Annotated in this window: 49 protein-coding genes and 1 tRNA gene (2 of these 50 cut by a window edge); 30 read left to right on the top strand and 20 right to left on the bottom strand. The window is 57.8% G+C overall.

Features of this window, described 5'->3' with window-relative positions; genetic code table 11:
- The 11 genes from ACR0DK_RS00750 to ACR0DK_RS00700 form a co-directional block, all read left to right on the top strand.
- On the top strand, positions 1–96 hold the 3' end of the coding sequence (locus ACR0DK_RS00750) for a hypothetical protein (RefSeq protein WP_170401372.1). Its footprint begins 198 nt before the window's first position; only the last 96 of its 294 coding nucleotides appear in the window; its start codon lies off the left edge, out of view; the stop codon is at positions 94–96.
- Positions 93–1,019 carry a UDP-N-acetylmuramate dehydrogenase gene (murB, locus tag ACR0DK_RS00745; protein WP_480734570.1) on the top strand — a complete coding sequence of 309 codons (927 nt, stop codon included), beginning with the start codon at positions 93–95 and terminating at the stop codon, positions 1,017–1,019. The genes ACR0DK_RS00750 and murB overlap by 4 nt, the downstream gene beginning before the upstream one ends.
- 108 nt (positions 1,020–1,127) lie before the next feature.
- Entirely contained in the window at positions 1,128–2,045 is a 918-nt protein-coding gene (locus ACR0DK_RS00740) for a D-alanine--D-alanine ligase (RefSeq protein ID WP_480734569.1), read from the top strand.
- On the top strand, positions 2,033–3,037 hold the full coding sequence (locus ACR0DK_RS00735) for a cell division protein FtsQ/DivIB (RefSeq protein WP_170609388.1): 1,005 nt from the start codon (positions 2,033–2,035) through the stop codon (positions 3,035–3,037). The genes ACR0DK_RS00740 and ACR0DK_RS00735 overlap by 13 nt, the downstream gene beginning before the upstream one ends.
- Before the next feature lie 8 nt (positions 3,038–3,045).
- Positions 3,046–4,380, top strand: a complete 1,335-nt coding sequence (gene ftsA / locus ACR0DK_RS00730) for a cell division protein FtsA (RefSeq protein WP_170392023.1) — start codon at positions 3,046–3,048, stop codon at positions 4,378–4,380.
- Positions 4,367–4,786 (top strand): hypothetical protein, encoded by a 420-nt coding sequence (locus ACR0DK_RS00725; protein ID WP_170401361.1) that lies wholly within the window; start codon positions 4,367–4,369, stop codon positions 4,784–4,786. The genes ftsA and ACR0DK_RS00725 overlap by 14 nt, the downstream gene beginning before the upstream one ends.
- 348 nt (positions 4,787–5,134) lie before the next feature.
- The gene (ftsZ, locus tag ACR0DK_RS00720) at positions 5,135–6,736 is read left to right on the top strand and encodes a cell division protein FtsZ (protein WP_170420842.1); all 1,602 of its coding nucleotides are present in this window, start codon (positions 5,135–5,137) and stop codon (positions 6,734–6,736) included.
- A gap of 214 nt (positions 6,737–6,950) precedes the next feature.
- Positions 6,951–7,871, top strand: coding sequence for a UDP-3-O-acyl-N-acetylglucosamine deacetylase (gene lpxC / locus ACR0DK_RS00715; RefSeq protein ID WP_170420844.1), 921 nt, complete (start codon positions 6,951–6,953; stop codon positions 7,869–7,871).
- A gap of 126 nt (positions 7,872–7,997) precedes the next feature.
- Positions 7,998–8,861 (top strand): outer membrane protein assembly factor BamD, encoded by an 864-nt coding sequence (locus tag ACR0DK_RS00710; RefSeq protein WP_170392015.1) that lies wholly within the window; start codon positions 7,998–8,000, stop codon positions 8,859–8,861.
- A 36-nt stretch (positions 8,862–8,897) separates the two neighbouring features.
- Positions 8,898–10,547 carry a DNA repair protein RecN gene (recN, locus tag ACR0DK_RS00705; RefSeq protein WP_223116775.1) on the top strand — a complete coding sequence of 550 codons (1,650 nt, stop codon included), beginning with the start codon at positions 8,898–8,900 and terminating at the stop codon, positions 10,545–10,547.
- A gap of 92 nt (positions 10,548–10,639) precedes the next feature.
- A complete protein-coding gene (locus ACR0DK_RS00700; protein ID WP_170392011.1) occupies positions 10,640–12,325 on the top strand; it encodes a chloride channel protein in 1,686 nt (561 codons plus the stop codon).
- Here the strand turns inward: ACR0DK_RS00700 and ACR0DK_RS00695 are convergent, their stop codons facing one another.
- On the bottom strand, positions 12,326–13,696 hold the full coding sequence (locus ACR0DK_RS00695; protein WP_223116774.1) for a DUF3179 domain-containing protein: 1,371 nt from the start codon (positions 13,694–13,696) through the stop codon (positions 12,326–12,328).
- 190 nt (positions 13,697–13,886) lie between these two features.
- Between ACR0DK_RS00695 and speB the strand changes: the two genes are divergently transcribed.
- Entirely contained in the window at positions 13,887–14,858 is a 972-nt protein-coding gene (gene speB / locus ACR0DK_RS00690) for an agmatinase (RefSeq protein WP_480734568.1), read from the top strand.
- A 30-nt stretch (positions 14,859–14,888) separates the two neighbouring features.
- Here the strand turns inward: speB and ACR0DK_RS00685 are convergent, their stop codons facing one another.
- The 8 genes from ACR0DK_RS00685 to ACR0DK_RS00650 all read right to left on the bottom strand — a co-directional run bounded on the left by ACR0DK_RS00685 (position 14,889) and on the right by ACR0DK_RS00650 (position 24,153).
- Positions 14,889–16,109 (bottom strand): aminopeptidase P family protein, encoded by a 1,221-nt coding sequence (locus ACR0DK_RS00685; protein ID WP_480734567.1) that lies wholly within the window; start codon positions 16,107–16,109, stop codon positions 14,889–14,891.
- A gap of 160 nt (positions 16,110–16,269) precedes the next feature.
- Positions 16,270–17,481, bottom strand: coding sequence for an ABC transporter permease (locus ACR0DK_RS00680; RefSeq protein WP_170625296.1), 1,212 nt, complete (start codon positions 17,479–17,481; stop codon positions 16,270–16,272).
- A gap of 5 nt (positions 17,482–17,486) precedes the next feature.
- Positions 17,487–18,761, bottom strand: coding sequence for an ABC transporter permease (locus ACR0DK_RS00675; protein WP_170392001.1), 1,275 nt, complete (start codon positions 18,759–18,761; stop codon positions 17,487–17,489).
- Between the two features lie 70 nt (positions 18,762–18,831).
- Positions 18,832–19,923 carry an extracellular solute-binding protein gene (locus ACR0DK_RS00670; RefSeq protein ID WP_170391999.1) on the bottom strand — a complete coding sequence of 364 codons (1,092 nt, stop codon included), beginning with the start codon at positions 19,921–19,923 and terminating at the stop codon, positions 18,832–18,834.
- Between the two features lie 101 nt (positions 19,924–20,024).
- Positions 20,025–21,125 (bottom strand): ABC transporter ATP-binding protein, encoded by a 1,101-nt coding sequence (locus ACR0DK_RS00665; protein ID WP_170401347.1) that lies wholly within the window; start codon positions 21,123–21,125, stop codon positions 20,025–20,027.
- Positions 21,126–21,257: 132 nt separating this feature from the next.
- Positions 21,258–21,971, bottom strand: a complete 714-nt coding sequence (locus ACR0DK_RS00660) for a maleate cis-trans isomerase family protein (RefSeq protein WP_170594782.1) — start codon at positions 21,969–21,971, stop codon at positions 21,258–21,260.
- Positions 21,968–23,113, bottom strand: coding sequence for a M24 family metallopeptidase (locus tag ACR0DK_RS00655; RefSeq protein WP_480734566.1), 1,146 nt, complete (start codon positions 23,111–23,113; stop codon positions 21,968–21,970). Before ACR0DK_RS00655 ends, ACR0DK_RS00660 begins: the two co-directional genes overlap by 4 nt.
- Positions 23,110–24,153: a pyridoxal-phosphate dependent enzyme gene (locus ACR0DK_RS00650; protein WP_223116770.1), complete on the bottom strand. Its 1,044-nt coding sequence runs from the start codon at positions 24,151–24,153 to the stop codon at positions 23,110–23,112. The genes ACR0DK_RS00655 and ACR0DK_RS00650 overlap by 4 nt, the downstream gene beginning before the upstream one ends.
- A gap of 203 nt (positions 24,154–24,356) precedes the next feature.
- On the opposite strand from ACR0DK_RS00650, the gene ACR0DK_RS00645 reads away from it, so the two are divergent.
- Positions 24,357–24,442 (top strand) — tRNA-Leu (locus ACR0DK_RS00645).
- A gap of 8 nt (positions 24,443–24,450) precedes the next feature.
- On the opposite strand, the gene ACR0DK_RS00640 is transcribed toward ACR0DK_RS00645, so the two are convergent.
- Together ACR0DK_RS00640 and ACR0DK_RS00635 are read right to left on the bottom strand one after the other, a co-directional pair.
- Complete coding sequence (locus ACR0DK_RS00640) at positions 24,451–24,948, bottom strand: hypothetical protein (RefSeq protein ID WP_170420862.1); 498 nt, start codon at positions 24,946–24,948, stop codon at positions 24,451–24,453.
- On the bottom strand, positions 24,941–25,702 hold the full coding sequence (locus tag ACR0DK_RS00635) for a helix-turn-helix transcriptional regulator (RefSeq protein WP_170401338.1): 762 nt from the start codon (positions 25,700–25,702) through the stop codon (positions 24,941–24,943). The genes ACR0DK_RS00640 and ACR0DK_RS00635 overlap by 8 nt, the downstream gene beginning before the upstream one ends.
- A 613-nt stretch (positions 25,703–26,315) precedes the next feature.
- On the opposite strand from ACR0DK_RS00635, the gene ACR0DK_RS00630 reads away from it, so the two are divergent.
- From ACR0DK_RS00630 to ACR0DK_RS00605, 6 genes are all read left to right on the top strand, one after another.
- The gene (locus ACR0DK_RS00630; RefSeq protein ID WP_170391975.1) at positions 26,316–28,763 is read left to right on the top strand and encodes a hypothetical protein; all 2,448 of its coding nucleotides are present in this window, start codon (positions 26,316–26,318) and stop codon (positions 28,761–28,763) included.
- A gap of 128 nt (positions 28,764–28,891) precedes the next feature.
- Positions 28,892–30,838, top strand: a complete 1,947-nt coding sequence (locus ACR0DK_RS00625) for a type I secretion protein (protein ID WP_480734565.1) — start codon at positions 28,892–28,894, stop codon at positions 30,836–30,838.
- Between the two features lie 36 nt (positions 30,839–30,874).
- Complete coding sequence (locus ACR0DK_RS00620; protein WP_170391971.1) at positions 30,875–33,181, top strand: type I secretion system permease/ATPase; 2,307 nt, start codon at positions 30,875–30,877, stop codon at positions 33,179–33,181.
- Between the two features lie 3 nt (positions 33,182–33,184).
- Positions 33,185–34,525, top strand: a complete 1,341-nt coding sequence (locus ACR0DK_RS00615) for an HlyD family type I secretion periplasmic adaptor subunit (protein ID WP_170391969.1) — start codon at positions 33,185–33,187, stop codon at positions 34,523–34,525.
- 72 nt (positions 34,526–34,597) lie between these two features.
- Positions 34,598–34,990 (top strand): rhodanese-like domain-containing protein, encoded by a 393-nt coding sequence (locus ACR0DK_RS00610; protein ID WP_170420870.1) that lies wholly within the window; start codon positions 34,598–34,600, stop codon positions 34,988–34,990.
- Between the two features lie 83 nt (positions 34,991–35,073).
- Positions 35,074–35,259, top strand: coding sequence for a hypothetical protein (locus ACR0DK_RS00605; RefSeq protein WP_480734561.1), 186 nt, complete (start codon positions 35,074–35,076; stop codon positions 35,257–35,259).
- Here the strand turns inward: ACR0DK_RS00605 and ACR0DK_RS00600 are convergent, their stop codons facing one another.
- Positions 35,260–36,018 carry an alpha/beta fold hydrolase gene (locus ACR0DK_RS00600; protein ID WP_480734560.1) on the bottom strand — a complete coding sequence of 253 codons (759 nt, stop codon included), beginning with the start codon at positions 36,016–36,018 and terminating at the stop codon, positions 35,260–35,262.
- A gap of 89 nt (positions 36,019–36,107) precedes the next feature.
- On the opposite strand from ACR0DK_RS00600, the gene ACR0DK_RS00595 reads away from it, so the two are divergent.
- On the top strand, positions 36,108–36,482 hold the full coding sequence (locus tag ACR0DK_RS00595) for a hypothetical protein (protein ID WP_170391953.1): 375 nt from the start codon (positions 36,108–36,110) through the stop codon (positions 36,480–36,482).
- 69 nt (positions 36,483–36,551) lie between these two features.
- Here the strand turns inward: ACR0DK_RS00595 and glyA are convergent, their stop codons facing one another.
- Positions 36,552–37,847 carry a serine hydroxymethyltransferase gene (gene glyA, locus ACR0DK_RS00590; protein WP_480734558.1) on the bottom strand — a complete coding sequence of 432 codons (1,296 nt, stop codon included), beginning with the start codon at positions 37,845–37,847 and terminating at the stop codon, positions 36,552–36,554.
- A gap of 168 nt (positions 37,848–38,015) precedes the next feature.
- On the opposite strand from glyA, the gene ACR0DK_RS00585 reads away from it, so the two are divergent.
- Positions 38,016–38,777 carry an NAD kinase gene (locus ACR0DK_RS00585; protein WP_170391948.1) on the top strand — a complete coding sequence of 254 codons (762 nt, stop codon included), beginning with the start codon at positions 38,016–38,018 and terminating at the stop codon, positions 38,775–38,777.
- A 271-nt stretch (positions 38,778–39,048) separates the two neighbouring features.
- Here the strand turns inward: ACR0DK_RS00585 and ACR0DK_RS00580 are convergent, their stop codons facing one another.
- From ACR0DK_RS00580 to ACR0DK_RS00570, 3 genes are all read right to left on the bottom strand, one after another.
- Positions 39,049–40,488 (bottom strand): amidase family protein, encoded by a 1,440-nt coding sequence (locus tag ACR0DK_RS00580; RefSeq protein ID WP_170391946.1) that lies wholly within the window; start codon positions 40,486–40,488, stop codon positions 39,049–39,051.
- Between the two features lie 180 nt (positions 40,489–40,668).
- Complete coding sequence (gene prpE, locus ACR0DK_RS00575; RefSeq protein WP_170563706.1) at positions 40,669–42,558, bottom strand: propionate-CoA ligase PrpE; 1,890 nt, start codon at positions 42,556–42,558, stop codon at positions 40,669–40,671.
- A 286-nt stretch (positions 42,559–42,844) separates the two neighbouring features.
- Complete coding sequence (locus tag ACR0DK_RS00570) at positions 42,845–45,118, bottom strand: NADP-dependent malic enzyme (protein WP_170401318.1); 2,274 nt, start codon at positions 45,116–45,118, stop codon at positions 42,845–42,847.
- 61 nt (positions 45,119–45,179) lie between these two features.
- On the opposite strand from ACR0DK_RS00570, the gene ACR0DK_RS00565 reads away from it, so the two are divergent.
- The 7 genes from ACR0DK_RS00565 (at position 45,180) to upp (ending at position 51,714) form a co-directional block, all read left to right on the top strand.
- Positions 45,180–46,019, top strand: coding sequence for a hypothetical protein (locus ACR0DK_RS00565; RefSeq protein WP_480734553.1), 840 nt, complete (start codon positions 45,180–45,182; stop codon positions 46,017–46,019).
- On the top strand, positions 45,982–47,085 hold the full coding sequence (locus ACR0DK_RS00560) for a cupin domain-containing protein (protein ID WP_170732893.1): 1,104 nt from the start codon (positions 45,982–45,984) through the stop codon (positions 47,083–47,085). The genes ACR0DK_RS00565 and ACR0DK_RS00560 overlap by 38 nt, the downstream gene beginning before the upstream one ends.
- A gap of 104 nt (positions 47,086–47,189) precedes the next feature.
- Positions 47,190–47,582 carry a cytidine deaminase gene (locus tag ACR0DK_RS00555; protein ID WP_480734549.1) on the top strand — a complete coding sequence of 131 codons (393 nt, stop codon included), beginning with the start codon at positions 47,190–47,192 and terminating at the stop codon, positions 47,580–47,582.
- Positions 47,583–47,586: 4 nt separating this feature from the next.
- Positions 47,587–48,894 carry a thymidine phosphorylase gene (locus ACR0DK_RS00550; RefSeq protein ID WP_480735665.1) on the top strand — a complete coding sequence of 436 codons (1,308 nt, stop codon included), beginning with the start codon at positions 47,587–47,589 and terminating at the stop codon, positions 48,892–48,894.
- On the top strand, positions 48,891–50,102 hold the full coding sequence (locus ACR0DK_RS00545) for a phosphopentomutase (RefSeq protein ID WP_480734547.1): 1,212 nt from the start codon (positions 48,891–48,893) through the stop codon (positions 50,100–50,102). Before ACR0DK_RS00550 ends, ACR0DK_RS00545 begins: the two co-directional genes overlap by 4 nt.
- Positions 50,099–51,085, top strand: coding sequence for an adenosine deaminase (locus ACR0DK_RS00540; protein WP_480734544.1), 987 nt, complete (start codon positions 50,099–50,101; stop codon positions 51,083–51,085). Before ACR0DK_RS00545 ends, ACR0DK_RS00540 begins: the two co-directional genes overlap by 4 nt.
- Positions 51,082–51,714 carry a uracil phosphoribosyltransferase gene (upp, locus tag ACR0DK_RS00535; protein ID WP_480734541.1) on the top strand — a complete coding sequence of 211 codons (633 nt, stop codon included), beginning with the start codon at positions 51,082–51,084 and terminating at the stop codon, positions 51,712–51,714. Before ACR0DK_RS00540 ends, upp begins: the two co-directional genes overlap by 4 nt.
- A gap of 3 nt (positions 51,715–51,717) precedes the next feature.
- Here the strand turns inward: upp and ACR0DK_RS00530 are convergent, their stop codons facing one another.
- A complete protein-coding gene (locus tag ACR0DK_RS00530; protein WP_170401308.1) occupies positions 51,718–52,731 on the bottom strand; it encodes a hypothetical protein in 1,014 nt (337 codons plus the stop codon).
- A 147-nt stretch (positions 52,732–52,878) separates the two neighbouring features.
- Here ACR0DK_RS00530 and ACR0DK_RS00525 point away from each other — a divergent pair, with 147 nt between their 5' ends.
- Positions 52,879–53,817 carry a DMT family transporter gene (locus tag ACR0DK_RS00525; protein ID WP_480734539.1) on the top strand — a complete coding sequence of 313 codons (939 nt, stop codon included), beginning with the start codon at positions 52,879–52,881 and terminating at the stop codon, positions 53,815–53,817.
- Between the two features lie 209 nt (positions 53,818–54,026).
- On the top strand, positions 54,027–54,803 hold the full coding sequence (locus tag ACR0DK_RS00520) for a Hint domain-containing protein (protein WP_480734538.1): 777 nt from the start codon (positions 54,027–54,029) through the stop codon (positions 54,801–54,803).
- 53 nt (positions 54,804–54,856) lie between these two features.
- On the opposite strand, the gene ACR0DK_RS00515 is transcribed toward ACR0DK_RS00520, so the two are convergent.
- The 3 genes in view from ACR0DK_RS00515 to ACR0DK_RS00505 are tightly spaced (each overlapping or abutting the next) and all read right to left on the bottom strand, a layout consistent with a single transcriptional unit that may run on beyond the window.
- The gene (locus ACR0DK_RS00515; RefSeq protein WP_480734536.1) at positions 54,857–57,058 is read right to left on the bottom strand and encodes a 3-hydroxyacyl-CoA dehydrogenase NAD-binding domain-containing protein; all 2,202 of its coding nucleotides are present in this window, start codon (positions 57,056–57,058) and stop codon (positions 54,857–54,859) included.
- Positions 57,051–57,539 carry a cupin domain-containing protein gene (locus ACR0DK_RS00510; protein ID WP_480734534.1) on the bottom strand — a complete coding sequence of 163 codons (489 nt, stop codon included), beginning with the start codon at positions 57,537–57,539 and terminating at the stop codon, positions 57,051–57,053. Before ACR0DK_RS00510 ends, ACR0DK_RS00515 begins: the two co-directional genes overlap by 8 nt.
- A protein-coding gene (locus ACR0DK_RS00505; RefSeq protein ID WP_170420896.1) for an acetyl-CoA C-acetyltransferase crosses the window boundary here: on the bottom strand, positions 57,539–57,671 show its 3' portion. 1,079 nt of this gene lie beyond the right edge of the window; the window shows 133 of its 1,212 coding nt (coding positions 1,080–1,212); its start codon lies off the right edge, out of view — the gene reads right to left on this strand; its stop codon occupies positions 57,539–57,541. The genes ACR0DK_RS00510 and ACR0DK_RS00505 overlap by 1 nt, the downstream gene beginning before the upstream one ends.

The following is a 57,671-nucleotide window of genomic DNA, read 5'->3' as shown; positions in this document are numbered from 1 at the left end:
TTCGTCTGGCTGACCGGTGCGGTCCTGCCCTTCCTGTTTGCGGTGATCATGGGGGGAGTAGGCGGGCGCAGCCTTGCATCGCGGGAAGGCGCATGAGCGAACTGCCCGACGTCCGTGGCCGCCTGTCCGCGGCGCGTTCTCTTTCCGAACTCACCTGGCTGCGCGTCGGCGGACCAGCGGATTATCTGTTTCAACCCGCCGATACCGAAGACCTTCAGTCGTTTCTGCGTGATCTGCCTGCGGATGTTCCCATCTTTCCTATGGGTGTCGGATCCAATCTGATCGTACGTGATGGTGGTCTGCGGGCGGTGGTGATCCGATTGGGGCGCGGGTTCAATGGTATCTCGGTCGACGGCAATACCGTCAGCGCGGGTGCCGCCGCGCTGGATGCGCATGTGGCGCGTAAAGCAGCGGATGGAGGTGTGGACCTGACTTTCCTGCGCACGATACCAGGCTCGATCGGCGGGGCCGTGCGCATGAACGCGGGCTGTTACGGCGGCTATACAGCGGATGTGCTGCAAAAGGCTACCGTGGTCACCCGCGCCGGAGAGATCGTGGACCTGACCCCGCAAGACCTCAGCTTCCGCTATCGCCAGTCCGACCTGCCCGAAGGCGCGGTGCTGATCTCGGCGACGTTTCAAGGCCCCACGGGCGATCCAGCTGAGCTGCACGCTCGCATGGAGGCGCAGCTAAAAAAGCGCGACGAAACTCAACCCACCAAGGACCGTAGCGCCGGGTCGACCTTCCGTAATCCAGCTGGGTTCTCGTCGACTGGGCGCGCGGACGATGTGCATGACCTCAAGGCGTGGAAAGTGATCGATGACGCGGGTATGCGCGGGGCCACAAAAGGTGGCGCGCAGATGAGTCCCAAACACTCGAATTTCATGATCAATACAGGCGACGCCACCGCCGCAGACCTCGAAGGTCTGGGCGAAGAGGTGCGAAAAAAGGTTTACGAAACAAGCGGCATCACGCTAGAGTGGGAAATCATGCGGGTCGGTGATCCGCTGGAAGAATAAAGCCCCGACCGTCAGACCATAACAGGCAAATTAGGACGACGGATCAAAGGCATAAACGCAGTACGGACCACCACATAAGGTCCGGGGACATTGAGGCGCACATTGGGTATGTCGAGCAGGACAAACCCCAAAGTGGCGGTATTGATGGGTGGCCCCTCGGCGGAACGCGAGGTGTCTCTCAGCTCTGGGCGCGAATGCGCAGCCGCTCTTGTGGGAGAAGGCTTTGAAGTGGTCGAACTGGACGCAGGTCCGGACCTTGCTGCTCGCCTTACCGATATCAAACCCGATGTGGTGTTCAACGCCCTGCATGGACGCTGGGGCGAGGATGGCTGTGTGCAGGGGCTACTGGAATGGATGCGCATTCCTTACACGCATTCCGGCGTGCTGGCTTCGGCCCTTGCGATGGACAAACAGCGCAGCAAAGAGGTCTACGCCGCCGAAGGATTACCTATCGTACCCAGCCTGATCGTTCCCAAGGTCGAGGTGGTCGAGGTCCATGTGATGGAGCCGCCCTATGTGGCCAAGCCCAACAACGAAGGTTCCAGCGTCGGCATCTATATCGTGCATGAAAATGCCAACGGCCCGCCGCAACTGGACGAGGCGATGCCTGATCAGGTTATGGTCGAGAAATACGTCGCGGGCCGTGAACTGACCGTGACCGTGATGGGCGATCGCGCCCTGACGGTGACCGAGATCATGACCGATGGCGGTTGGTACGATTATGATGCCAAGTACAAGCCCGGCGGCTCGTGGCATGTGCTGCCCGCCGAGATCCCGCAGGATATCTTTGATCGCTGCATGGACTATGCGGTTAAGGCGCATAATGCGCTGGGGTGTCGCGGCGTGTCCCGCACCGATTTCCGCTGGGATGACAGCAAGGGTGCCGACGGGCTGTTCCTGCTGGAAACCAACACCCAGCCCGGCATGACGCCGACTTCGCTGGTGCCCGAACAGGCTGAACACCTTGGCATCAGTTTCGGCCAGCTCTGCGCCTGGATGGTGGAGGATGCCTCATGCGACCGCTGACCGCCACCCGCGCGCCGGTGATCCACCGGACCAAACCGTTGGCGGGGCCGGATGCCGATTTCACCGCCGCGCCAAGGCCCGAGCCCAAAACCGAACCTAAGCTGCATTTGCGCGGGGCGCGTCTTTTTGGCCGCGCGCGCAACGCGGACCCCGCGCCCTCGCGCCTCAGCTACCGCTTTCAGCGCTGGATGCTCACCCCCGGCATCCGGCGCGGGCTAAAAATTGGCCTGCCGGTTCTGATCGTCGTTGGTTTGGTGGGTGGCTTCTTTGCCGCCGAAGAACGTCGTGAGGCGGTCAGCACCTATATCGCCGACATCAAGACCTCGATCCAGGAGCGCCCCGAATTCATGGTCAACCTGATGGCCATCGACGGGGCAGGAACCGCACTGTCTGAGGATATCCGCGAGATCGTGCCGCTCGATTTCCCGCTCAGCTCGTGGGATCTGGATGTGGAGTTGATCCGCGACACCATCACCGGGCTTGACCCGGTGAAATCGGCAACCGTACGCATTCGCCCCGGCGGGATTCTTCAGGTTGATGTGGTCGAACGCCAGCCGGTCATCGTCTGGCGCACCCGAGACGGGATCGAGCTATTGGATGAAACCGGAGCCCATGTTGACCGTGTTTCAGCACGCGCCGATCACGCAGCCCTGCCACTGATCGCAGGGAAGGGCGCGAACAAACATGTCCCCGAGGCGCTGCAAATCCTGACCACTGCCCGCAGCTTGGGCGACCGCGTTCGCGGTTTGGTGCGCGTTGGCGAACGGCGCTGGGATCTGGTGCTGGATCGCAACCAGCGCATCATGTTGCCGACCGAACGTCCGGCGCGCGCGCTGGAACGCGTGTTGGCGGTGAACGAGGTGCAGGACCTTTTAGAACGTGACGTGGCCGTGGTCGACATGCGACTGGGGCAGCGACCGACCATCCGAATGAACAAAACGGCCAGCGAAGACTGGTGGAACACAAAAGTAGATGTGAGTAGCGGGCAGTAACGACCATGATGACCGATCTTTATCAGTCCCAAAGGGCTATGCGGCAGATGCGCCGACAGGCAATGCAACGCGGTGTAGTTGCTATCCTGGATGTCGGCAGCTCCAAAATCGCTTGCCTTGTATTGCGCTTCGACGGGACGGGGCGGTTGTCCGAGGATAACTCGATCGGCTCCATGGCCGGTCAGACCGGGTTCCGCGTCATTGGCGCTGCGACCACCCGCTCGCGCGGGGTGCAGTTCGGCGAAGTCACTGCGATGCAAGAAACCGAACGCGCCATCCGCACCGCACTGCAGGCGGCGCAGAAGATGGCCGATATCCGCGTGGATCACGTGATTGCATCCTTCTCAGGGGCGAACCCGCGCTCGTACGGGCTGGATGCACAGGTCGATCTGGAAGGGCAACTAGTTACCGAAGCCGAGGTCGGTCGTGTCCTGAACGCCTGCGATGTGCCCGATTACGGCGAAGGGCGCGAGGTACTGCATGCGCAACCGGTGAATTTCGCGCTCGACAACCGCTCGGGACTAATCGATCCGCGTGGGCAGTTGGGGCAGAGCCTTGCAGTGGATATGCACATGCTAACCGTCGATGCGGTGGCGATCCAGAACATCGTCCGCTGTATCAAGCGCTGCGATCTGGAGCTGGCAGGGATTGCGAACTCGGCCTATGTCTCGGGCATTTCCGCATTGGTCGAGGACGAACAGGAGTTGGGCGCGGCCTGTATCGATCTGGGCGGCGGCACCACCAGCATCTCGATCTTCATGAAGAAACACATGATCTATGCCGATTGCGTGCGCATGGGCGGGGATCACGTGACCAGCGACATTTCGATGGGCCTCGGCGTGCCCGCAGCGGTGGCCGAACGGATCAAGACCTTTAACGGTGGCGTTCACGCGACCGGAGCCGATGATCGCGACCTGATCGACATCGGTGGCGATACTGGCGATTGGGAGCATGACCGCCGTACCGTCAGCCGTGCCGAGTTGATCGGCATCATGCGCCCCCGCGTCGAGGAGATTCTCGAAGAGGTGCGTACTCGTCTGGACGCTGCCGGTTTCGACCACCTGCCAAGCCAGCAGATCGTTCTGACTGGTGGTGGCAGCCAGATCATGGGGCTAGACGGTCTTGCCAGCCGGATTCTGGGTCAGCGTGTTCGTTTGGGCCGCCCGCTGCGTGTTCATGGCCTGCCGCAATCCGCGACCGGGCCCGGTTTTTCTTCGGCAGTGGGGCTTAGCCTGTTTGCGGCGCATCCTCAGGACGAATGGTGGGATTTTGAGATCCCGGTCGACACCTATGCCGCGCGCCCGTTCAAGCGCGCCGTGCGCTGGTTCCGTGACAATTGGTAATGCCCTGCGTGGTGCAGCCGTTGGCGCGGCCCTTGGGCCCGCTGCGGCCCCGGCTCAAACCCTGATTACGCCAGAGGCGTTTCTGAGCGCCGTCGTTGGCAAAACGATCACCTTCCATGAAATCCGAAGCGGTATGTTGGTCGGAACTGAGGAATTTCTCAGCCCGACTCTCTCGGTCTGGCGGATGGAGGGGCGGGGCTGTGTCTATGGCCAGATCACCACGCCAAATGGCCAGATCTGTTTTCTGTACGATGATGCGCCCGATGGCCTGCCAGTCTGCTGGTGGCCCTACCTGTACAATGACCGGCTGATGGTGCGGCTGGCGCGCTTCGTCGGCAGCGAAACGCAAGAGGTCCGTAGCATCTCTGAAGATGGCCTGAATTGCCCAAGTGCCCCGGTAGGCTAAAGAAATCAGTTGCGGCAACTGCCAAATTGCCGCAAAATAAGGTTCAAGGCCCGGTAGAGGCCCAGCGGCAGGACATTGAGCAGTTTTCCGCGACCAAACGAGTGACTAAAAGTTTTCGCACCCCCTCAAGGCGGGTGGGGTCTTTCCGTGTGTAGTGGCGCATGAGCCTTTCGCCGCAACATGTCGCGGTAACAGCGAAATGCTGCTGTTTGCTGCCTTATTTCCTCCATATTTTGTGGATTCGTGCGATTTTTCTGGTGACGTTTCCGAAATGACACAGTAAAATCGACTGTGGATAGGTCAGAAAAACCGCATTTTGCGGCAACATAAAAAACAGGCGGACAGAGCATGACATTAAATCTTTCGATGCCCGGGCACGACGAACTCAAGCCTCGGATTACCGTATTTGGCGTTGGCGGCGCTGGGGGCAATGCTGTCGACAACATGATTGAAAAACAGTTGGACGGCGTAGAATTTGTCGTCGCGAACACAGACGCACAGGCGCTGCAGCAAAGCCGTTCGTCGGCGCGGGTGCAGCTGGGCGTCAAAGTCACCGAAGGGTTAGGTGCAGGTGCGCGTCCGACCGTGGGTGCTGCAGCAGCTGAAGAAAGCATCGAACAGATCGTGGATCATCTGGCGGGTGCGCATATGTGCTTTATTACCGCCGGCATGGGTGGCGGCACAGGCACCGGCGCGGCGCCGATCATCGCGCAGGCAGCGCGGGAGTTGGGTGTTCTGACCGTTGGGGTTGTCACCAAACCCTTCCAGTTCGAAGGCGCCAAGCGTATGCGTCAGGCCGAAGACGGCGTTGATGCGCTGCAGAAAGTCGTTGATACGCTGATCATCATTCCGAACCAGAACCTGTTCCGTCTGGCCAACGAAAAGACAACGTTTACCGAGGCGTTCTCGATGGCCGACGATGTCCTGTATCAGGGCGTCAAAGGCGTAACCGACCTGATGGTGCGTCCGGGTCTGATCAACCTCGACTTCGCCGACGTTCGTGCCGTGATGGACGAGATGGGCAAGGCGATGATGGGCACAGGCGAAGCGACCGGTGAAGATCGCGCCATTCAGGCAGCCGAGAAGGCCATTGCTAACCCGCTGTTGGACGAAATCAGCCTCAAGGGTGCCAAGGGTGTGCTAATCAACATCACCGGTGCGCACGACCTGACCTTGTTCGAACTGGACGAGGCCGCCAACCGCATCCGCGAGGAAGTGGACCCGGAGGCCAATATAATTGTCGGTTCGACCCTCGACACCGAGATGGAAGGCGGAATGCGCGTTTCAGTCGTTGCCACCGGTATCGATGCCAGCGAGAAAAGCGAAGATGTACCGGTCGCCCGCCGTTCGATGTCGGCTCCGCTGACACGCACGGTTTCGGCAGAAGACTCCACGCCTGAACAAATCGCTGCAGATGAGGCCCCGGCTGAGGACAACATTGCGCCCACGCTCTTCGAGTCCATCGAAGATGTCGAGTTCAATGAAGGCTGGCAAGACGAACAACCCGCTGCCGAGCAGGAAGATGACGGGCTGCCTCCGCCCGCCTATCAGCCTCAGGTTGCGCAGTTCGAACCGCAACCCGAAGTCGAAGAGACAGTCGACTCCTACGACGCACCGCGTGCCCAGACTCCCGGCACACCGTCTCCGGAAGCGATGCAGCGGTTGCAGGCCGCAGTTCAGAAAGTACCTTCGAACCGGCTGCGTCCGACGCCTGAGGCACCTCGCGAACCGGCCCCTCAGCCGCAGCAAGCGACCGAGGATCGCCCGCGTTTTGGCTTCAACCGATTGATTGACCGGATGACCGGCCATGCGGCCGATACGCCCGCTCAACCGGTACGCCAACAGCCTGCGATGCGGTCGGTTGACGCAACGGCACCTGTTCAGGATGAAGCCGATCCTGATCAGGAGCGCATCGAAATTCCCGCCTTCCTACGGCGTCAGGCCAACTGATCGCGGTAACAAAATCATCTCGAAGGGCCGCCATCGCGCGGCCCTTTTTTGTGGAAACACAAGGTGTTGAGCTGGTGTAAGCAGGGATTTGCCGATGTGTCACATTCATGTTTCATTCGGTTGCAAAAGGTGAGTTGAGCCTTGATGCCCCCTTCCTTAGTTGAGGGTGCAACACAGCCCCTGATAGGCTGGACACAACTCACCGAGGCTCACATTGCAACATACGCTCAAATCTTCAGTCACGTTTGTGGGCACTGGGCTGCATAGCGGCAAGCCTGCGACGATGGTTCTGAAGCCTGCAGCGGCAGGTCATGGAATCTGGTTCAAACGGACTGATATCGAGCTGGGCAATGCGTTGATCCCCGCTATCTATGACGTTGTTGAGCGGACGCCTCTTTGCACACGATTGGTTAACGATGCGAATGTGTCGGTATCGACTGTGGAACACATCATGGCGGCACTTGCCGGATGTGGTGTCCATAATGCGCTGATTGAAATCGACGGTCCCGAAGTCCCGATCATGGATGGTTCGTCCGTGGCCTTTGTTCGGGGCATCATGGCCAAAGGCGTTCGTCGTCAGGCTAGTCCGGTACTGGCTTATGAAGTGCTCAAACCCGTCTCTGTTGAACGCGAGGGCGCAAAGGCATCTATCGCGCCTGCGGAAGGTCTGGAGATCGAGTTCCACATTGATTTCGAAGATGACGCCATTGGAAGCCAGACAAAAGTTTTGGACATGCGCAATGGTTCGTTTGCGCGTGAACTCTGCGACAGTCGCACGTTTTGCCGCCGCACAGATGTCGAAGCGATGCGTGAAAACGGATTGGCCTTGGGCGGCACATTGGACAATGCCGTAGTCGTACAGGGCGACGAAGTCCTGACCCCGGGTGGCTTCCGTCACACGGATGAAGCGGTGCGCCACAAAATGCTGGACGCTCTGGGTGATCTCTATCTTGCAGGCGGTCCGATTCTGGGGCGCTTTGTCGGCGAGAAGTCGGGGCATTCGATGACTAACACATTGCTGCGCAAACTGTTCGAAACACCGGGCGCTGTGCGACCGATCCTTTGTACCCCTGAACAAGCCGCGCGTCTGCCCGGCCAGGGCCTTGTGCGAAGCGAAATCCCGCAGGTTGCGTGATCTGATCAACTCTGACGACATTTGCGCCATGAGGGTGGATAAGGCGTTTTGCACTGGAATTTTATGTGCTAGACCGAGGCCCGATCAGGGGTAATTCCCGCTAAGTAGACGACAAGGATGGGCGGAATGGTTGGCAGCAAAGCGGCAGTCAGAATCGCAGGTGCGCTTCTTCTGGCAGCAACTTTGACGGCATGTGGCAATGCCGGAGGTCTGTTTGGTAACCGTGGGGCAGACCGCAGCCAAAACCTCGAAGGTTTCACGCCTGAACAGATTTACACCCGCGGTGAATACGAGCTGTCGCAGAATCGCTCGGACGACGCGGCTTGGTATTTCTCTGAAGTAGAGCGGCTTTATCCTTATTCCGATTGGGCGAAACGTGCGCTGATCATGCAGGCGTTCTCATTCCATTCGGACCAGAACTATGAAGAAAGCCGCGCCGCCGCGCAGCGATATATCGATTTCTATCCCACTGACGAAGACGCCGCCTATGCCCAGTATCTTCTGGCGCTCAGCTACTATGATCAGATCGACGAAGTTGGCCGTGATCAGGGGCTGACCTTTCAGGCACTGCAGGCCCTGCGCACGGTGATCGAAGTCTACCCAGACAGTGAGTATGCCACATCTGCCGTACTGAAGTTCGACCTTGCCTTCGACCATCTGGCTGGCAAAGAGATGGAGATCGGGCGCTATTATCTGCGTCAGGATCACTTCACTGCGGCGATCAACCGATTCCGCGTGGTGGTCGAAGATTTTCAGACCACATCTCATACCGCCGAGGCGCTCTATCGCCTGATCGAGGCGTATCTGGCGCTGGGACTGGTGGACGAGGCACAGACCGCGGGTGCGATTCTGGGTTACAACTATCAGTCCTCGGAATGGTACGACGCGGGGTACACGTTGCTGACGTCGCGTGGTCTCGATCTAAAGAGCCGAGGTAACAATTGGCTCAGCACGATCTATCGCCAGACCGTCAAGGGTGAGTGGTTGTAACGGCCATGGCTAAAGGCTTGGGACGCTAAAGACCCGATGCTGCGCGCCCTTGATATCCGCGACATGCTGATCATCGACCGGCTGGAGCTGACGTTTCAGCCGGGCTTGAATGCTTTGACCGGTGAAACCGGCGCGGGCAAGTCGATCTTGCTGGATTCGCTGGGCTTTGTGCTGGGCTGGCGAGGGCGCGCCGAGCTGGTTCGTCAGGGGGCCGCACAGGGCGAAGTTGTGGCCGAGTTTGAACTGCCTGACGATCACCCTGCCCATTCGATTCTGGCCGAGGCGGGTCTGCCCGGTGGCGAGGAGCTGATCCTGCGCCGCGTCAACACGGCCGAGGGACGTAAGACTGCATGGGTCAATGACCGCCGTTGTTCGGGCGAAGTGTTACGGGCGCTGTCGGAAACTCTGATCGAACTACACGGCCAACATGATGACCGAGGCCTGCTGAACCCACGCGGGCATCGCGCAACGCTGGATGCCTATGCCGGGGCAGGGGATCAGTTGGCCGCCGTGCGTGCCGCATGGGGCCAGATGTCCATCGCCCGCAAAGCTCTGGCGCAGACTGAGGCAGCGCTGGAGGCTATGCGTGCCGAAGAAGAGTTCCTGCGTCATTCCGTTGCCGAGTTGGATCAGCTTGACCCGCAACCGGGCGAGGATGCCGATCTCGACGCCCGCCGCCGCATGATGCAAGGGGCCGAACGGATTCGCGACGACGTGGCCCGTGCCTTTGCCTTGCTAGGCGGCGACGGGGCCGAGGGCGCGATGGCCGATGCCGTGCGCTGGCTGGAAGGCGTGTCGGACAATGCGGGTGGCCAGTTGGAAGGCCCCATTGCAGCGCTGGGTCGCGCCCTGATCGAACTGGGCGAGGCGCAGGATGGGGTCAACGCCTGTCTGCAAGCGCTCGATTTTAACCCAGCGGAACTGGAACAGGCCGAGGAACGCCTCTTTGCCATTCGCGCGCTGGCACGCAAACACGATGTGGCCCCCGATGATCTGGGCACCTTCGCCGATACCTTGCGCGACCGCCTGAACCGGCTGGATGCAGGTGACGCCGACCTCAGCAACAAACGCGCTGCTGTGGACGCGGCACAAGCTGCGTATGACAACGCGGCCACCGCACTCGGCGAAACGCGCCGTAAGGCCGCCAGTGCGTTGGACACCGCAGTAATGGCTGAACTCGCGCCCCTGAAAATGGAACGCGCCGTGTTCCGGACCGAGATCACCGCGACCGACCCAGGCCCCGAAGGCACCGACGCGGTGGCCTTCACCGTCGCCACCAACCCGGGGGCGCCGTCAGGGCCGCTCAACAAAATCGCCTCGGGCGGCGAGCTCAGCCGCTTTCTGCTGGCGCTTAAGGTCTGCCTAACGGGCGAAGACAGTGCCCGCACGATGATCTTTGACGAGATTGACCGCGGTGTCGGCGGTGCCACGGCGGACGCGGTGGGCCGCCGTCTGGCCGCACTCGCGCAGGGCGGGCAGGTGCTGGTCGTCACCCACTCGCCGCAAGTGGCCGCACGGGCGGCGCATCACTGGCGGGTGCAGAAACAGGTCACCGGCGATCAGACCCTGTCCACCGTGATCCCGCTGGCCGACCCCGACCGCGTCGACGAAATCGCCCGGATGGTCGCAGGCGACACCATTACGGATGAGGCACGTGCCGCTGCCCGTGCCCTGTTGGATGCATGACGCGCATTCTGTGAGCATCTTGTCGTGAACCGACTTTTCTAAGGCGCGCGCGTGGCTTACTAAGGGTCAGGCGACCACCCCAACGAGGGCCAATGACCCAATCGACCCGCACCGTGCTGCGCAATCAGCTCAATCAAGCCCTCTCGGCGCTGCGGGATGCATGGCGGGTAATGCTTCATCGTGGCCCCAGCCAGATTCAGTTCTGGTTTATTGCTCTGGTCATCGGGATCGCTGCAGGCTTCATGGCGCTGGGATTCCGGATGGCGATCTCGTCGTTGCAGGCTTATCTCTACAACACCGAAGATATCCTGTTCCTGCACAGCCATGCTGAGAAGCTGCATTGGCTCTGGATTTTCCTTACACCTGTGGTCGGCGGGTTGGTCGTCGGGATCATCCTGAACAGGTACACCGATGATGGCCGTGTGCGTTCGGTAGCTGATGTGATCGAGGGTGCGGCCATCACTGATGGACGGGTCGAAAAGAAGGCCGGTATCGCATCTTTTTTCGCTTCGCTGATCACGCTCAGCTCAGGCGGATCCACGGGGCGAGAAGGACCTGTTGTGCATATGGCCGGGGTCATCTCGACTTGGGTCAGCGACCGTATCCACGCCGACGGTATCACCGGGCGCGACCTATTGGGTTGCGCTGTGGCCGCTGCTGTTTCGGCCAGTTTCAACGCCCCCATCGCCGGTGCCTTGTTTGCGCTTGAGGTTGTGCTGCGCCACTTCGCCGTTCATGCCTTTGCGCCCATTGTCATCGCCTCGGTCGCGGGGACCGTGATCAACCGGCTGGCTTATGGTGACGTGACCGAATTCACGCTGGATACGCCCGGGTCGTTGCAATTCTATGTCGAGCTGCCCGCCTTCCTGATCCTAGGCCTGATTTGCGGGCTGGTCTCGCTGCTGCTGATGCGATCGATCTTCTTCGCCGAGGATATCGGCACGCATATCCAAAACCGCTTGTCTCTGCCGCGCTGGCTGCGCCCCGGTGTTTCGGGCGCGATGCTCGGCCTGTTGGCGGTCTGGTTTCCGCACATCATCGGCGTGGGATACGAAACCACGATCCGTGCCTTGACCGGGGACCTCGTGCTGACGACCGCGATCCTGTTCGCGGTCATCAAAACCGTCGCAGTGGCGATTACCATGGGCGGTCGCATGGGTGGTGGTGTGTTTTCCCCTTCATTGATGATCGGAGCGCTGACCGGGTTGGCCTTCGGCCTGATCGCCACCGGATTACTGCCAGATGTGTCAGGCACCCATACGCTCTATGCCTTTGCCGGGATGGGCGCGGTGGCTGCCGCGGTGCTGGGCGCACCAATCTCAACCACGCTCATCGTGTTTGAATTGACCGGAGACTGGCAGATCGGCCTCGCCGTGATGGTTTCGGTCTCGATGTCCACTGCGCTGGCCTCGCGCCTTGTGGACCGGTCCTTCTTCCTGACCCAGCTGGAACGACGCAATGTGCACTTGGCCGCCGGGCCGCAGGCGTACCTGCTGGCAATGTTGCGGGCAGGCGCGGTGATGCGCCCGCTGGGGGACGCGCGTTCGATCTCCAAGGAAGACGCGCAGGCATTGATCGAACAAGGCCTATGCGTCAAGGCCAGCGCCACGCTTGAGGCCGCGATGCCATATTTCGACCGCGATGACATCCCTTGCATCCCGGTGGTGATCATCGACAAGGACGGCTGTGAAAACCCCGTTGGCGCGCTCTATCACATCGACGCGCTGAAAGCTTACAACCGCGCGCTGGCCGCCACAGCGGCCGAGGAACATTCTTGATCAGCGTCCGTAAACGCTGGCTGTGTCGCCCAGATAATTGTCCCAGGCAAACCAATACGAGATATGTCCCGCGACGCGCGGCAACTCTGCGCCATCCGGGCCAATCAGTGCCTCTTCGGTGACGCGCCACTTGTTGCCCGTTTCGTCCAGCAGCCCGCCATCGGTGGTCGCGCGGAACTGGCGCGATCCACGCTCGTAGGCGCGCACGCTGCGCTTGTCCGGGTCGCCCATCAGCATCAGTGCCCGCCCGCCAATCGCATCGTTGATCACCGGCTTGCCCTTGAACGCGTCCAACGGCCACGCCCGCGCCGCGCCGAACTGGCGCACGGCGAACACGTAGTCCTTCTGGCGATGCCGACTTTGATCGACCAAGGCCGGGAACATCAGATCGGGTGAGGCAAAATAATCGCGATACACAACGCCCGAGCCATAGTTGCGCCGATGACCGGTGCTGAGCGACAGCACCTGCGTATCTGGATGCGACGCCTTCCAGCTGTCCCAGCGGGTGATCACCACAGGACGCTGCTTCAGCTCGATCCCACTGTTGACCAGCGGTCCGACCACGGGCTTACCTGTGTACTGGTTCCATAACGAATGCGTCTCACGGTCGAACATCAATTTGTTCGACCGATACAGGAACCCGGACGAGCCAAATACAAACGGCTTCCGCCGCCCCTCGACCTGCGTTTCAAACAAAATCCCCGATCCGCACAGCGTACAATAGGCCAGTGCTACCGAAACGCCTCCGATCACCTCGTTGAACATCTCGTGCCAGCCCATGATGCGCAGCGGATAAGCGCGTACATCGCCGTTGATCGAGACGCCAAAGACCAGATCGTCGTCTTTCATGTAGTCCGCCCGCGCCGCAGGGATCAGCTTGGGATTGTCCAGCGAAGGGATACCGTCCTTGAGCACACCACCCCAACTGATCTCTTCCAGCCGAATCTTCATGTTGTCGCGTTGCAAATATTCGGGTTTCAGGAACACATCGAAGTTCTGATCGATGCCCAAAAGAACTTCGCGTTTGAACGGTATCAAAGATGGATGAGGTACAATCTGAGCGTTCCGTTCTTGCCATAGCATCCATTCGAACCAGTCTGTGCCGTGGCGCGCGCCGCTCAACGCTTCCATGACTTTGGCAATGTCTCGCTCTCGCCTTCTGCCATAGCGCATCGCCGTCAAAAGCGCGGGCACAACGTCCGGGTTGCCGCGCTCGGTCAGGAACGCCATCCCGGCTTCGAAATCGGTCCGACTACCATACAAAGTTGAACGTACGGCATCGTAGACAGGGTCATCCTGCGCCCAAAGAGCGCGAGGTGCTACAGCGCTTGCCCCCAACAGGCCGACAAAGCTGCGACGTGGAATCGACATGGCATCCTCCGATCGGGTTCATATTCGATCTTGCCCGCAAAGCAGATCACATACACGCAACACTCGCGTGAGTGGCTCGAATTTCTGAAGCTGCACGCCGGGCATCTCGACATTGGTCCATCCTGAGCACAAGATGCTGCTGCGATTGATGTCATCGAACGTGACAGTGGCAATGAAAAAGGAAATACCCATGCAAGACCATGGTTATAAGGCGGGGCGACTAAACCTGCCTTTTGTCGGCATCTCAACCTTCGCCAAATCTCCTTATGTTGAGAATTGGGATGAGATAGAGGCGGATATCGCCGTTCTCGGCGCGCCCTTCGATTTCGGGACCCAATGGCGACCGGGGGCGCGGTTTGGACCTCGGGCCGTGCGCGAAGCCTCGACCCTGTTCAGTTTCGGCCACGCCGGGGCTTATGATCACGAAGATGACGCAACCTATCTGGATGGCTCCGTGCGGATCGTTGATCTGGGGGATGCGGATATTATCCATACCAAGACCGAGGAAAGCCATGCGAATATCGAACTGGGCGTGGGCAAAATCCTGAAAGCAGGCGCGCTGCCGGTGACCATCGGCGGCGATCATTCGATCAACATCCCCTGTATCAATGCCTTCGCCGAGGATTGCGCGCAGAACGGCCCGATCCATGTGGTGCAGATTGACGCGCATCTGGATTTTGTCGATGAACGCCACGGGGTGACTGCCGGGCACGGAAACCCGATGCGGCGGGCGATTGAGAAAGACTATGTCTCAGGCATGACGCAGCTGGGCATCCGCAATGTCTCATCCACCGCGAAAGAAGGCTATGACGACGCCCGTGCGCGCGGGTCGGACATCCTGTCTGTGCGGCAGGTGCGCAAACTGGGGGCCGAGGCAGTGCTGGCGCGTATCCCGCAGGGGGCACGGTATTACGTAACGATAGATATCGACGCTTTTTGCCCTTCAATCGCGGCGGGCACAGGTACGCCCAGCCATGGCGGGTTTCTCTACTACGATGTACTGGAAATTCTACAGGGTCTGGCCAAACGCGGGGATGTTGTGGGCATCGATCTGGTCGAAGTCGCGCCTGCTTACGACCCGACGGAAAGTACCCAGGTTCTGGCGGCGCAGCTATTGCTGAACTTTCTGGGCTTCATCTTTTACGAACGAGCCCAGCGGTAGAAGGTGGGGCTTGTCGCCCCACCCGTTTTTTCATGCATCGATGATGTTGTGGCCGGGACCATAGGGGAAGCCGGTGATGTTCTCGGCCCCGTCTTCACCAACCACAAGGATATCGTGTTCACGATAGCCGCCCGCGCCGGGCTGGCCTTCGGGGATCCACAGCATCGGCTCGATCGAGACGACCATGCCGGGTTCCAGCACCGTGTCGATATCTTCGCGCAGCTCCAGACCGGCCTCGCGCCCGTAATAGTGGCTGAGGATGCCGAAGGAATGGCCATACCCGAATGAGCGGTATTGCAGCAGGCCCTCATCCGCGAAGAAGCGGTTGATCTCAGCCGTGATGCCCGAACAGGTCGCGCCGGGTTTGATCAGGCTCAGGCCCAGCTCATGCGCGGCAACGTTGGCCTTCCACAGGCGCAGGCTGTCTGCGTCGGGCTCGCCCAGGAACAGGGTGCGTTCCAGCGCGGTGTAATAGCCCGAGATCATCGGGAAGGTGTTCAGCGACAGGATATCGCCCTTTTGCAGCGCGCGTTTGGTGACAGGGTTATGGGCGCCATCGGTGTTAAGCGCCGACTGGAACCAGACCCATGTGTCGCGGTATTCGGCATCCGGGTAGGCGCGGGCGATTTCCTCTTCCATCGCATCGCGCCCGGCCATGGCGATCTCGATCTCGGTGGCGCCTTCACGGATCGCTGCGTGAATGGCGGCCCCACCCACGTCAGCGGTGCGCGCGCCGCCTTTGATCAGCTCGATCTCTTCTGCGGATTTCACCATGCGGGCAAACATCGTGTCAGGTGCGATATCGATCAGTTCCGGTCCGCCCAGCATGTCCAGCGCCGTGTTGCGCGCCGCCAATGTCATGTGGTCGCCTTCGATCCCGATCCGTTTGGCCCCGCCGATCAGGCTGGCCACTGCGCGCCAGTAATTGTCGCGCTTCCAGTCGGTGTAGATGACGTTGTCCTCAACCGAGCGCCGCCACGGTTGGCCCGCGTCGATGTTTGCCGAGACAGTGGTGCAAGCGTCCTGGGTTACTACGCAGCCGTAGGGGCGGCCGAAAGAGCAGTACAGAAAGCCGGAATAATAGGCGATGTTCTGCATCGAGGTCAGCAGGACGGCGGGGACGTCATGCTTGGCCATGATTGCGCGCAGGGCGCCAAGGCGGCGGTCGTATTCGCCCTTGCTGAACGGCAGGGGCGCTTTGTCGCCATTGTGGCAAATGAAGAATTCGGGGCGTTTTGTTGTGTCTGTCATGACTTGGTCTCTCATCATTGCCGGGCGGCAAACCCGGCCACTTGTCCCGGCGTTCAGGACAGGCGGTCTCGGGGTCCGAGAGCCGATCATCCCAGTGCGTCCGCGACGCCATCGCGGCTGGGATGAACAGGTGAATCGTTAGATCAGACCTAGGCCTGCGTCAAGCGGGGGAAAGGCCCCGCAGGCGCTCGGACCGGCGGCGCAGCAGCTCGACCGTAGTCAGCAGCGCAATCGAGATCACCACGAGGATCGTGGCCACCGCCAGAATGGTCGGGCTGATCTGTTCGCGCAGGCCGGTGAACATCTGCCATGGCAGCGTTTTTTGGCTAGCCGAGCCGACAAACAGTACCACGACCACCTCGTCGAATGAGGTGATGAAGGCAAACAAGCCGCCTGAGATCACACCCGGCAGGATCAAGGGCATCTGGATCTTGAAGAATGTCCGCACTGGACCCGCGCCCATATTCGCAGCCGCCCGCGTCAGCGAGCGGTCAAAGCCCACTAGCGTTGCGGTCACGGTGATGATGACGAATGGAATACCCAGAACGGCGTGAGCGAGGATCACTTTCACATAGCCCACAAAGTTCTTGTTCATGCCCAGTGTTCCCTCCATGAAGCGGCCGATATCGCTGTAGAAGAAGAACATGCCTGTGGCTGAAATGATCAGCGGCACGATCATTGGCGAGATCAGGATGCCCATGATGGCGCGGCGGCCTGGAACGTGGCTCTGGCTGAGGCCAATGGCCGCCAGCGTGCCCAGCGAGACCGAGATGATCGTTGCAATCGGAGCAATGATGAGTGAGTTCTTGAAGCTGCGCTGCCATTCATTGTTGGTGAAGAAGTCGCGGTAATGCTTCAGCGAATACCCTTCCGGGTCGAGCCGCAGCATTTCAGGCGTGAAGGTAAAAAAGTCCTGCGCGTTGAACGAAAGCGGCAGAACCACGAGGATCGGGGTGATCAGGAACACGAAGATCGCGCCGCAGATCACCCGGAACAAGTAGTGATAGAACACTTGCTTCGCGGTCAGATAGGGCAACAGTTTTTGGCGATATCGACCTTCGTACAGCCAAAAGATAAACCAGACGAAGAACCATCCACCCAACAGGCCCAGAACGCCGCCCATTGGGCCAGAGAACAGTAAACCGACGATGCCAAAGCCAAGGATATTGATCCATCGTGCCAGTTTTTCGTTCTTGAGTACCGTGATGTAGACCCAGGCCACAGCGGCGATCAAGGCTGCCCCGCCAATGATGCCGAGGAAGACCGAGCCATTGCCCGCGCCGACAAAGATACCGGCGAAGGCGCCTGCCAGCGCAACGCTTGGCAAAACCATGGACAAAGGTTTGCGGGATATCGGAGTAAGTGCGGCCATGTCGATTATCCCAGCTTCACGTTATCAATGCCGACAATCTTGTCGTAGCACCAGTAGAGCAGCAGTACGACGCCCAGAAGGATCGTTCCCAATGCCGCGGCCAGCCCCCAGTTCAGCGAGGACGAGATGTGATAGGCAATCCGGTTCGAAATAAAGACACCCTTGGTGCCGCCAACGATTTCAGGCGTGATGTAGTAGCCGATCGCCAGAATGAACACGAGGATTGAGCCCGCGCCAATGCCAGGAATGGATTGCGGGAAGTAGATGCGCCAGAATGTCGTCCAGTTGGTCGCGCCCATGGATTTTGCGGCGCGGGTGTACGAGGGCGGTATGGTCTGCATCACCGAATACATGGGCAGGATCATGAACGGCAGCAGGATATGCGTCATAGCTATGATCGTGCCGATCTGGTTGTTGATGATCACCAGCCTGGCGTCGTCGGCCACCAGTCCCAGCCAGACCAATGTTTCATTGATCACGCCCTGTTGCTGCAACATCACCTTCCACGCCGAGGTTCGCACCAACAATGACGTCCAGAAGGGCAACAACACGAGGATCATCAGCAGGTTCGACACCCGCATCGGAAGCGTCGCCAGCAAATAACTGACCGGATAGGCCAGCAGGATACAGGACGCGGTGATCACCAGCGACATGAACAAAGTGCGCCCGAACAGCTTGATCAGGATCTGCTTGTCCTCGGGCTGCGCCTGCGCGCCCTCGGGCGTGCGGCGCATGTCCACAGCGTTCAGGAAATAGCCATTGGTGACAGCGGGCGAATGCGTCTTGATAACCGCCCATGTCTGCGGTTCACCCCAGCCGTCGTGAATCTCGATGACCTGGTCTTTGAACGGCCCATCGGTTTCGGGGTCCAGCTTACCCATTTTCCGACCCGAGCGGCGGAACATCGAAGACATGCCTGTCTCTTCGTAGTTCAGACGCGAACCCAGCCGGGTGTGTGTCTTGTTATCGACGGCCACGACCATATCGCGGACAAAGGCGTCATAAACGGCTTCGTCGGGCAACTCGCCGCTGGTTTCATCCCAGCTTTGCAATGCTTCAACCGTCAGGGGCAGTGTCTCTTGTACGATGCTGTTTTCCACAGATCGGAACAGCATCGCCGCAATAGGCACGATGAACGAGAACATAACGAACAGCAGCAGTGGGGCGACCAGCATCAGGGCCCGCAGCTTTTGCCGTCGCAGAGACCGGGCCAGCGATTGCTTGAGTGGCGTGCCGTCCGCGGCCAGCATGGGACCAGTATTTTGGGTGGCGTCAGTCATCGGTACCCCTTGGGTATTTTTGGGGTCGGGGGCGATAGGCCGCCCCCGACAATCTCAGGAAATCAGACGCTTATTGCGCCAGCCAAGCCTGGAATTTGGCGTCGATATCGTCGCGGTAATCCGCCCAGAACTCGTAGTTATACAGGAACGTGTTCTTGGCGTTTTCCGGATCGGTCGGCATGTGTGGTGCCATGTCGATGCCCAGATCGGCGTGCTGACCCACCAGCGGAGCAGAGGAAGCACGAGCCGGGCCGTACGAGATGTACTTGGCCTGATCTGCCAGACGCTGCGTGTCAGTTGCGAACATGATGTAGTCCAGCGCGCGCTGTTGACGCTCTTCGCTCAGGCCAGCCGGAATGATCCAGCCATCAAGATCGAATACCTGAGCATCCCACAGCATCGCTACCGGCTGCTTTTGCTCTTCGATCACGCTGAACAGGCGACCGTTATAGGTCGAACCCATGACAACTTCACCATCAGCCAGCAATTGTGGCGTGTCGGCACCGGCAGACCACCAGACGACACTGTCCTTGATGGTGTCCAGTTTGGCCAGGGCCTGGTCCTGACCTTCAGCAGTGGCCAGAACGTCGTAAACGTCGTCTTTTGCAACGCCGTCACACAGCAACGCCCATTCCATGTTGTTGATCGGGCGCTTTTCCAGCGAGCGCTTGCCGGGATAGGCTTCAAGATCGAATACTGCGCAGATGTCGGTTGGCGGAGTATCACCGACCAGATCTGTGCGATAACCGAAAGTGGTTGAATAGACGATCTGCGGGATAAAGCAGTCGCTGACCAGAAGGTCACCGAAATCTTCGGAGGCAGGCGTGCCATCGGGGGCAGGGGCCAGTTGAGTGTCGAAATCGATCTCAAGTGCCAGACCTTCGTCGCAGAGGCGGATCGCGTCCGCCGCAACCACATCAACCACGTCCCATGTGATGTTGCCCGCTTCGTTCATCGCGCGCAGTTTGGCGACGGCCTCGTTCGAGCTGTCATCATTCAGGATGGTGACGCCGGTCTTCTCCGAATAGGGCTCGTGATAAGCCTTGAGCTGCGATTTGGAATAGGCGCCGCCCCACGAGACGATGGTCATCTCTTCGGCGGAAACGCCGCCAGCCGCTGTCGCAATAGCAGCTGCTGTCAGCAGTGTTTTGGTAGTTTTCATGTGTTACTCCCAGTACTTCCCGTTTGTTGTTTGGTCAGCTGACGCACGGGTTTTCGCCAGCTGGTCCCTCGGTAAGCCACGTTTGTACCGCGCGGCTTGGTCTATGCGTCGAGCGCACGACAATCCTTTGCAAGCCAGCCGATCTCGATTTCCTGTCCGGGATTCAGACGGATGGCGTCGGGGGCATTCCGTGTTTTGACGATGAACTCGTCATTGCCCGCCACCGACATGCGGAAGCGGAACACGTCGCCCATATAGATGAATTCCTTAACCGTTGCTTTCAGCGTATGTGCATCGGCATGCAGTCGGTCTTTATTGAATTCTACGCGCTCGGGCCGGATCGAGACCTTGGTACGTTCGCCCGGATTGTGCACGTTGATCGGCACCGCATCGATTTCCGAGCCGTCATCCAATTGCACAAGGCAGGTATCTCCATCGATGGATTTAACAACACCTTCCAGGGTATTGTTTTCACCGATGAATTGCGCCACGAAACTGTTGTCGGGTTCTTCATACAGCTGATCCGGCGGGGCCAGTTGCTGAATGCGGCCATCGTCAAACACCGCAACACGGTCGGACATGGTCAATGCCTCGGTCTGGTCGTGGGTCACGTAGACGGTGGTAATGCCCAGTTCATGCGCCAGACGGGTGATTTCGAACTGCATATGCTCGCGTAGTTGTTTGTCCAACGCACCCAGCGGTTCGTCCATCAACACCAATTCGGGCTCGAAAACCAGCGCACGTGCCAGTGCGATCCGTTGCTGCTGACCACCCGACAACTGCGCGGGGCGACGATTGCCGAAGGCACCCATCTGCACCATGTCCAGCGCGCGTTTGACTTTCTCCTCGCGCTCGGACTTGCCCAGCTTGCGGACTTCCAGCGGGAATGAAAGATTCTCGGCCACAGTCATATGCGGGAACAGAGCATAATTCTGGAACACCATCCCGATGCCACGTTTGTGCGGAGGGATATTGTTGATGGGTTTTCCATCCAGAAGAATCTCGCCATGTGTGGCGGTTTCGAATCCGGCAAGCATCATCAGGCAGGTCGTCTTACCTGATCCGGACGGCCCGAGCATGGTCAGGAATTCGCCCTTTGGCATTGCCAGGTTGAGATCTTTGACGACGAGGTTCTCGCCATCATAAGACTTTTGAACGCGTTGAAATTCAACAAACGCGGCGTCGCTATTTGTGTCGGTCACAAGACCCCCTGTTGCGTCAAATGATTACCCGGTTGGTCCGGGCCTCATTGATCTTCTCGTGCATTGATGACGAGGCTAACAAATGGTCGCAAGCCCGTAAAGCAATTGGAGTCGCGTAAACGCCGCATTTGCCTAATTTTGCGACACGTTCAGTTGTTTCATATGCCAGGCCAAACTCTGGTTGCTTGACAGGACAGGCTTACCGATCTGCGCTTCGATCCTTGGGATAGCCGTCAGTGTCCGAAGGTTCGTACAACTAAGGAATACGGCGTCGACTGTTGAATCTCTTCCCAGTCGCACGGCGGCATCGACCACGGAATCGGTTGAGATCCGCACAACTTTGGCTTCTTCGGATTCGCCGAAAGTGCCAAATACATCCATCGAGATGCCTTGTTCTGCAAACGCGCGTCGCAACGGAGTGTTTACTTCTTCAATGTAAGGCGACAGCAGTGCAAATTTTGAGACGCCCAAATGTCTCGCGCAGGCGGAGGCTGCCCGCAACGGGTTGGTGACGGTCGCTGTATTACAGGTCTGCATGACCATCTGCTCAACCCGATCCGAGCCGATAACCGAACTGGCTGACGTACATCCATAGCCAACAACTCGATAGGGCCGCGCCTTTGGCAGCAGATCAGCCGCTGCAGGCAAGTCGGTCTCCATCTGCGCCAGCGTGTCGGTGTTAACCTCGGCCCCGCTGGGAATGCGGCTGACATAAAGAGGGCTTTTGTCATCGATAAAAAGGCTACGAAACTCAGGTTCGATTGTCTCGTCAGTCTGTAAAACGATCAGCCCCATTGGTACGGCCGAGGGATCGTCAGGATCCAGTGTGTACGGCAACGTGCTCATATCTCGGCAATCTCCGGTCCTATCCGGGGGCTGAGGAATTCGGGCGCGCCTTCGGTTATCAGGATGTTTTCTTCGTGCACGAGAATTTTGCCATCGACCGCAATACCCGGTTCAAGCGTCAAAACCATTCCCGGTTGCAGTTCAGTATGATCATCGGGAATAAGCGAAGGCCATTCGGTCAACGACATTCCTAACCCGTGGCCCAGTCTCCCGGCATCGGTACCCGCGCTGCCATCGGTAAGTATTGTGTTCATCGTATGAAAAAGCTGAGAAGCCGTCACGCCTGGGCGGGCTTGATCAAACGCTGCATCCGAAGCCTCGACCAATCTGGCATGTGCATCGCGTACCGCCTTGCTCGCTGGGCCGACGGACCAATTGCGATCATAGTCGCAAAAATAGCCATCGTGGACGAGGCCGGTGTCGAGCATCAGCACATCGCCTATACGAAGCGGGGTCTGTGTCGCGGGTGAAATTACATCCGAGTACCCGCCTTGCTCGGCCCCTCCGGCCAGATAGGGCACCCAGTCGGCACCCTCTTCAAGGCAGAGTCTCTGAAAGTTTCGAAATATCTGATCCAGCGGTGTCCCTGCTGAGGCAATCTCAGGCACTCGTGCAAAGGCGTGGGCACCAATCTGACAGGCAGTTCGAATCTTTGCGATCTCGGCGTCAGATTTCACCATCCGCAGCGCCCGCAGGATGCCATGGTCACCCGTAATTTGGCGCGCTCCAATTGCGGATTCGAGATGCCTTAGATCGGCCAGTGGCATCCTTACATGGGTCTCATGCCCGTCGGGGCAGCCGATTGAGGCGTTTTCAGGCGTCAACTCTCTCAGTGTATCGGCCAGCAGAGATACCCCATCATCTTCAAGGTCGGGTGCACTCCAGGTTCGAATGTCGTCGATCCATGTCTGCGCCATCAATGCAGCACCGATGGATGGGATTACTGCAACCGGCTTGCCAGAAATCGGAACGATCAGCAACCAAGGCCGCGTTGGGCTTTCCCAGAAACGGGTCAGATAACCTGTGAAATAGCGAAGCTGGGGCTCAGTCGTAAGCAACAGGGCCGATAGACCGGTTTCTTGCATCCGATGCTGGGCGCGCGCAACGCGGATCGCGAATTCCTCTGGTGCGAAACCTCTCATGCAGGTTGCTCGCTCAAGATGCAGAGCACTTTGGAATTCGGTCCAATACCCAGTTCAATACGGATCGCGTCGTTCAGAACGGCCGCAATGCCAGCACCGCCCGAGGCGCTGGTTTCCAACCCGGCCTTCGCCATGGCCGGAAGCTGTGCTTCGACAGTGTCATCTTCGATTGTCACAAACAGATCGGCATCTCGGGCCAAGCCGTTCAAGGCGATCAGCGAGGGCTCTTTGCAATCCAGTCGCCCCATGATGCTGTCGGGCCCGTCAGCAAACACACAATGCCCCGCTTCGATACTGGCCTGCAGCGCCGGGGCAGAGGTTGGCTCGACAACAATGATCTGCGGAGCATCTCCCCAAACGACCCGCGCATAGGCAGCGACGGCTCCGGCCATGCCGCCAACACCGGCTTGCAAAAGAACGTGCGTTGGTGCCTCAGTACATTGCTCGGCGGCTTCGACCGCCATTTGCAGATACCCTTCCATCAGCAAGTACGGTAGTTCAGTATACCCCTCCCAGGAACTGTCCGAGAGCAAAGTCCAGCCATTGTCCTGCGCCGCCTGACTGGCTGCTTCCATGCTGGCAGCGTAATCCGCACCCGCCCGGACCACTTGTGCGTTTTGAGCGCGCAGGCGATCTGCAAAGCTTTCAGGAACTGTTTCTGCGATGTAGACAACTGCATCAGCTCCGAAAGTGCGCGCGCCCGCGGCCATGCTCATCCCGTGATTGCCCGCGCTTGCCGTAACATAGGTGCGCCCTTTGAGCGTGTTACCATCTGGCGTGACCGAGATGTCATTCGCTTCGCAGGCGATCACATAAGCCGCACCCAGCGCTTTGAACGATCCCAGGCCCATACGGCTTCGCTCATCTTTAACCCAGAGATTCGCGACGGGTGCCAGCGCCGATGCATTCACAAGGGGCGTTTCGACAAAGTCAGGACAGAAGGATCGATGCCGGCCCAACCCATCTGTCTCTACGGAGGGATAAGGGGCCTGATCCGAAAGCTTAGAACCACCTCGAAACGGGTTACTGACTAGTTTCATCGCTCGCTCCCTGATCTTGTGTTGCGCCGACGTGAACGAATTGGCCGAAGGCTGTCAAGCTCGGCCTTGATTCAGCAGGATTGTGTTCGTGTTCTGCATGCATCCCTGGATCTGATGAATGAGTATCTTTTCAATCGTTTTGGTTGGTTGTAAGTGTCTGCACACGACATCGGCGCGGTGAGACAAAACTTCGACGATGATGTGCGGGCGTGATGGAATGGTAGACATATCGGACTTAAAATCCGAAGGCCTTAGTGCCGTGTGGGTTCGAGTCCCACCGCCCGCACCAGCACCATCTCAGACAGGGAAACCCAGTTGGGTGATCAATTTCCAGATATCCCTGTTGGCATTCGAGAGCTGAGTGACAACATCCTCGATTTCTTTCATTGCTTTGTCGTCAACTGTGTCTTCGCGACCAAGTTTGATGTCGGTCTTGCGATCAGCAATGCGCATCAGGATGGTCTTTGGATTTCCGCTTTCCTGATCGAAAGAATAGATGCAGTGATTGTACTTGTTTCGAATAGAGGACAGGCGCGACAACCGCTGGGTGTGTTCGAGAATCGGATCGCGGATTTCACGGGGGCGACCCTCCATCTTGGCGAGACGTTCGACCAGATCGATACGGGCACGTGTGGTGTTAAGCGTCAGGAATATGATGACCGCAACATCTTTTTTGGCCCCGGTCAGACCTGCGATCAGGTGGATCAGCAGGCTTTCAGTGTTCGTCCACATATAGTTGAGCCGACCCACCAACAGAATGAGCCGGTCGAACCGGGTTTCGAATGCCTCATCCAACGGGCGCGTTGCGCGCTTCGTTCGGCGCGACCTCAAAGTAAAAATGCGCAGCTTCAGTCCGGTTGCTCACATCGATCTTGCCCGAGACATTGTGCATATGCAGTTTGACGGTGTGTTCGGTGATGCCCAGATTCGACGCAATGGTCTTGTTGCTCTTGCCTTGCGATACCAGCCTCAGGACTTGCTTTTCGCGGCGCGTCAGCTTTGAGTATCGCAACAGTTTGTCAGGTGACCGGGTTCTGGTTGCAGGCTGTTTTTCGATAGGTGTGCCTGGCGCACTTTGTGTTGCGGTCATGCTGTCGGCCAGAAAGCAGGGCAGGTGCAGCTCTTCGTGCATCAGAAGGCGCAGTATTGCGCGCCAAACATCCGGCGCCACGTTCATTGGCAAATACCCGACACTGCCGAAACGGGTACGATCCCAGCGTTCGAACAGAACCCGGGCCGGACTTTTCTTGCGATAGGCGAAGGCCAGACATCCTGTCTCGGCGAGCCGGGAGTAATCAGCGGGCCGCGCCAACAGATCTTCGAGCATCATCTGATCCACAACAATGATGCGCTCGGAGGGAACAGAGTTCCCACTCTCGGCCAGCAGGTCGTCAAGGCTTTCATATCTTGACGCACGAACGCCGAATTCGCTTTGAACACTTCTCAGGGTTTGGTTCGAGTAGAACAGTTCCTTGCCGATAAAAATGATCGACAGCTCTTCGGGATATTCAATCTGATCACGGGCGTCTTCTTGCAATGAAATATTCATTGATCTTCCCCCCACTAATACAAACGCCACCCTCTGAAACTTTAAATCGGGTACAGAACTGGATGGCGCGAAACAGTAACTTTGAACTCAAATAGTACCTTATCATAGCTGAAAGTACGTGTTTCAGCAACCAAAGGCGGGTTCCGCAATACCGCGTACTAGAACCTTTGATCAGGTTTTTCGTATATAGTTTTAGCGTAACTTTATGAAATTTCAGGGTTAATAATCCTATATGTTTGCGCATGATTGTTTCTGAGGCAAATTTGGTGCGAAATACGCCAGATTTCGAAAAATATATATATTAAACAGCTAATTACGGAAAATAGCCCTTTCGGCCAGCTATGCACATCCCCTTATCGCTGCAACCATGCCCAAGCTTCAATTTGTGAAGTGATCTTAGACCTGACGTGCCTGCGGTCCGCGTATTTCTGCGAATTCTCCGTGGTCATGGAATCGGCTTAGCCGAGAAAGGGGGGCAAACCAAACAGAAGACCTTCACGGCCGCGCGAGTGTCCAGATTGACACGTTGCGCGCAAAGTCTGTTTCAAACCGCGCCTGTTACCGCTTTGTAGATGAATGGCGGTCTGGTGCTTCAGTAAAAGTGGAACTTATTATGGAACGCAGATTAGCTCCAATCACCGATGTCCAAGAAGTTATCGACGATCAGGATCCTGTTGTAGACGAACCGCAGCTGGAAGAAGAAGAGATGGCTGTTGAAGATTTGAACCAACAGCAACAGCAGCAGCAACAACAGCAGGGCGACGACAGCAACACCAACGGTGGTAACGACAGCAACACCAACGGTGGTAACGACAGCAACACCAATGGTGGTAACGACAGCAACACCAATGGTGGTAACGACAGCAACACCAATGGTGGTAACGACAGCAACTCACAGACCAATGGCGGTGACGACAGCAACACCAATACCGCGACCGTAGATATCGACTTCGGCGGCGGAGAGTGGATTCCGCGCGACGATGACAAAGTCGACGTTGATATTGAGGACGTCGAAGGTGATGTCGGCGACGTTATTACTGCCGGTGACGATGTAAATTACGATCCCGGCGACGACGTCAACATTGATATCTCGCAAGATGGTCCCGGAAATGATTTCGCGTCGATCAACCAGCAGTTTGCCAGCCTGGAAGACAATGACAGTTTGGGTACAGCAAGTGTCGAGAATTCAGGCGACTTCACACAAAGCGGTGACGCCAACGGCGGTGAAGCCTATGCTGAAGATGGTATCGACGTAAACAACGACGGTGGCTCCTCTGGCGATGGCGGCATGAGCTATGGTGGTGAAGCCTATGGCGACACCAATGGCAGCCATTCGCTGGCCTTTGGTGGTCATTCAGGAAATGCTGATAGCGCTGCGACAGGTGGAGATGGCGCATCTTCGGGTGATACCTATAACGCAAGCCTGGGTCTTGGTCATTCGAGTGCCAGCGCAGACGGTGACAGCACCGGCGGCGAAGGCGGCGCAGCAGACAGCGAGTCTAATGCCGACAACCACGGCGAAGCGAGTTCCGATAGTGACTCGACTGGTGGTAACGGTGGTAATGCCGGATCGATTGGCCTTGGTCTTGGTCTTGGTTTGTCCGGAGCGAACGCCGATGGCGATGCAGACGGTGGTGACAATACATCTGGGGCATTAGCTGCTGGCCTTGGTCTGGCAGGCACCGATGCTTCCAACGACGGTGCCGATGGTGGCGCTGGTGATGCCGATAACGATGGTTCGGCAGACAACTCTAGCGACGGAACCAACGAAGCCAACGAGTCTTCCTCTGGAGGCAATATTGGTTTGGGTCTGGCTGGCGCTGGCGCGATGGGTTGGAATGATGCCGATGGCGGTAGCGGTTCCGGCGGCGAAGGCTCCGGCGGCGAAGGCTCCGGTGGCGAAGGCTCCGGGGGCGAAGGCTCAGGCGGTGAAGGCTCAGGCGGTGAAGGCACTGGTGGCGAAGGCTCCGGTGGCAATGCCAACGGTGGCGACGGCACCGGCGGAGATTCCGGCTCGGTAGAAGAAGCCTTCCCATTCCCGGTACTCCTTGTGGAAGAGGAAGATCCTGACGGAGACGAAGAAGCTGCAGCAGCTGGTAACTCGAACGGTACCGGCGGAGACGGTGGTACTGGTGGTGCAGGTACCGGCGGTACGGGTACTGGCGGTACAGGTACTGGTGGTACGGGTACTGGAGGTACTGGTACTGGTGGCACAGGTACTGGCGGACCGGGTGCTGGCGGTACAGGAACCGGTGGTGCAGGCGGCGGCTACGTTGACACGGATGCTGATGCGCAAGGTGTTGGTGACCAAGATGCTGCTGGCCCTGTAATCACGCAGTCACCTGGTGATATCGATGGCTCTGCCGACAATGATCAGGACGTTGACGGTTCTGGTGGTAATGGTGGTACCAACACAAGTAATGGATCAGCAGACGCCAGCGGCGATGGAATGGCATCGGCTGAAGGTACTGGTGGCGCTGGCGGTACGGCCAACCCCGAGGCAAGCTCGGCCGGAAGCGGTGCTGGTTCAGCTGACGCAACCAACGAAGCCGGAAACGGCGGTGACTCTGAAGCATGGGCCGATTCAGCCAACGATGGTTATGCCGAAAGCCTTGCCGAAGCGATTGCCGGATACGGTGGAGATGCTTCGTCCGATAATGATGCGGACTCGATGGCTTCAGGTGATGCAACAGGTACTGCGATGTCAGGTGACGGCGGTGCCGGTGGTGCAGCGGCATCGACTGGCGGTACCAGCGGCGACGTCATGGGCTCGTCTACTGGTGGTGCAACCACAGGTGCAATGAACACCGGTGGTGAAGCATCCGGTGCATATTCGGGTGCCGGTGGTGCTGGCGGTAATGGCGGTACCTGGGGTTCGGATAATGGTGGCGATGGTATCGTCAACGGCGAGTCTTATGCATCCGCAGCAGCAGTCGTCGATACGAACGCCTTCAACCAATCGATCGTACAGGGTGCCAACGTGCTTGGTAACTCGGTCGATACGACCATGGTTGGCGGTTCGATGACCTCGACTTATTCGAGCGACGACACCGAGGTCTAAGACCAATTCGCGGGGGCCGCATTATCGGCCCCCGTTCAATGAAATCGCCGGGGCCGCGTAATGTGGCCTCGGCCCAGCAAATCCCGAACCGGAAATTTTAGTCGGCAAGGGGGCAAGGGATCATCGAAATGTCATTCGATAGTGTTACCGAAAAGATTGCACACTTTATTGGATCTTTTGATCTTACGATTGAAAAAGCCCGGTTGAGGGATCAGTACGAAGAGTTCACCGCCATGCGGCGCAAGGCGGAACTGGACGAACTGGAAGAACCCGCAAAGATCCGGATCAAGGCAGATCTTGAATTGGACCCAGGCAAATATGGTCCGCTTTCCTATCGGTTTGACACCCCCCCCGCCACTCCTGAACTTCCACCCCCAACCGACGGCCCTGAATTTGAAACGGTCGTTGTACTTGAACCACCACTCTCAGACGGTCCGCCGTTACCCGAAGCGACAACCGGCCTAGGTGCAACGTTTGTGATCGAGCAGCAGCTAGAGATTGTGACAGAGCTTATCGGGTCTGCTGTGACCTACACGTTCCAGACGATTTTCCTGCGCGACAATGACGTTGTCGGCGAGGGAGATTTCCGCGATGTCGATCAGTTGATCGCTTTGGCCGAGGCGGCTTCGCAGGTCGCAGCATCGATGCACGCGTTTGCCGTGCCCTCGTTCTCGATCTCGGACTACTTGTCGGTTGAATACGTCGAGTCTTTGGCCGAAGCGATGTTGGCCCCGATCAATGTCGAAGTTGAAGGCGCGGTTGTTTATCAGTTCCACGGCGAAGACGCGATGGGCGTGATCGTCAATGGTGAGTATGTGGACGAAGCCCCGGAATGGGAAGATCTTCTGCCTGCGCATCATAGACCGGACGAGGAAGAAGAAGACGAAACGCCCGATATGATGCCCGCCGAATGGGCTCAGGACGAGGAAGACGAATTTGCCGAAGGTCACACGGTGATCGCAGGCGGCAACCTTGCGATCAACGAGATGAACGCAACTGTGGCCTGGGTCGATGCGCCTTATATTGCGGTCGGTGGAAAAGCAATCGAACTGGCCATGGTGAGCCAGGTCGCCGTTGTATCTGACACAGACAAAGGCACGAATGGCGGCTCGGGCACCAATGTGGTGCACTCGTCGACGATCGAGGTCGAAGGCAACTCAGCCCCTTGGCTTGAGAAAGGCTCAAGTGGAGACGATGCCCCGGCATATGTGCATGTTGATTGGATTACGACCGATCTGATCGTTGCAAATTTTGTCAAGCAGGACATCGACGCAACGGATATCGATCATATTGATGCCGAGATTAGCGCGACGACCACGCTGTATGCGTTGGGTGACAACGAGTTGATTGATGTCACCAATATTCTTCAACTTGGCAGTTATTATGACCTGATCATGATCGAAGGCGACATGATATCGGTCGATGCGTTTGTCCAGACGCACGTATTATTGGATGACGATGTGGTGATGGGCGGATTGCCCGGACCCATCGATGGATCGGACGAGAACCTGGTTATGAACGAGGTTTCTCTCAAGAAAGAAGGCGAAGATACGTATCAGGCGATGCACGACTCCATGGCCGACGCCATGACCATGGGCGAGGACGACATGGCAGCGCTGGAAGAGGCGCTAATGAACGATCCGATGTTTGCTGGCATGGAGCAGATGCGGGTCCTCAAGATCGATGGATCGCTGGTTCAGGTCAACGTGGCCGAGCAATCGACGATGCTTGCCGATCAGGATGACGTATATCTGAATGGTCCCCACGCGGACGAGACCGAGGTTCTGGCAGGCAGCAATGCGATGCTGAACGCCGCCAATGTAACCAAGGCCGGCGTGGATTCGGTTGTTATGGCTCAGGATGGGGCATTTTCTGACCTGCTACTGCATCAGGCAAGCCTGCTTGACATGCCCACGAATGAGGACATCGCCGAGATGACCAACGAGGCAATCGCCGCCATCATGGAAGAGGCGGGTATGCCAGGTCACGACAATGGCATTGGGCCTAACGGTAACGATCTCACGCCAAGCGAAATGGCGAATTCCTCCGATGGCCTGCAGACCATGCTGGCCTAATATTTCCTGATTTACGAGTGACCGGAAGGTTAGTTTATGTCGATCGTTTTTTCGTCGCGCCGCACCCGTTTTGCAAGTCCATTGGACCGGCACGGAGGCGGAGGCCCATTGACCCTGGAACCCCGAAATCGGGTAGCAAAACCAAATGAAAGTAAACTTGCAAAAACAGCGTCCCGCCTGCGTTTGACAAGTGATATGCAACTGGCGGAACCCGAAACCAAACCAGAGACCCCGGAAGCAAGTGACACCCCGGTTGCCGGGCCCGCGAAACGATCGCGGCAATCAGAAGCGCCTCAGGCGACGACACAACCGGATAATCCGGGGCAGACCCAGGCAGAGCAGTTGGATCAAACATCACAACCGCGCGCTGGTTCTCCCCTTCGGCGCGCGTCGTCGCGGCCCGCGCAAGATAAGGATCCTGCGGGTGGCGACACTGGGGTGGCCGATACCGAAGCCCCCGATTGTGAAACCGCCGACCAATCGACTGCACGCATGACCCCCTCTGCGCCGTCGGATGGTAAAGACCGCATGGGCACCACGATCGAGGCCAAGGCCAACCAACCCTTGCTGCGCCCGGGGACGGGTGGTGGCGATGGCAAGGGGCCACCCCAAACATTCCACAAACGCACGCCGCCTGAGGATTTCCAGAAGACGCTGCGTACCTCACTGCGCGCGATTTGGCGCAATCTGGCCTTCGTGCTGGTACTGACCTGCGCGACCAACGTCCTGATCCTAGCGATCCCGATCTACCTGTTTCAGATCAGTGACCGGGTTCTGACTAGTCGCTCGCTGGATACGTTGATCATGCTGACGGCAATCGTTGCCGGAGCAGTCATTTTTCAAGCCGCATTTGATGCCGTTCGTCGGTTCATGCTGATGCGTACAGCGGTCGAGGTCGCCGCCCGTCTTGGGGCCCCGGTTCTTAGCGCTGCGGCCCATGCCTCGCTGCACGGCAACGGACGCGAATATCAGACACTTGGGGATCTGCAACAGGTGCGGGGCTTTCTGGTCTCGGGCACTCTGATCTCATTTCTGGATGTACCATTTGCACCGCTGTTCATCCTGATGATCTTTCTGGTGCATCCGCAACTTGGGATGATTGTGGTGACGACGGCCGTGATTCTGATGATCATCGCGCTGATCAACCAGAAAATGACCGCCAAGCCCTTTGCCAAGGCCAATCAGGCGCAATCAATGGCGAACCAGCATCTGGATTCAATGTCGCGCAACAGTCAGATCATCAACGCTTTGGCGATGATCCCCGAGGCAGTGCGCATCTGGGGGCGTGACACCGCACAATCGCTGACATGGCAGGTCAAGGCGCAGGATCGTAACGTGATCTTCGCGGCCATTTCACGTGCCGTCCGTCTTTTGACGCAGATCGGCATTCTGGGCTGGGGCGCATTTCTTGCGCTGCAGGGCGAAATTACAGGCGGTATGGTCATCGCCGCCTCGATCATCGCAGGGCGGGCTTTTGCGCCGATCGAAGGCTCGATTGAGGGTTGGAATACCTTCCTACTGACGCGTGGCGCTTTTGGGCGGATCAAGGCTCTGCTGTCGAACTCGGCCCTGCAATATGAAAAACTGCGCCTACCACGGCCTGAGGGGCGGTTGGATGTCGAACGCCTGCTATATGTCCCCGGCGGCACCAAGCGGGTGGTTCTGAACGGAATCACCTTTGCGCTGAACCCGGGTGAAACTCTGGCGATCATCGGGAATTCAGGCGCAGGCAAAACGACACTTGGTAAAACGCTGGTGGGTTCGATCCTGCCGACCTCAGGCAGTGTGCGGCTGGACCTGATGGATATCCGCAACTGGGATCCCCGCCAGTTTGGCGAAAATATTGGCTATCTGCCGCAAGACGTACAGCTGTTCCCAGGCAGCATCAAAGACAATATTGGCCGGATGCGTGCCGATGCCACGGATGAGCAGATCCACGATGCCGCCGTTTTGGCCGACGTGCACAACATGATCGCTACACTGCCGCAGGGGTATGAGACTGTTGTGGCCGCCGACGGCTCACCTCTCTCAGGTGGCCAGAAGCAGCGTATTGCTTTGGCGCGTGCCTTCTTCGGCAACCCGCGTTTGGTTGTTCTGGATGAGCCGAATTCGAACCTCGACGTGGCAGGTGACAAGGCGCTTGCGCGCGCAATTCAGCAAGCAAAGGAAAGCAAGATCACCGTTGTAGTGATTACGCAAAAGCCGACTCTGTTGAATGTTGTCGACAAGATCATGCTGCTGACCGATGGGCGCGTGGCGCTGTTCGGGCAGCGCGAACAGGTGCTGGAACAGCTCAACGGGCCGCGCCAGCAACCGCCCGAAATACAGGGCAAGGGGGATTAAGCGATGAACGACGTGGCACGCACCGATGAAGGCGGTCTTTGGTACTCTGAAGTTCCGCGCTCGATCACCAAATTCATCGTGATTGGCTTTATCATGCTTATTGTCTGTTTTGGCGGCTTTGGCGTCTGGTCCTTCCGTGCACCTCTGGCCGCTGCAGTCATCGCGCAAGGCAGCTTTGTCGCGACCGGCCGCAACAAGATCGTGCAGCATTTGGAAGGCGGTATCATCGAGAACATTCTGGTCTCGGAAGGTGAATCTGTTCAAGCCGGACAGATCATGATGACTTTGGATCAGACCTCGGCCGAGGCGAGTGAACGCGAATTGTTCATTCGCAAACTTCGCCTTCAGGCCATGACCGAACGGTTGCTGGCTGAGCATAGCGAACAGGAAACCCTCGTGTTTTCGCCCGGATTGATCGAAGCATCGGACGACGTCGAGGTCATGACGATCCTCGACAATCAGAAACTCAGCTTTGATGTATCGCGAAAGACGCTGCTGAACGATATTGCTTTGCTGCAGCGCAACATGGAGGCGTTGAAAATTCGTGCGTCAGGATTTGAAGCACAATTGGTCAGCATGGAAAGGCGATCAGAGATTCTCGAGGAAGAATACGAGACCAAATATTCGTTGTTTGAAAAAGGATTAGTGCGCAAAGGTGATCTGAATACGATCCGCCGGGTGCAGGCCGAAGCCGAAGGTCAACTGGCGCGTCTGCGCGCTGAAACGGCTGAGGTAAACCAGATGCTGCTGAAGTATGAAGAGCAGATTCTGCGCACCCGCTCAGCCTACCGCGAGGCTGCGCTGGACGAGTTGGGCGTTATTGAAGCCGATCTTGAAAGTGTGCGTGAAAAAGCCCGTCAGGCCCGTAGCGTTCTGGCCCGTGCCGTTGTGCGTGCACCGGTGACAGGCACAGTGGTGCGACTTCATCACCACACGCCGGGCGGGGTGATCGAAACTGGCGAACAGATTGCTGAGATTCTGCCCGCCGATGCGCCATTGATCATCGAAGCGCAGATCCCGCGTACCGAGATCGACAGCGTGGTCACCGGGCAGATCGCGACGGTGCGCCTCGTTGCGCTCAATCAACGGACAACCCCAGTGCTTGAGGGCGAGGTCTATTACGTCTCGGCTGACTCGCTTGTCGAGGATTCTGCCGGTATGCCGCAAGAGGTCTATCTGGCGCGCATTTCTCTGACCACGGAAGAGATGGGTCGCGTGCGGGGCTTCGTGCCGACACCCGGAATGCCCGCCGAGATCATGATCCAGACCGAGGAACGCACCTTTGCGGCCTATATCGCCAAGCCGGTGGTTGACAGTATGTCGCGTGCTTTCCGCGAACATTAAGCGCCTGAATGTCTACACCTTCAATTTTCTGCATGTTAGCCTTTCACGGATTCATTTCCTGGAGGGGCGCAAATGCCATTGACGGTCAAAGACATGATGCAAGCTGCAAACGCGGTGGTTGAGCGTATCGATGCCAGCCGGGCGAAAGAACTGATCGGGCAGGGTGCCTTGTTGTTGGATATTCGCGATGCGCCTGAACTGGAAAGGACAGGGCGCGCGGTCGGCTCGCATCATATCCCGCGCGGGATGTTGGAGTTTCGGGCCGATCCCGAGCTGCCTTCCCATGACGCGGAACTGCGCAAGGACCGGGTGATCATCCTGCATTGTGCATCGGGTGGCAGGGCGGCGCTGGCTGGGAAACTGCTTAAGGATATGGGGTATTTACACGTCTACAATCTGGGCGGGTTTGCGGATTGGGTGAATGGCGGCGGCGAGGCGACCGGGCCAATGGATCGCGGGATGTAGCTACATATCTGACCCAAATCAAAGTCACACATATTCCGTTGCTGTAATGTAAAGGCCAGAAGCTTAAACACAGGATACTGGCCATGATACGCCTAGCAGCCACGCTTTATTCTTTGATCGCCACAGCCATCGCTGGTTCCGCCGTGATTGCGGTCCTAGCGGTTGGAATGGTGACCTGGATGGCCATCGTTTCCGCCGCAGCAGCAGGGGCGGTTGTTGCCGCGCCGGTGTCGTGGCTGGTGGCAAAACGCCTGTATCAAGACGCTTGATTAAGCGTTCAAGAAGGTCCTGACTGCAGCTTCGAATTCGCGGGGTTTCTCGGCGTGCAGCCAGTGCCCCGCGCCAGGGATTTTGGCGAAGCGAGCTGCAGGAAACAGCGTGCGAATCTGCTCTCGGTGTTCGGGCAGCACATAATCTGATGCTGCGCCGGACAGGAACAGAGCAGGGCCGTCCCAATGGGTCGAAATCTCGGGGAAGCCCATGATCTTTGGCATTTCGCTGGCCAGTACATCCAGGTTCAGCCGCCAGCGGCCTCCATCAACATCCAAAGACTGCGTAAAAAAGCTCTGCAGCGCCTTTTCGACGCCCAGATCGGCCAGCTGTGCTTCGGCATCTGAACGACGCTGAACGCGGGACATATCGACCGCCCGCATTGTCTCGATGAATTGAATCTGGCTGTGGCTGTATGCCACTGGTGCGATGTCTGCGACGACCAGCTTGCGCACCAGATCGCCATATTCCAGCGCCAGCACCATCGAAGCTTTTCCACCCATGGAATGCCCGACGATATCGGCGATGCCGCCAACGCTGTCGATGACCTTGGCCAGATCATGCGCCAAATCTGTGTAGCCATGCTGAGCATCCCAAAAGCTGTAGGCGTGATTGCGCATATCGACGGCGATCACCTGTCTTTCGTTCGACAGTCGCCGCGCAATGACTCCCCAGTTGCGCGCCGAACCATAGAGGCCATGCGCTATCAGCAGGGGCGGATGATCGGTCGGGTCGCCATGGATGATCGTATTCAGCATGCTTCTGTGATACGCGTCACCGCGCGGAACAACCAGCCCCATTGTCGCCGGTGTGACGCGTGGCTACATTGTCCCGTCAGGAGGCGCCAATGACGCAGGAAATCGATATCCAGACCCGGATCGCAGAGACCATTCGGTTGCTGCGTAAAAAGCTTGGCGTGAAAGACAAGACCCTGATTGCCTCGGTCCGGCGCGCAAAGCGGCGTTTGCCGCGCAAGGTCTATAAACAGGCCTTGGTTCTGGCAGAGGCCGAGCAGATGGCCGAGCATCCCAAACTGCGGATGGTTTTGGATATGCCCCGGCTCGAAAAAGCGTCGGACGAGGTGCAAGGCCACCTGAACGCGATCAATCTGGCAGATCGACGTTGGGGATGGTTCCTGAGCTTTCTTGGTTCGCTTGCGTTGGGCCTGATCGTGTTGGCGGCGTTGGCTGTGTTCGTACTACGATGGCGCGGGTATATCTGACCGCTGCACGCCTCAAAGAAAAACGGCGCCGATCAGGGCGCCGTTTTCTGTTCTAAGATCCGTATTGGATCAGAGATTCGGATAAAGCGGGTAGCGCGCGCAAAGTTCGGCGACTTCGGCTTTAACTTTGGCTTCGACCGCACCGTTTCCGTCTTCGCCATTTGCGGCCAGACCGTCGACCACTTCGATGATCCAGTCTGCGATCTGGCGGAACTCGGCCTCACCAAAACCGCGGGTGGTTCCGGCGGGCGAGCCCAGACGGATACCGCTGGTGATCGTCGGCTTTTCGGGGTCGAACGGCACACCGTTCTTGTTGCAGGTGATATGTGCCCGGCCCAAGGCTTTCTCGGTTGCGTTGCCTTTAACGCCTTTGGGGCGCAGGTCGACAAGAACCACATGGGTATCGGTGCCGTGGGTCACAGTGTCCAGGCCACCCTTGATCAGCTGATCTGAAAGGGCCTGCGCATTCACAACGACCTGCTTGATATAGTCCTTGAACTCAGGACGCAGTGCCTCGCCAAAGGCAACGGCCTTGCCAGCAATCACATGCATCAGTGGGCCACCCTGAATGCCCGGGAAGATGGCCGAGTTTACCTTTTTGGCAATCGCTTCATCATTGGTCAGGATCATGCCGCCGCGCGGGCCGCGCAGGGTTTTATGCGTGGTGGTGGTGGCCACATGCGCATGCGGGAAGGGCGAAGGGTGCGCGCCTGCGGCAACCAGACCGGCGATATGGGCCATGTCCACATGCAGATAGGCGCCGACCATATCGGCGATTTCACGCATGCGGGCAAAATCGATGACGCGCGGGATGGCCGAGCCTCCGGCGATGATCAGCTTGGGGTTATGTTCCTTTGCCAGCACTTCGATCTGATCATAGTCGATCAGGTTGTCCTGCTTGCGCACGCCATAATGTACCGCGTTGAACCACTTGCCCGACTGGTTCGGCGCCGCACCATGGGTCAGGTGACCACCTGCATCCAGCGACATTCCCAGAATGGTGTCACCGGGCTTGATCAGCGCCTGAAATACACCTTGGTTCGCCTGCGATCCCGAATTCGGTTGGACGTTGGCAAACTCACACCCAAACAAATGCTTGGCACGGTCGATAGCCAGGTTCTCGGCAATGTCGACGAACTGACAACCGCCATAGTACCGGCGGCCCGGATAACCTTCGGCATACTTGTTGGTCATGACCGAGCCCTGCGCCTCCATCACGGCGGCAGAGACGATGTTCTCCGAGGCGATCAGTTCGATCTCGTCGCGCTGGCGGCCCAATTCAGATGTGATCGAGCCGAACAGCTCGGGGTCACGATCCGCGAGGGACTGGGTGAAAAATCCGTTGTCACGAAGATTGGCGTTCATGTGCGCTCCGCATGGCTGGGGTGTATCTGGCGGATTTCCTATCGGAAACGACGTGTGTCAGAAAGGTTGTAAAGCGACGAAATGGCCCTCTATGGCGTCAACTCTGGCCTATTGCGGAAAGGTATGTTTGTTTCGGAACCAAATGTGCAGCACTGGAAACTATAAAACATGACAAAGAGAATCGCCTTTCTGGCCAGCGATGCCAAGGTTGCGCAGACCGCCCGGGATGCGCTTGTGGCGCGCTACGGAAATGCAGCGCCGAGAGACGCAGATGTTGTGGTGGCGCTGGGTGGTGATGGCTTCATGCTTCAGACGCTGCAGGGCGTCCAGCATTTGGACAAGCCGGTTTATGGAATGAATCGCGGTACCATCGGGTTTCTGATGAACGAATATGCCGAAGTTGATCTGATGGCCCGGCTAGCAGAGGCAGAGGAAGAAGTCATCAATCCATTGGCGATGACTGCAATGGACCAGGCGGGCCAAAAGCACCAAGCACTTGCAATCAACGAGATTTCGCTGCTTCGTGCGGGGCCGCAGGCAGCGCGGTTGCGGATCAGCGTTGATGGGCGGGTACGCATGGCCGAACTCGTGTGTGATGGTGCATTGCTTGCCACGCCGGCGGGTTCAACCGCATATAACTATTCCGCTCACGGACCCATTGTACCCATTGGCGCGGACGTTCTGGCATTGACGCCAATCGCCGCGTTTCGCCCCCGGCGGTGGCGTGGCGCCTTGCTGCCGAAAGTTGCGAAAGTCAGATTCGATGTGATCGAGGCTGACAAACGCCCGGTTATCGTTGCGGCCGATTCCATATCGTTTCCGGATATCGATTGGGTCGAGATCAGGTCTGAGATTGCGATCCAGCATCGTATTCTATTTGACCCTGGCCACGGCCTGGAAGAACGATTGATCTCCGAACAATTTACTTAAATCTCAGCGTGTTGATCATTTTTCCACCGCTTGTGTGAACCAGTTCACATGCAACGCGATAAGGGTTTGTTAACTTCAAGTTGCCCGGAGAACACGCCGAGGTGGAAGTGAGTGGCCATCTAAAGGTGTTTTCGAATGGTTGCGCAGTTTTCGCGCTGGCGAGGGTGGGTGGTGCTACGCTCGTCATCTTAATCCGGGCATATTTTAGTATGCGGACCCCGGGACAAAATCCCGGGGTCTATTTCATTTGTGAGGCCTGAGTGACGATGTCTCAGGTTTGCGCGCTCATTCGATCCCACAGAATCGGAGCCATCTGCCCCACACGCGCTTCGATCGCGACCGCTGCATCCACCGCCATATCCTCACGCCAGCGTCGAGCAGCAATCTGAACATTGATCGGTTGCGGCCCATTCGGCAATTCGGCCAAGCGTGCGGGAACGCTGGCGGCGGGCAGCCCGAGGAAATTCATCGCATAAGAATAGACCGCGCATCCTAACACCTCATGAACGCCTTCCGCACCTTCGGTATCGCGATCAGGTCTGAAGAACGGTTGCGGCAGGAATGGAGACAGGACCAAAGGATATTTCTGCATGAATAGCGACCATTGGCGCGCAAAATGGCTGCGTTGCGCCAACGCCTGAATCAGTTCGTCGCCTACGATCGGAGGAAACTCCTGAAAATAAACCTCGAAAATATCACGGATGGTTTGAGACCCGACTGCCTCGATATCGTTTTTCATCAACGTCAGCACTTCACCCATCAGCGCGCGATAGCCGATGCGCCCACATTCGAACACATCCGGCGGATCAATGTCTTCAACTATATATCCGGCATCTACCAGCGCCTCCCGAGCGGTACTTAGCGCTTTGTCCACTTCGGGGTGCAAAGCGTATTCGAACGAATTTTTGGTGAACGCAACTTTGATTGGGGTGTCCGGCCCCGCGCCGCGCCAAGGCATTGGCACATGGAAGGGGTCGCGGGCGTCCGGGGCGATCAGGCTGGGCATCGAAAGGTGCAGGTCCTTTGCGCTTCTTGTGAGCAAGCCCTGTACCGACATCGATTGTGCCAGCATCCCGCGTTCCACCTTCTGGCTGGGGTTCCAGGCCGGTACGCGGCCCAGCCCCGGTTTCACTGTAACCGCACCATTGGCCGCTGCCGGAAAGCGCAGACTGCCTCCGATATCGTTGCCATGAGCCAGGGCACCGATGCCCGCCATGACCGCAGCCCCCGCGCCCCCGGACGACCCACCGGGCGAGATATGGCGGCCCCAAGGATTGTGCGTGCGCCCATGAAGTGGATTATCCGTGTCAGCGCGGAACGAGAATTCGGGCGTATTGGTCCGCCCGATGACAATGGCCCCCGCCTTATGCAAGTTTGAAACCACCGGTGCGTCATCAGGGGCAATGACATCCTTCAAGGCAACCACACCATTTGTGGTGGCATGGTTCTTCTGGTCGACATTCACTTTGATGGTCACGGGTACCCCGTGCAGCGGTCCAACCGAGGCACCATTGCGGCGCGCCTGATCAAGCGCAGATGCACGCTCTAACGCTTCTGTGCCCAGATCGTCCACGACAGCATTCAGCGAGGGATTTACCTGATGCATCCGCTCCAATGCATCACTGATCACCTCTTCTGCGCTCAACTCGCCAGCTTGGGTCAGCGCAGCCAATTCTGTTGCATCAAAACGCCAGATATCGCCCTGTGTCATGCTCGTCCTCCTCACCTCAAACTGAGGTGAGGAGGACCCAATGACAAGCCCCGCAATCGCAAAACGGATCCAACCTTCATCTGGCCAAGAATATCTCGGAGCGCGAGGCAGAGCCTCGCACACGCGCGACAGCGCAAATCGGTTGCGCCGTAAGGCGCTCCGCTTGATCGTACCGTGAAATTACTGCGCGTAGCCGATAGTTTGCAGGGCCACCGTGATCTCGTCCAGAATTGCTGGGTCATCGATTGTGGCAGGCATTTTATACGCCTTGCCATCCGCGATCGACACCATCGTACCACGCAGGATCTTGCCCGAGCGTGTCTTGGGCAGACGATCCACCACTACGGCTTTCTTGAACGCAGCGACTGGGCCGATTTTGTCACGAACCATCTGGACCACATCGGTTACCACCTCCGCGTGATTCCGATCGGATCCGGCATTCAGGCACAGGAAACCGACAGGCATCTGGCCTTTCAGTTGATCAGATACCCCAATCACAGCGCATTCTGCCACATCGGGGTGAGCGGCCAACACCTCTTCCATCCCGCCCGTCGAAAGTCGGTGCCCGGCGACGTTGATCACGTCATCGGTACGGGCCATGATATAGAGATACCCATCTTCGTCGATCATGCCCGCATCACCGGTTTCGTAATAGCCGGGAAAATGCTCAAGGTAGGATTTTCTGAAGCGCGCCTCAGCATTCCACAGGTTTGGCAATGTGCCTGGCGGAAGCGGAAGCTTGACTGCGATCGCGCCCAACTCGCCCGGTCTCATAGGATGGCCGCCTTCGTCCAGAATCTGAACGTCATAGCCCGGCATAGGCTTGGCAGGTGATCCCAGCTTGACCGGAAGCTCTTCGATTCCGAGCGGGTTGCCAGCGATGGTCCAGCCAGTTTCGGTTTGCCACCAATGATCGATGACCGGAACTTTCAGCGCATCCTGCGCCCAGATGATCGTATCTGGATCAGCCCTCTCTCCTGCAAGATACAGAGCCTTAAGGCAGGATAGATCGTAATTCGCCATCAATTCTGCGCTTGGGTCTTCGCGTTTTACGGCACGAATGGCGGTTGGGGCGGTGAAGAAGCTTTTGACCTTGTGTTCGGATATCACGCGCCAGAAAGTTCCGGCGTCAGGTGTTCCGACGGGCTTGCCTTCAAAAACAATCGTCGTGTTGCCGTGGATCAGCGGGGCATAACAGATATAGGAATGGCCAACGACCCAGCCGACATCCGAAGCCGCCCAGAACACATCTCCAGGATCGACATTGTAGATGTTCTTCATCGTCCAGTTCAGTGCGACCAGATGGCCGGCAGTCGGGCGCACGACGCCTTTGGGCGCACCAGTGGTGCCGGATGTATAGAGGATATAGGCTGGATCATTGCCGCTGACTGGTACACATTCTGCGGGCTCGGTACCGTATTGGAAACCGTGCCAGTTGACGTCGCGCCCCTCGATTAGTTGTGCGACTTCCTGCTCGCGCTGGAATATTACGCAAAATTCGGGTTTGTGGGCGGCCAGATCGATCGCGCCATCCAGCAGAGGTTTGTAGTGCACAACGCGTCCCGGCTCCATCCCGCATGAGGCAGCGATGATCGCCTTGGGTTTCGCATCGTCGATACGTACGGCCAGTTCGTTGCTGGCAAAGCCGCCGAATACCACTGAATGCACTGCTCCTAGCCGGGCGCAAGCCAGCATTGCCTCCAGCGCTTCGGGGATCATAGGCATGTAGATGATGACGCGGTCACCTTTCTCAATACCTTTTGCACGGAGCGCGCCAGCCAGATTAGCAACCCGATTGCGTAACTCGACGTATGAGATTTCGCGTTTGGTATGAGTAATTGGGCTGTCATAGATGATCGCGGTTTGCTCACCACGACCATTTTCCACATGGCGATCAACGGCGTTCCAGCACGTATTTACCTTGGCATCACTGAACCATTCGTAAAGAGGCGCATTGTCGTCAAACAGAGCTTTGCTGGGCGCTTGAACCCAATCGATCCCCTTGGCGGCATCCATCCAGAATGCTTCGGGGTCGTTCTTCCAGCTCTCGTAGACGTCCTGATATGCCATGATGGCCTCCTCCCAAATTCCTTGAGCTATGTGTTAGGCATCGTGGATGTTCCGAGCAAGCGATGCGCATAACGGCGCGTCAGTTTATCGCAAAATCTTTGCAGAACCTTGCAGTTTGGCTTGCAAATTTTTGCAAATCCTCTGATCTGAGCAGATTTCTGAGTGTCACACGCAAAGATTTGCAAATCTGCAAATTTATTACTGCAAATGTGCTGGCGCTAACAGAATCAAACCGGGCACCTAATCTGGTGCCCGGTCATGTTTCGTAATGATATAGGCGCTGGGCTTATCCGTAGTGCGCGACTGGCGTACCTGCGATGGCCGCCATGTTCAGCAGTCCTCTGGCCGTAATCGAAGGCGTTACGATATGCGCCTTGTTTCCCATTCCCATGAGGATTGGACCTACCTCAAGCCCGTCCGCTTTCATCTTCAGGATATTGCGCACACCGCTTGCCGCATCCGCATGGGCGAAGATCAGGACATTTGCAGAGCCTTCCAAACGCGAGTTCGGGAAGATACGTGCACGCAATTCAGGATCCAAAGCCAGATCAAGGTTCATCTCGCCTTCATAGCTGAAGTCGCGTGGCTCGGAATCGAGAATCTCAAGCGCAGCCCGCAGCCGCTTGCCTGATCCCTCGGCCTGATTGCCGAATTGCGATTGCGAACAAAATGCGATCTTGGGTTCCAACCCGAACCGCCGCACGTGACGAGCAGCTCCAATGGTGGATTCGGCAAGTTCTTCTGGTGTCGGCAATTGTCTTACATGCGTGTCTGCAATGAACAGAGGGCCATCTTCCAGAATCATCAGCGAAAGCGCGCCATGCGGGCGCAAATCGCCATCATCCAAAACCTGTTCGACATAGTTAAGATGCCAGCGATACTCACCAAAAGTGCCACAGATCATGCTGTCCGCCTCACCGCGATGCACCATGATTGCTGCAATGGCGGTGTTGTTGGTGCGCATGATGGCCTTGGCCAGATCCGGAGTGACCCCCCGACGCTGCATTATTTGATGGTACGAATTCCAATAATCGTAGTAACGGGGATCGTCCTGAGGGTTCACGATTTGAAAATCCTGCCCCGGTCGTACTGTCAGGCCTAGCCTTTCGCACCGTGCGCTGATCACGTCCGGTCGCCCGATCAGGATCGGGGTTTCCGTGGTTTCTTCCAATATCGCTTGCGCAGCCCTTAAAACACGCTCGTCCTCGCCTTCTGCGAAGACAATTCTACGCGATGCGACGGCTGCGGCTTCGAACACTGGCCGCATCAACAGTGCAGATTTGAACACGGTCTGGTTCAGGCGTTCTTTATAGGCTTCGAGGTCATCAATGGGTCGTTTTGCGACCCCGCTCTTCATAGCAGCCTGTGCAACCGATGAGGAAACGACCCCAACGAGGCGCGGGTCGAAGGGTTTTGGGATCAGGTAATCTGGACCAAAAGTCAGCTGCTCACCCTTATAGGCCGCCGCGGCTTCGGCGCTGGTTGTCGCGCGCGCCATGTCGGCGATGCCGTCGACGCAGGCGATCTGCATCTCGTCGTTGATTTCAGTCGCGCCCACATCCAGGGCACCTCGGAAGATAAACGGGAAGCACAACACGTTGTTCACTTGGTTCGGAAAGTCGCTGCGACCGGTCGCAATGATCGCGTCAGGGGCAACTTCGCGCGCCGCCTGTGGCAGGATTTCCGGAGTTGGGTTGGCCAGCGCAAAGATGATCGGGGTCTTGGCCATCTTCTCGACCATCTCAGGCTTGAGCACATTTGGTCCGCTCAGCCCCAGAAACAGATCGGCACCTCCGATCACATCATCCAGAGTGCGCAGATCGGTTTTCTGCGCAAACTGATCCTTGTGCGGGTTCATATCCTCGGCGCGACCTTCATAGACCAACCCGTGAATGTCGCAGAGCCAGATATTCTCGCGTTTGACGCCGAGCTTCACCAACATGCTGAGGCAGGCGATCCCGGCAGCACCGCCGCCGGTCGAAACTACTTTGATATCCTCGAAGCTCTTTCCTGCCACATACAGGGCGTTCTTCGCTGCGGCACCAACAACGATTGCCGTGCCGTGCTGATCGTCATGAAACACCGGGATGTTCATCCGTTCCCGGCACAGTTTTTCGACAATAAAACAATCCGGTGCCTTGATATCTTCAAGGTTGATTGCGCCAAAGGTAGGTTCCAGGGCGCAGACGATATCTGCCAGCTTTTCTGGGTCAGGCTGATCCACCTCGATATCAAAGCAATCGATGCCTGCGAACTTTTTGAACAGGACGGCCTTGCCTTCCATCACCGGTTTCGAGGCCAATGCGCCTATATTCCCAAGGCCCAGAACTGCGGTGCCGTTTGACACAACCGCAACAAGATTGCCGCGGGCGGTGTATTTCTCAGCATTGGCGGCGTTGTCCTTTATCTCAAGACTGGCTTCGGCGACGCCTGGCGAATATGCCCGCGCAAGGTCACGACCATTTGCCATTGGTTTGGTTGCCTTGATCTCAAGCTTTCCGGGCTTTGGATGCGCATGATAGTCAAGCGCGGCCTGTCTCAGGTTCGGTGTGTCAGACATCGGTAATACAACTCCGTTCCAATATTCGTTTGATGGTTAAACTATTTCTCAGCGCTTGGCTATGTCGCCTCGGACCGCAGTCAGAGACAGGCCTCACGGATACGTTAACGAAACGTTGGTTGAGAGTTGCCGCATCGTTTTTATGTACAGCCAATTCCGGGGAACCTTACGGACACCAGAAGCGGCGGACCTTATCATGCGTCATGAAGACAAAGCTTGTGCTAGTGCGCAATTTGCCAACCCTTCAATCAGGATTGGTGCCAATCGGAATGTCTTCTTTGTTGTGCTTGTTTCGGCGGTTTCATTTCTTTTTGTGGTTATGATTTGGCCCGAAGCGGCTGCGGCTTTCAACCAAGAAGGTGGGTTGATTGAGACGATATCGGCCACCGCGTTACTGGTTTCCGGGCTGGTCGCGTTGACGCGTTTCCGAGGCATCTCGCGGCTGTATATCGGATTGGTCTGCCTGCTGTTGGCCGAGCGCGAATTGGAGGCAGAGGTGTACACAGAAGGCAGCGCGCCTTTCGTGGTGCTAAACTGGATTGATTTATTGCTTGATGTGACTGCAGTAAGGATCGCTTTGGCTGCGATCGTCATTGGTGGATTGCTCTGGCATGGGATACCGAACGGAATTAAGGCACTTAAGATCCGCGCGCCTTTTTTGATGATTTTTTTCCTGGCCGGAAGTGTTGCGGTGCTGGCTCAGCTTCTTGAGGAAATCAGCGGATTGTTCGACGAATACCTTTCGGTTGCGATGGCTACACGTTTGTTCGTGATGGAAGAAACGCTGGAGATGTACTTTTCGATTGGCATTTTGGCTGCTGTTCTGATCGGATGGCCAAAACCAAAATCCGAAGAGAAACAGAATGACCAGCAATACCGGCGACTCCCTCACGCGCGCTGAAATCCGACTGCCGACGCAGGAACTGCGCAACGATATCCCGTTTTATACCAAGGTACTGGGGATGCGGATGGATATGATCTATCCGGCAGATGACCCTCGGGTTGCCGTGTTCTCTGGTCACGGTCTGCGCTTGCGGGTCGAGAAAGATGCAGCTGAAGCGGCGGGAACGTTGCGCATTCTGACATCCGATCCAGAGGGTTTTGCAGAAGGTCAACGAAGTCTTGTCGCCCCAAACGGCACCCGGATCGAGATTGACGAGTTGAACCCGCCGCTGGTCATGCCGGATACGGTCCACTCTTTTGTTGTCCGTAGGCTCAAGGATCAGGCGCCGTGGATCATTGGACGGGCAGGGATGCACTATCGCGATCTCGTGCCGGACCGGCTGGGCGGATCGATTATCGCCAGCCATATACGTATCCCAGATGGTGGTCCTGTGCCCGATATGGTGCATTTCCACAAAGTCGGATTTCAGCTGATCTTCTGCATCCACGGCTGGGTCGATGTGGTCTACGAAGATCAGGGCGACAAGATGCGCCTGACGGCAGGCGATTGCTTTATTCAGCCGCCTGAAATCCGCCACCGCGTGCTGGAAGCGTCAGACAACGTTCAGGTGATCGAGATTGGTGTCCCAGCCGAGCATGTCACGGAGATTGATCATGAGATGGAACTGCCCACACCGCATTTCCGCCCGGATCGGGAATGGGATGGGCAGCGGTTCGTTTACAATCAGGCGAACGGGGCAGAATGGGTGCCATTCCGTTTGCCCGGTTACATCTGTCGTGACACGACGATTGCCGAGAATACCAAAGGCGTGGCGGGCGTTCAGGTCGTGCGCCGGGGCGAGGGTAACCCTCAATGGGCCAGCCACGACACCGACATACACTTTACCTTCGTGATAACCGGCGAGGTGACACTTGAGGGTGAAGGGCGCGAGCCCTATCAGTTGGAACAGGGCGATGCCTTCGTCATCCCGCCGGGAATGCGAACGCGGCTGTCGGAGCCCTCGCAGGATGTGGAACTGCTTGAGGTGACTTTGCCGGGGACCTTCAACACGACGTTGGGTTAGGGCCATGAAGAAGTGGATAATGGCGTCAAGGGGGCTTCAATTCCCCCGTCGCTTTCCAGTAGGGTATGATATTCTGACCAGATGATCAAAAATTGGGATTCGCCATGTCTTTGAAAGATGCAGCTTTGGCCGTTCGGGAAAATGCCCACGCGCCTTATTCGAATTTCAAGGTCGGGGCGGCGATCCGGTCCAGTTCAGGTGTGATCTATTTTGGCTGCAATGTCGAAAATATTGCTTACCCCGAAGGTACGTGCGCCGAGGCCGGGGCAATCGCGGCAATGGTCGCCTCTGGTGAAAAAGAACTGACCGAGGTCTACGTGGTCGCCAGCAGCCCGCAGCCGGTGCCCCCATGTGGTGGATGCCGTCAGAAACTGGCCGAATTCGGCAATGGGGATGTGGTCGTTACGATGGCGACGGTTGATGGTCTGGAAACCAAAACCACGATTGCCGATCTATTGCCCGGTGCGTTCGACGCGTCGCATATGGAGGATGTCTGACTTCATGGATGCGCGCTCGATCATCGCCAAACTTCGCCGTCAGGAAGTACCAACTGGCGACGAACTAATGTGGTTCGCGCAAGGCCTGGCCGATGGTGGCGTCAGTGACGCGCAGGCCGGGGCCTTTGCGATGGCTGTCTGTATGGGCGGTCTGGGGGCCAATGGGCGGGCTGATCTGACTGTTGCCATGTGCGACAGCGGCGAGGTGCTGACGTGGGATTTGGACGGGCCGGTGGTCGATAAACATTCGACCGGTGGCATTGGCGATTGCGTCAGCCTGCTGCTTGCCCCGGCTTTGGCGGAATGCGGGGCGTATGTGCCGATGATCTCGGGGCGTGGTCTGGGCCATACCGGGGGCACTCTGGACAAGCTCGAGGCCATACCGGGAGTGACCACTCAGATCGGGCAGGCGCGACTGACGCAAGTGCTGAAAGACACAGGGGCAGCCATCGTGGGGGCAACGGGCCAGATCGCCCCTGCGGACAAGCGGCTGTATGCGGTGCGCGATGTGACGGCGACGGTGGAGAGCCTTGACCTGATTACGGCATCAATCCTGTCCAAGAAGCTGGCGGCTAGCCCGGATGCGTTGGTTCTGGACGTTAAGGTGGGCAGCGGCGCGTTCATGAAGACACTCGATGAGGCACGCAATTTGGCGCAGGCCTTGACCGAAACGGCTAATGCCGCTGGTTGCCGTACATCCGCAGTGATCACCGACATGAGCCAGCCCCTTGCGTCCGCGCTGGGCAATGCGCTGGAAGTGGCCGAGGTGATGAAAGCTTTGACCAGCGGGCAGGGATCACCTTTGGCGGAAATCTCGGCCGAGTTGGGGGGCGTTCTCATGGCGGATGCCGGTATGTGCGCTACGGCAGAGGAAGGAAACGCCAGTATAGCCCAAGTGATCCGCGATGGTCGTGCAGCCGAACGGTTCGGACGCATGATGGCTGCCGTGGGTGGACCGGTGCATTTCGTTGACACATGGGATCGGTTTTTGCCGGAGGCCAATGTGATCCGGGAAGTTCACGCTCCGCATGGCGGATATGTCTCGTCCATTGATGGCGAGGCGCTGGGCCTCGCAGTCGTGGCCCTAGGCGGTGGGCGCCAGATCGAGAGCGATGAGATTGATCCGGCAGTTGGCCTGTCGGGCATTCTGAGGGTCGGGGATAAGGTGACCAAAGGCGCTCCGTTGGCGGTTGTTCATGCGGGGCGCGAAGATGCAGCGCAACGGGCTGCCGCGGTGGTGCTAGATGCCATCACGCTGAGTGACGAACCGGTAGCACAACCGCCTCAAATCCATGAAAGGATCAGCGCATGAGCCGCGCTTTCCTGGTGGTGATGGACTCGGTGGGTATCGGCGGCGCGCCGGATGCCGATCAGTTTTACAACGGCACCAAACCTGATACGGGCGCGAACACAGTGGCCCATATCGCGCAGGCTTGTGCCGAGGGGCGTGCGGAAGAAGGGCGGAGCGGTCCGTTGCAACTGCCCAACCTGGATGCCATGGGGCTGGGGGCGGCGACCCGTCTGGCCTCGGGCGCACCGACGCCGGGCCTTGAGGCCGCGCCGACGGGCTTGTGGGGTTGCGCACGTGAATATTCTCCGGGAAAGGATACGCCCTCAGGGCATTGGGAACTGGCGGGTTTACCTGTGCCATGGGACTGGCGTTATTTCCCGGATCGCCAGCCAGCGTTTCCCGAAACCCTAAGCAAGGCTGCCGCCGAGGCAGCGGGGACCGACGGAATATTAGGCGACTGCCATGCCTCGGGGACGACGATCATCTCAGAACTGGGGGCCGAGCATATACGTACCGGCTGGCCGATCTGCTACACGTCTGCCGATAGCGTATTCCAGATTGCCGCGCATGAATACAGCTTTGGGCTCGACCGACTGCTGGGTATGTGCCGCTCACTGGCGCCTCGATTGCACGAAATGAAAGTGGGCCGCGCTATCGCCCGACCGTTTGTCGGAACGCCCGAAAAGGGGTTCACCCGGACAACCAACCGCAAGGATTTTGCCATCGTTCCGCCAGAACCCGTTCTGACGAATTGGGCACAGGATGCCGGTCGCCGTGTGCATGCGGTGGGCAAGATTGGCGATATATTTTCAATGCAGGGGATCGACACGCTGCGAAAGGGTTCGGACGCAGAGTTGATGCGTCACCTGTCGGACCTCGTTGATGAGGCGGAAGAGGGCAGCCTGACCTTTGCAAACTTTGTCGAGTTCGACAGTCTGTATGGCCATCGGCGCGATATCAGCGGCTATGCCCGCGCGCTGGAATGGTTCGATCGTGAAATCGGAGTGATTGCGCAAAAACTACGCCCCGGTGATCTGATGCTATTGACCGCAGACCACGGCAACGACCCCAGTTGGAGTGGCACTGACCACACGCGTGAACAAGTGCCCGTGCTGATCGCAGGGCAGGGCACGGGCGAGATCGGTCCCGTGAACTTTGCCGATATCGCCGCCAGTATAGCGCACCACCTGAACATACCGGCGCAAGGGCCGGGAAGGACTTTTCTATGACAGTCGCTGACCTGCCTAAGATCGAATTACATTTGCACCATGAAGGCGCCGCTCCGCCTAGCTTCATACGCCAACTGGCCCATGAGAAACGAGTGGACCTGAGCGGGATATTCAAACCCGACGGCTGTTATGATTTCCGCGACTTTGCCCATTTCCTTAGCGTTTATGAGGCTGCGTGCGAGGTGCTGAAAACGCCCGAAGATTTCCGCCGCCTGACACTGGCCATTCTGGAAGAGAGCGCCGCGAATGGTGTGGTGTATTCCGAAACATTCCTTAGCCCGGATTTCTGCGGCGGTGGCGATTTGCATGCATGGAAGGATTACCTGACTGCGATTCAGGACGCCGCAGACGAGGCCGAGCGCAAATTCGGGATCACCCTGCGTGGTGTCATCACTTGCGTGCGCCATTTTGGACCCGAGCAAGCCAAGGCCAGCGCCCATTGTGCGGCTGAAACTGCAGGTGACTGGATTACCGGATTTGGTATGGGCGGCAACGAAACCGTCGGAATGCAGGGCGATTTCAAATGGGCCTTTGATTGCGCGCGCGAGGCTGGGTTGCGATTGACGACCCATGCCGGTGAATTTGGCGGTCCAGAGAGTGTTCGGGATGCTGTCCGTGATTTGGGGGTCGAGCGCATAGGCCATGGCGTTCGCGCCATCGAAGACCCGGATCTTGTGTACGAGTTAGTTGACCGGGGCATAACGCTTGAGGTCTGCCCGGGTTCAAACGTGGTACTGGGCCTGTTTCCTGATTTTGCCGCACATCCCATCGCTAAATTGCGTGATGCAGGCGTCAACGTCACGGTATCCACTGACGATCCGCCGTTTTTTCATACCACGATGCGGCGCGAATATGAGATGCTGAATGCAGCGTTCGGCTGGCAAGCCGAAGATTTTGCTGCCCTGAATGAAACAGCCCTGAACGCGGCCTTTTGCGATGAAGAGACCCGCGCGCGGGTCAAGAAAAGACTGGAGACATCATGAGCGATCACCTGACCGTCGTCGACCACCCATTGGTGCAGCACAAATTGACGCTCATGCGGGACAAAGGCACCTCAACCGCTGTGTTCCGGCAGTTGCTGCGCGAGATCACGCTTTTGCTGGCTTATGAGGTCACCCGCGAGATGCCGCTGACCACCCGCCATATCGAAACCCCGATGGAAGAAATGGACGCTCCCATTCTGGCGGGCAAAAAATTGGCGCTGGTATCGATCCTGCGGGCTGGAAACGGGATGTTGGACGGCGTGCTGGAGCTGATCCCCTCTGCCCGAGTGGGCTTCGTGGGGCTTTATCGGGATGAAGAGACGCTGAAGCCGGTCCAATACTATTTCAAAGCTCCCGAGGGTTTGACGGACCGTTTGGTCATTGCTGTTGATCCGATGCTGGCAACCGGCAACAGCTCGGCTGCGGCCATTGATTTGCTGAAAGAGCAGGGGGCGAAAGATATCCGCTTTCTGTGCCTGTTGGCTGCCCCCGAGGGCGTCGTGCGCATGAAAGAGGCGCACCCGGATGTCAAAATCGTCACGGCCGCGCTTGATCGTGAACTGAACTCAAAGGGTTACATTATGCCTGGACTAGGTGACGCCGGGGATCGGATGTTCGGGACCAAATAGGTGCTATTGCCCGCAGATATTCTGTAGCCGGACCCAATCGCGGTCGGGCAGTACCTGTTCCAAAGTACGACCCGCCATCGGATCGGCTTCTATCAATCCAAGAACGGACTCGCCTGTGATATCAAGCGCATAGGCGTATGGGGTCGAGGGTAGGGCGGTCTGTGCAAAAACCGCGAGCAGCACGTCATCGCTTAGCTGCGGCTGTGGACCGGATAGAACCTGCTCGGTGTAGGTGTCCACGATCTCGGGCGTCAATTCGCCGGTGGTCAGCAACCGAAATGCGGCACTCGGGCCAGTACGGTCCAACAGATCGTCCAGCGGTTCCTGCTGAGTTGCCCGCGCGCGCGCGGCTATGATGTATCCGGCGGCAACGGCTGGGTCTTCGTGATCTTCGACCAGTGCCCGGTTTAGCAGCACGGTTCCACCCGGCAGGCTCAGGCTGTCAGGCAGACCTGCTGGTAGGATCACGATTTGGCGGACACCGGTGCGGCGCGCCAGCTGATCCAGCGACGCTTGCGCATCAGGCGAAGAGCAAGCCTTGCCTGACACCCTTTCGATCCGCTGCAGGATTGCATCGCCGATTTCTTGTTGCTTGACCTCTGGCACTACCGAAACAACATGGCGCTGCAGTGCTCTGGGTAGCCAAAACAAAAGCACTGCCAAGACCGCCAGAACAACCCCTGCAACGCTGAGCCAACGCAGCCGTCCGGGATGTGGTCTGGCACGGTCGATGGCGCGCTGCAGCCGGTCAATTGCTTCGATCATTGTGGTTTCAGATTCTGCAAGCTCCAGTGTTTCGCCGGGATCGCCGTCGGGATTGAATATTGCAGGGTAGGTTCCGGGGTTTTGTCGCTCTAGCGCCGCCAGCGACCAATGGGTCAGCGCGCTGTCATTGAAGTCAGAAATCGTCAGAGTGGCTTCACCAATCGATACGACTACTTCGCGCCGTTGCTCATCGGGCGAGGGACGCCACAGACCGGTGGCTTCGATCCGCTGGTACTGTTTGAGTGCGGTCATCGGGTAATGCTGCTCAAATATTATTTTGCGCCAAGCTTAGCATGGCGAAAACCAGCGGCGCAAACCTGTTGCGCAGTGTTTGTGAAATGTGCTGAGTGTGCCGGGTAAGTTTCGGCCAGAACGGGCTGATTAAGGGCAGAGGCGCGGATGCAGTCACAACAACAAACCCATTCAATCATGGCGTCGTTGCTGATGGTTGCGGCCATGTCCATTATCGGCGTGATCGACAATTTCGTGATCCGCGTGGCCGAGAGCGTGGGGCTTTGGCAGTTTCACCTAAGTCGCGCCTTACTGATGCTGCCGCTGATCGCGGTGTTGTCGATATTGGGTTTGGGCACCTTGAGGCCCCGGCGGATTGGTGTCGTCGCGGTGCGCAGCGTGTTGATCACGCTGGCGATGCTCTTCTATTTCAGCGCGCTGGCATTGATGCCCATCGCTCAGGCGCTTGCCGGGTTATTCACATCGCCGATATTCGTGCTGTTGATTTCGGCCCTTTTGTTGAAACAGCGCATAGGTCCCTGGCGGATCGTGGCTGTTTTATTGGGGTTTTCGGGAATTCTGTGCGTATTGCAACCGGACCCGACATCGTTTGATGTAAAGACGCTGCTGCCAGTCGCTGGTGGCTTATTTTACGCACTCAGCGCTGTTGTAACGCGCACCCACTGTTCCAATGAAAGCACTGTTGCGCTGCTGGCGGCGATGGTTGTCACGCTGGGGCTTGCGGGGGCGATCGGACTGATCTGGCTTGCCCTGTTTCCGGTTGGCGTGCCAGTCGGGCCGGATGGCTTCGCGATGCGCGGTTGGGTTTGGCCGATGCAAGACGCGTTGCCTTGGGTTGTGGTTCAGGCCGTGGGCTCAACAATTGCCGTTTTTATGCTGATCAAAGCCTATCAACTGGGTGAGCCATCATATGTCGCAGTCTTTGAATACTCGGTCATGATATTTGGCCCGTTCTTTGCTTGGGTGGCGTTTGGGCAGTCCGTCGGGCAGATGCAAATCATCGGCATTGGCATGATCGCCTCTGCCGGAGTGCTGCTTGGGTGGCGGGAGCGGCGGTTATCCTCGCTACAGCATGCGGCGCAGTAAGAACGGAATAGAATCGGCTTGTATCCCTCATAGCATCGTTTCGAAATGCATATCAAAGCTCGCTCGGAATACTGATTTGTTTATTCAAAACCAGTAAATTGCGGCGAAACTGACCTAATTTGGCCTCAAATGTGGCAAAACTAAGTCCAATTGAGGCACAACTCTAAGACCTTCTGAGTTGTGTGAAGGTGCCAACAGGGGGACGGCACGTGTTAGAGTTAGTGAGTGTTTCGGGGTATTCGAAACGTGAAGTTAAAGGCCGACAGGCCTTTGTGGGACAGGCCGCATCAGCGCGTCGTGGGGGATTGCTGCACGGAACCAAAGTGTCCACAACAGGGGGCTGGAAACGGGTCGAAAGACTAGTTGCAGGCGATCTGGTGCGGACCCGGGACCATGGGTTCAAAGAACTGAGGCGCGTTTGCGTCGACCGGATCGTGGTGCCGGGAGACGAACGCAGGCCCGAGCATCTGCCGATCCTTGTGCCATCCCGAGCAGCTTATAATGGGCGCCCAGTCTGGCTGATGCCGGAACAGGGTATGGCATTGGATCAAGGCAAGCTTGGTGTTGGAATCGAGGGGGTTTCGATTATTCCAGCTCGAACGCTCAGCGGGGTGGGGCGTATTGAGTCCAGCACGCCTGCGCAGTCATTCGATGTCACGTCATTACTCTTTGACGAGGATGAGCTGGTTTTTATCGAGGGCGGATTTCAGGCTTATTGCCCGTCCGGTCGCATGAATACCGGGTCAAGTCGAAACCCTGAGGCCTATGAAGTCGCGGATGCTGAACATGCCGATCTTCTGATCGAGGCCGTGACCGGCAAAGGGAACCTTTCGGCTTTAACCAACCCGTTGGCTGCGTTACCTGCACCCATTCCGCAAGAGCCAATTTTCCCGATCCGACCGGCATCGGGCGTACGTCGACCCGGGCGACCGGGGCGGCCCAATATGCCTGCGCTGTTCCTGCGGCCTGAATGGCAGCTGCAATAGTAGGTGTTTGAGTATGAAGCAGGCGCATGGGCTCATGCGCCTGCTGTCTTTGTTCAGGCGGCCTGTGCTTCGGGGTTGAAGCGGCCATAGAAGCTCTGACCTTTTTCCGCCATCTCGCGCAGCAGCGGCGGGCAGGTAAAGCGCTCACCATAGGCTTCGGTAAGTTGATCGCAGCGTTCGGCGGCGTAGGGCGTACCAATGATGTCCAACCAGCTGAGCGGGCCACCGGACCACGGCGCAAAGCCCCAGCCAAGTATCGCACCCACGTCGCCCTCGCGGATATCTTCCAGAACACCTTCTTCCAGCGCACGGACGGCTTCCAGAACCTGCGCGAACATCAGACGTTCCTGCACTTCAATCAGGTCGGGCTGGTTTGCGGCATGTGGGTATTTGTCCTGCAGGCCCTTCCAATACTCGACGCGTTTGCCCTTGTCGTCATAGTCGAAGAATCCTGCATTGGCCTTGCGACCCAGACGACCTTGTTCTTCCATCCAAAAGATCAGATCATCGCCCGGATTTTCCGGGTAAGCGTTGCCCATAGCTGCCTTAGTAGCGCGGGCGATCTTGGCCCCCAGGTCAATCGAGGTTTCGTCGTTCAGCTGAATGGGTCCTACGGGGAAGCCCAACTGACGCGCCGCATTGTCGATCAGAACAGGGCTGACGCCTTCGGTGATCATCCGCAGACCTTCGTTGATGTAAGGAATAATGCAGCGGTTGGCGTAGAAGAAGCGCGCGTCATTGACCACGATCGGTGTCTTGCGGATTTGGCGCACATAGTCCAGCGCCTTGGCGACAGCACGATCACCGGTTTCCTTGCCTTTGATGATTTCGACTAGGAACATCTTCTCGACCGGTGAGAAGAAGTGGATGCCAATGAATTGCTCGGGCCGTACGCTGGCCCTGGCCAGATCTGTGATCGGTAGGGTCGAGGTGTTCGACGCAAAGATGCAATCCTCGGGGATGATCGCCTCAACCTTCTTGGTCATTTCAGCCTTGACGCCGGGGTCTTCGAACACCGCTTCGATGATCAGGTCGCAGCCTTTCAGGTGCTCCAGATCGGGCGTGGCGGTGATACGGGCCAACAGGGCTTCTTTCTTCTCAGCCGTCGCTTTGCCGCGTTTGATCCCTTTATCCATGTAGCTTTCGCTATAGGCTTTGCCCTTGTCGGCAGCCGCCTGATCGCGGTCGATCAGAACGACCTCCATCCCGGCCTGTGCCGAGACTAGCGCGATACCAGCCCCCATCATGCCGGCACCCAGAACGCCGATCTTCTTGACCCGCTGATCGGGCACGTCCTTGGGCCGCACTGCGCCTTTCTCCAGCGCCTCCTTGTTCAGAAACAGCGACCGGATCATCGCCGACGAGGACGGGTTCATGAGCACATTGGTGAACCAGCGCGCCTCAATCTTCAAGGCGGTGTCGAAGTCAACCAGCGCGCCTTCATAGATCGAACTCAGTAGAGCCTTGGCTGCCGGGAAGGCACCTTGGGTCTTGCCGTTCACCATGGCGCTTGCGCCCACGAAGGTCATGAAACCGGCGGGGTGGTAGGGAGCGCCGCCGGGCATCTTGTAGCCCTTGGCATCCCACGGCTTTACCAGATCGGCTTCCTTGGCGTTCAGTACCCATTCCTTGGCTGCCGCAACCGGATCATCCGCCACCGCGTCGATCAATTGCGCGCCTTTGGCCTTCTTCGGGTCCATCATCTTGCCTTCAAGCAAGACGGGTGCCGCCGCCATTGCGCCGACCATACGGCTGTAGCGCATGGTGCCGCCTCCACCGGGGAAGATACCCAGCAGAATCTCAGGCAGGCCGATCTTGGATTTCGGATTGCTGGTCATCACACGGTGATGACAGGCCAATGCGATCTCAGTCCCGATCCCTGCGCAGGTGCCGTTGATGGCACAGGCGACCGGCTTGCCGCCTTTTTTGGACTTGGGGTCCATGCCTGCCAGTTCCAGCCGACGTAGGATGTTATGGCCACTCATGACGAAATCGAACAGTGCCTGCGCGGGTTCGTCGCCGGCCTCCTGTCGGATCGTGGCGAGCGTGCTCAAGTCCATGCCGCCTGCAAACGACCCTTCTTTGCCACTGGTGATAACGATGCCCTTGATCTCATCATCCGCCAGCGCCTGATCGATCAGATCACCGACCAGAGTGAAGGCCTCGCGCGACAGGACGTTCATGGATTTGCCGGGAACGTCCCAGGTGATGAAGGCGACGCCATCGGCGTCTTTGCTGAGGGTGAAATCAGTCATTGTCATCTCCAATCTGGTCAGCCGTCAGCGGGCTGCCATCCTTGCGAGTGAAAGAGAATCCGTTCTCATCATCTTTCACCATCATGTCTATATCGCTGTAATAGCCGGTCTCGGTCGGGGTCCGGGTGCCCACCACCAGAAAGGTTGCGGGCGTGTCGGTTTTGTTCACAAGGTGATGGCCATTGGCCTCACCTGCAGGCCAAGCGGCGCAGTCACCGGGCAGCATCTCATGCTCGCCATCATCATCGATCAGAATGCATTTGCCGCTGAGAATGATGGCAAACTCGTCCTGCTCCATGTGGTAATGGCGCAGCGAGGATAGCCCCGAGGGCTCCAAACGCACGATGTTGACCCCGTATTGGGTCAGCCCGCCTGCATCTCCGACGCGCTGGACAAAACGACCCGCGGTGGCCTCGGCTAACTTGCCGGGATAAGATGAACCGCCTTTGAACGGTATCTGAGAAAGATCCAGTTTGGGCATCAGACGCGCTCGATAATTGTTGCCGCGCCCATACCGGATGCGATGCAGAGTGTGGCCAGACCGGTTTCCTTGTCCTGACGCTCAAGCTCATCCAGCAGCGTACCGATAATCATCGCGCCGGTTGCACCCAGC

The sequence above is a fragment of the Ruegeria sp. CE6 genome, assembly GCF_056537485.1.
Note: the sequence above shows the minus strand (reverse complement) of the source record. Positions and strands in the feature narration are given on the sequence as shown.

Coding starts and splice junctions, on each gene's coding strand:
- ftsZ (WP_170420842.1), top strand. CDS start 5,135: ATGACATTAAATCTTTCGATGCCCGGGCACGACGAACTCAAGCCTCGG.
- ACR0DK_RS00620 (WP_170391971.1), top strand. CDS start 30,875: ATGTCGATCGTTTTTTCGTCGCGCCGCACCCGTTTTGCAAGTCCATTG.
- ACR0DK_RS00600 (WP_480734560.1), bottom strand. CDS start 36,018: ATGCTGAATACGATCATCCATGGCGACCCGACCGATCATCCGCCCCTG.
- ACR0DK_RS00615 (WP_170391969.1), top strand. CDS start 33,185: ATGAACGACGTGGCACGCACCGATGAAGGCGGTCTTTGGTACTCTGAA.
- ACR0DK_RS00680 (WP_170625296.1), bottom strand. CDS start 17,481: ATGGCCGCACTTACTCCGATATCCCGCAAACCTTTGTCCATGGTTTTG.
- ACR0DK_RS00560 (WP_170732893.1), top strand. CDS start 45,982: ATGACCAGCAATACCGGCGACTCCCTCACGCGCGCTGAAATCCGACTG.
- murB (WP_480734570.1), top strand. CDS start 93: ATGAGCGAACTGCCCGACGTCCGTGGCCGCCTGTCCGCGGCGCGTTCT.
- ACR0DK_RS00700 (WP_170392011.1), top strand. CDS start 10,640: ATGACCCAATCGACCCGCACCGTGCTGCGCAATCAGCTCAATCAAGCC.
- speB (WP_480734568.1), top strand. CDS start 13,887: ATGCAAGACCATGGTTATAAGGCGGGGCGACTAAACCTGCCTTTTGTC.
- ACR0DK_RS00550 (WP_480735665.1), top strand. CDS start 47,587: ATGGATGCGCGCTCGATCATCGCCAAACTTCGCCGTCAGGAAGTACCA.
- ACR0DK_RS00565 (WP_480734553.1), top strand. CDS start 45,180: ATGTCGCCTCGGACCGCAGTCAGAGACAGGCCTCACGGATACGTTAAC.
- ACR0DK_RS00610 (WP_170420870.1), top strand. CDS start 34,598: ATGCCATTGACGGTCAAAGACATGATGCAAGCTGCAAACGCGGTGGTT.
- ACR0DK_RS00695 (WP_223116774.1), bottom strand. CDS start 13,696: ATGTCGATTCCACGTCGCAGCTTTGTCGGCCTGTTGGGGGCAAGCGCT.
- ACR0DK_RS00625 (WP_480734565.1), top strand. CDS start 28,892: ATGTCATTCGATAGTGTTACCGAAAAGATTGCACACTTTATTGGATCT.
- ACR0DK_RS00635 (WP_170401338.1), bottom strand. CDS start 25,702: ATGAATATTTCATTGCAAGAAGACGCCCGTGATCAGATTGAATATCCC.
- ACR0DK_RS00525 (WP_480734539.1), top strand. CDS start 52,879: ATGCAGTCACAACAACAAACCCATTCAATCATGGCGTCGTTGCTGATG.
- ACR0DK_RS00595 (WP_170391953.1), top strand. CDS start 36,108: ATGACGCAGGAAATCGATATCCAGACCCGGATCGCAGAGACCATTCGG.
- ACR0DK_RS00555 (WP_480734549.1), top strand. CDS start 47,190: ATGTCTTTGAAAGATGCAGCTTTGGCCGTTCGGGAAAATGCCCACGCG.
- ACR0DK_RS00540 (WP_480734544.1), top strand. CDS start 50,099: ATGACAGTCGCTGACCTGCCTAAGATCGAATTACATTTGCACCATGAA.
- ACR0DK_RS00545 (WP_480734547.1), top strand. CDS start 48,891: ATGAGCCGCGCTTTCCTGGTGGTGATGGACTCGGTGGGTATCGGCGGC.
- upp (WP_480734541.1), top strand. CDS start 51,082: ATGAGCGATCACCTGACCGTCGTCGACCACCCATTGGTGCAGCACAAA.
- glyA (WP_480734558.1), bottom strand. CDS start 37,847: ATGAACGCCAATCTTCGTGACAACGGATTTTTCACCCAGTCCCTCGCG.
- prpE (WP_170563706.1), bottom strand. CDS start 42,558: ATGGCATATCAGGACGTCTACGAGAGCTGGAAGAACGACCCCGAAGCA.
- ACR0DK_RS00515 (WP_480734536.1), bottom strand. CDS start 57,058: ATGACTGATTTCACCCTCAGCAAAGACGCCGATGGCGTCGCCTTCATC.
- ACR0DK_RS00675 (WP_170392001.1), bottom strand. CDS start 18,761: ATGACTGACGCCACCCAAAATACTGGTCCCATGCTGGCCGCGGACGGC.
- ACR0DK_RS00650 (WP_223116770.1), bottom strand. CDS start 24,153: ATGAAACTAGTCAGTAACCCGTTTCGAGGTGGTTCTAAGCTTTCGGAT.
- ACR0DK_RS00570 (WP_170401318.1), bottom strand. CDS start 45,118: ATGTCTGACACACCGAACCTGAGACAGGCCGCGCTTGACTATCATGCG.
- ACR0DK_RS00630 (WP_170391975.1), top strand. CDS start 26,316: ATGGAACGCAGATTAGCTCCAATCACCGATGTCCAAGAAGTTATCGAC.
- ACR0DK_RS00740 (WP_480734569.1), top strand. CDS start 1,128: ATGTCGAGCAGGACAAACCCCAAAGTGGCGGTATTGATGGGTGGCCCC.
- ACR0DK_RS00735 (WP_170609388.1), top strand. CDS start 2,033: ATGCGACCGCTGACCGCCACCCGCGCGCCGGTGATCCACCGGACCAAA.
- ACR0DK_RS00585 (WP_170391948.1), top strand. CDS start 38,016: ATGACAAAGAGAATCGCCTTTCTGGCCAGCGATGCCAAGGTTGCGCAG.
- ACR0DK_RS00530 (WP_170401308.1), bottom strand. CDS start 52,731: ATGACCGCACTCAAACAGTACCAGCGGATCGAAGCCACCGGTCTGTGG.
- recN (WP_223116775.1), top strand. CDS start 8,898: ATGCTGCGCGCCCTTGATATCCGCGACATGCTGATCATCGACCGGCTG.
- ftsA (WP_170392023.1), top strand. CDS start 3,046: ATGACCGATCTTTATCAGTCCCAAAGGGCTATGCGGCAGATGCGCCGA.
- ACR0DK_RS00710 (WP_170392015.1), top strand. CDS start 7,998: ATGGTTGGCAGCAAAGCGGCAGTCAGAATCGCAGGTGCGCTTCTTCTG.
- ACR0DK_RS00685 (WP_480734567.1), bottom strand. CDS start 16,109: ATGACAGACACAACAAAACGCCCCGAATTCTTCATTTGCCACAATGGC.
- ACR0DK_RS00655 (WP_480734566.1), bottom strand. CDS start 23,113: ATGAGAGGTTTCGCACCAGAGGAATTCGCGATCCGCGTTGCGCGCGCC.
- ACR0DK_RS00510 (WP_480734534.1), bottom strand. CDS start 57,539: ATGCCCAAACTGGATCTTTCTCAGATACCGTTCAAAGGCGGTTCATCT.
- ACR0DK_RS00580 (WP_170391946.1), bottom strand. CDS start 40,488: ATGACACAGGGCGATATCTGGCGTTTTGATGCAACAGAATTGGCTGCG.
- ACR0DK_RS00670 (WP_170391999.1), bottom strand. CDS start 19,923: ATGAAAACTACCAAAACACTGCTGACAGCAGCTGCTATTGCGACAGCG.
- ACR0DK_RS00605 (WP_480734561.1), top strand. CDS start 35,074: ATGATACGCCTAGCAGCCACGCTTTATTCTTTGATCGCCACAGCCATC.
- ACR0DK_RS00660 (WP_170594782.1), bottom strand. CDS start 21,971: ATGAGCACGTTGCCGTACACACTGGATCCTGACGATCCCTCGGCCGTA.